The sequence below is a fragment of the Pseudomonas sp. JAI120 genome, assembly GCF_014207255.1.
In the GTDB taxonomy this organism is placed as follows: Bacteria; Pseudomonadota; Gammaproteobacteria; order Pseudomonadales; family Pseudomonadaceae; genus Aquipseudomonas.
Window position 1 is genome coordinate 115,343 of sequence record NZ_JACHCZ010000003.1, and the last position, 57,671, is coordinate 173,013.

The window sequence follows — 57,671 nt, forward strand, 5'->3', positions numbered from 1 at the left end:
GGCTGCTGGCCTGGCTGCGGCGCAATGTGGCCTGCCCGAGCCGTGCCGAAGACCTGAGCCAGGACACCTTCATGCGCCTGCTCGGCCGTGACGAGTTGCGCGAGCCCCGCGAGCCACGGGCGTTTCTGGTGGCCATCGCCAAGGGCTTGCTGTTCGACTACTTCCGTCGCGCCGCCCTCGAACAGGCCTACCTCACCGAATTGATGCTGATCCCGGAAAGCGAACACCCGTCGCCGGAAGAACAGCAACTGATCCTCGAAGACCTCAAAGCCATCGACCGCCTGCTCGGCAAACTGTCGAGCAAGGCCCGCGCCGCCTTCCTCTATAACCGCCTCGACGGCCTCGGCCATGCCGAAATCGCCCAGCGCCTGGGCGTGTCGGTGCCGCGTGTGCGCCAGTACCTGGCCCAGGGCATTCGCCAGTGCTACATCGCCCTGTATGGCGAGCCGCTGTGACCTTTGTCAGCGCCAAGCCGGTGTCGGCCCGCGTGCTGGATGCGGCGATTGCCTGGCAGTTGTCCCTCGATTCGGGTGATGGCACCGCGGTGGAGCGAGAAGAGTTCAGCAAATGGCTGGCCAGTGATGAAGAACACGCCCGTGCCTGGCGCCAACTGGGCATGCTCGACCAGCGTTTCAGCGTGGCCTCGGGCCCGGCGCGTGCGGCGTTGTTGCAGTCGCGCGAGGGCATTCGCCAGCGCGTGCGCAAGCTGGGCAGCGGCCTGGCGAGTATTGCGCTGGTGTGCGGCCTGGCATTGTTTGCCGGCGAACGCTACGTGCCGATCCACTATTGGCTGGCCGACCAACGCACCGCCACCGGCGAGCAGCGCACGCTGAAACTGGCGGACGGCACGTTGATCAACCTCAACACCCACAGTGCTATCGACGTGCGCTTCGATGAGAAGCGCCGGCTGATCGTGTTGCAGGAAGGCGAAATCCTCGTCGAGACCGGCCACAACGATGCGCGCCCGTTTTATGTGCAAACCCGCGACGGCAGCCTGCGCGCGCTGGGCACGCGGTTTATCGTCAAGCGCGAAGACGACGCCACGCGCCTGAGCGTGCTGCAATCGGCGGTGGGCGCCCAGCCCGAAGCGCTGCAGCAGGAACAGGTGTTCAAGGAAGGCCAGCAAGTGCTGATGCGCAGCGACGGCCTCGGCCCTGCGCTGGCCGTCACCCCCGCCACCGATGCCTGGACGCGCGGCATGCTGGTGGTCGACAACGCCCGCCTGGGCGATGTGGTGCAGGAACTCAGCCGCTACCGCACCGGCCATCTCGGGGTGGATAAAGACGTGGCCGACCTGCGCATCACCGGCAGCTTCCCGCTGCACGACACCACCCTGGCGCTCAACGCGCTGCTGCCGACCCTGCCGGTGCAGATCGAACAGCACACACCGTGGTGGGTGACGGTCACGGGTAAGCCTTAGGTTCTGTGGGAGCTGAGCTATCGCTATCGGGAGCAAGCCCCCTCCCACATTTGAAGGTATTCGCAAATCAACCTGTGGGAGGGGGCTTGCCCCCGATGAGGCCCTCAAACCCACCACAAAAAATATTTTGATCCTGCCCTATCACTTTTCAATTCTCGTTCGGCACATAGGCAATTGCGAATTACTTCCATTCAGGAGCCGCCCATGTCCCGCACGCTAGACACCTTGTTGCGCCCCAGCCTGTTAGCCGTGGCCATTGCCCTCAGCGCCCCACTGGCCAGCACTGCGCTGATTGCCGCCGAACAAGCCTCCAGCGTGCACGCCTACAACCTGCCGGCCGCCCCGCTGGCGAGCACCCTGAACCAGATCGCCAGCCAGGCCGGCCTCGCACTGACCCTCAACCCAGCGTTGGCCTCGGGCAAGACCTCGGCCCCGGTCCAGGGCCAGTTCGATGCACCAGGTGCACTGCGTGAAGCCTTGCGTGGCACCGGGTTGCAACTGGAGCAAAGCAGCGCAGGGACGTACACGCTGGTGGCGGTTCCGGAGGGTGTGATGGCGCTGCCGGTGACCAACATCACGGGGCAGGAGGGTAACCAGGAAAGTGCCTGGGGCCCGGTACAAGGCTACCTGGCCACACGCACCGCCGCCGGCACCAAGACCGACACCGCCCTGGTGGAGGCACCGCGTTCGATCTCCGTGGCCACCCGCGAGCAAATGCAGGATCGTAACGTCCAGAACCTGGATGACGCGGTCAAATACATGCCCGGCATCGTGTCCGCCAGCTATGGCAGCGACACCCGCTACGACTGGATGCGCGTGCGCGGCTTCGAGCCCACCCAGTTCCTCGATGGTCTGCCACTGCCGCGGGGCGTGTACGCCAACCCCAAAGCGGAAACCTGGAACCTCGACCGCCTCGCCCTGCTGCGTGGCCCGGCTTCGTCGGTGTACGGCCAGACCCCGCCGGGCGGCCTGCTGGACATGGTCAGCCGACGTCCCAGCGCAGAGTCGAGCAACGCTATCCAGGTGCAATACGGCAGTGACAACTACCGCCAGATCAACTTCGCCAGCACCGGCAAAATCGATGATGAAGGCCAATTCCTCTATGGCCTCAGCGGTGTGGTACGCGATGCCGGCACCCAGGTCGATCACATCGACAACAAGCGCTACAACATTGCGCCGAGCCTGACCTGGAACATCGATACCGACACCAAGCTGACCCTGCTCTCGCAGTTCACCCGCGACGATACCGGTACCACCAGCCAGTTCATGCCGATCCAGGGCACCAAGATCAAATCGCCGCTGGGCGAGGTCTCCCACCACAAGAACCTGGGCGACCCGGATTACGAGTTCTACGACCGCACCTACTACGCGCTGGGCTATGCCTTCGAGCATCGTTTCAACGACACCTGGCAGTTCAAGCAAAACCTGCGTTACACCAAGTCGGATTTGTCGTTCCAGCAACTGACCGTGGGTTCCTACGCGTTCTCCCCCGCGGATGCGGCAGGCAATATCAGCCGCTCGACCACCAACGTCGACGAGGACATCGGTCAGTTCGCGGTGGACAACAACTTCCAGGCAGACTTTGCCACTGGCGATGTCATCCACACCCTGCTGCTCGGCCTGGACCACCAGCGCACCGATACCTCCTATCGAGCGATATTCGGGACTGCGTCGGGCATCAATATTTTCAACCCGATCAACACCCAGCCGACGCTGCGCCCGACCGATGTCCGACCTTTTTACGACTACAACCAGAAAACCGTGCAGACCGGTCTCTACGTGCAAGACCAGATGGCCCTGGATAAGTGGCGCCTGACCTTGGGCGGGCGTGAAGATTGGGTGCATCAGGGCACCACCTACTTCAACGACAGCGATGCGACCAACACTGACCGCATCAAACACTTCAGTGGCAACGCAGCGCTGAGCTATGTGTTCGATTCGGGCTTCGTACCCTACTTGTCCTATGCCGAGTCGTTCCAACCAGCGAGCAACGCCGATACAAACGCGCTCAAGACGTTTAAACCCACGGAAGGCAAGCAGTGGGAAATGGGGGTCAAGTATCAGCCGCCCGGCTCCAATACGTTGCTGAGTGCAGCTGTCTATGACCTGACCCAGAAGAATGTGCAGGTGACCACCCTCGGCGCTGGGGGCCAGCAGATCAACAGCCAGACCGGCGAAGTGAAGGTCAAGGGCCTGGAGCTGGAAGCCGTGTCCGACGTGACCGAGAACCTCAAGGTCATCGCCGCCTACACCTTGGCAAAATCCGAAGTGCAGAAAGGCATCTACAAAGGCAACCGTCTGACATTGATGCCCAACCAGCAAGCCTCGCTGTGGACCGACTACACCTGGCACACCGGCATGCTCGACGGTTTCGGCATCGGCTTTGGCGCCCGCTACACCGGCAACACCTACGGCGACCAGGCCAATACCTGGCTGGGCAAGGCCAATGCCTATACCGTGTTTGACGGTGCGGTGCATTACGACCTGGGCCGACTGGACAACAGTCTGAAGGGTGCGTCGGTAAAACTGAACGCCACCAACCTGTTCAACAAGGACTACCTGTCTACCTGTGACGGCAACTACTGCTACTTCGGCGACCAGCGCAGCGTCGTCGCCAGCGCCACCTACCAGTGGTAATCGGCAGAGTTAACCACCGGGCCGCCCTTGTGGGCGGCTTTGGCGTGTCCGAAGGCTAGAAAATGAAAAGCAAAACCATCCGCCGCTGGTCCTTCATCCACACCTGGACCAGCCTGATCTGCACGGTGTTCCTGCTGCTGCTCGCCCTCACCGGCCTGCCGCTGGTGTTTCACCACGAGATCGATCACCTGCTGGGCAACGAGCCCGAACTGGCGCAGATGCCCGCCGATACGCCACAGCTCGACCTCGAGCAACTGGTGACCAAAGCCCAGGCCCATCGCCCGGGCGAGGCCATGCAATACCTGGCGTGGGACGAAGACGACAAGAACGGCGTGATCGCGATCATGGCCGCCACGGCCGGCACCGAGCCCAACTCATCCCACACCTTCATGCTCGACGCGCGCACCGGCGATGCGGTCGAGATGCCGTCGGCCAATGGCGGGCTCACCCTGTTCCTGCTGCGCCTGCATGTGGATATGTTCGCCGGCCTGCCGGGCAAGTTGCTGCTGGCGTTCATGGGTATTCTGTTTGTGCTGGCGATTGTCTCGGGCACGGTGCTGTACCTGCCGTTCATGCGCCGCTTGAAGTTCGCCACCGTGCGCCAGGACAAGTCCACGCGCCTGCGCTGGCTCGACCTGCACAACCTGATCGGCGTGGTCACCCTGACGTGGGCACTGGTGGTGGGCGTGACCGGCGTGATCAGCGCCTGTGCCGATTTGATCATCGCCGCCTGGCGCACCGACAGCCTCAGCGCGATGATCGAACCCTATAAAAACGCCCCGCCCCTGACCCAACGCGCACCCGCGAGCGAGCTGCTGAGCATTGCCGCCAAGGCCGCGCCGGGTATGCAGCCGGACTTTATCGCCTTCCCCGGCACACGCTTTTCCAGCGAGCACCATTACGCGGTGTTCATGAAGGGCAGCACGCACCTGACCTCGCACCTGCTCCCGCCGGTCCTGATCGACGCCAGCACCCTGGCCGTCACCGCCATCGCCGAACGACCGTGGTACATGGACGCCATGGGCATGTCGCAGCCCCTGCACTTTGGTGACTACGGCGGCATGCCGATGAAGATCCTCTGGGCGGCGCTGGATGTGCTGACCATCATCGTGCTGGTGAGTGGGATTTACCTGTGGATCGTGCGGCGCAAGGCGGGCAAGGCATGAAGCCAAGGCAGTCGAGTTTCTGGAAGGTATTTGGTATTCCGCTGGGGATTGGCCTGCTCAGCGCCACCGGGTTGTTTGCGGCGTTGCTGGGGGATGGGCTGTGGGATTCGTTGAGTTGGTTGGGGTTGGGCCTGCCGGCTGCCATTGGTATTTGGGCGTTGTTCAAGCGGCGTGGCTGAGGGCGCTATCGGGGGCAAGTCGAATCGTCGCACCGCCCCTCCCACATGTGTTACGCGGTCGTCATGACAACTCGGTCAACTGTGGGAGGGGGCTTGCTCCCGATGAGGCCCTCAAGAACACCCGCATTCCCCCTCGCCAGCCACAGCGCAACCCTCTAGGCTAGCCACAGTCAATTTTGAGGTTTGCCCATGTCCACTCCCAGCATGACCTTGTTCCACAACCCCGCGTCACCGTTCGTGCGTAAAGTCCGCGTGTTGCTGGCCGAGACCGGCCAGCAGGACCGCGTCGCCCTGCATGGCTGCATGCCGACACCGGTCAACCCCGATGCGCAGTTGGTGCAAGACAACCCCGTGGGCAAGATCCCGGCCCTGCGCCTGGCCGACGGCACCGTGCTGCACGACAGCCGGGTGATCCTCGATTACTTCGACCACCAGCACGTCGGCAACCCGCTGATCCCCCGCGATGGCTCGGCCCGCTGGCGGCGCCTGACCCTGGCCTCGATGGCCGACGGCATCATGGATGCCGCCGTGCTGGTGCGTTACGAGACCGCCCTGCGCCCGGCGGAAAAACACTGGGCGCCGTGGCTCGACGAACAGCGCAACAAGATCCGTCGCGCCCTCGCCGAGCTGGAACAGGACGCCATCGCCGAGCTGACCAGCCACTTCGACATCGCTTCGATCAGCGTGGCCTGCGCCCTGGGCTACCTCGACTTCCGCCATCCGGATATGCAATGGCGCTCGGATAACCCCAAGCTGGCCGCCTGGTATGCCGAGGTCAGCCAGCGACCTTCGATGCTGGAGACCCAGCCGCCCGTGTGACGTTCACACCGACCCAATGTGAGAGCGGGCTTGCCCGCGATCGCGGTATGTCATTCAGCACATCTGTTTCTGAACCACCGCTATCGCGGGCAAGCCCACTCCCACATTGGACGGTGGTGGTATTGAGGAATGTAACGATCCTTGCGGCTAAATGCGCCCCCACTTGCTGATCCTCCCGCAACCCGATCATTGCACCGCCTCCAGATCGAACTGCAGCGGCTCGGCCACCTTGCGCTTGCCCACGCCATACCAATCCAGCTTACGTGTCAGCACCATCACCGTACCCAGCAGCCCGAACAGCAGCAGCGAGCCCATCAGCAGCGCGTAGTCCTCGGCACTCAACAGCCCGTACAGCAAGCCATACAACGCCGCCAACCCCGCCGAAAACCCCAGGCCATGGGCAACGCTGCGCAGCACGTGGCATACGTAGAACCCGATCAACAGCACACAGGCACTCGCCGAAATCAGGTAGGCCAAGGCAAAGCCCAGGTGCTCGGACAACGACAACAACAGCAGGTAGAAGAACGCCAAGGCAACGCCCACCAACGCGTATTGAATCGGGTGCACCGCCAGACTCTTGAGCACTTCGAAGAGGAAGAAACCAGCAAAGGTCAGGGCGATAAACAGCAGCGCGTATTTGATCGCGCGGTCGCTCTTGAGGTACTGGTCCACCGGGTCGATGAAGTTCACACCGAAGCTGCGGTTGTTGAAGTCGTCACAGCCTTGCTGGTCCAAACAGGATTGCAGCGCCTGCTCGAGGTTGGTGGAAAAGAACGAGGTCTGCCAGTTGGCCGTGAAGCCGCTGTCAGTCACTTCGCGCCGGGCCGGCAGGAAGTTGCCGATAAAGCTGGGGTGCGGCCAGTTGGAGGCCAGGGACACCTGACTGGTCTTGCCCACCGGTACCACTTGCAGCTGCTCGGTGCCTTGCAGGCGCAGATCGAAGGCGAAGTCCACTACGGCCGGTTTTCTGCTGTCCTGCTCTGGCAATGCCACATGCACGCCCTCCCCCAGCCAGTCCACCTGGGAGCCTGGTTCGAACTCCAGGCGCTGGCTGCCCAGCTCCAGCTTCAGCGCATTTTCGATGCCGCGAATATCGCTGATCCCCACCGCCAGAAACGCCGGTTCAAAGCGGTAATCGGCAAAGTCTTCGGTGATGCCCAACTGCGCCGGCAGCTCGAAACGCCCACTGATACGGTTGTCGGCATGGAAGAGCCGCGCCTGGTAAATACCCCGTGCGCGCAGTTCGGTCTGCACCTTGCCGTCGAGCTCAAAACGGTCCGGCAGGAAATACAGACGACCCCGCTCTTCACGGGTGACCTCGTAGCGCTTGTTGAGCTTTTCATTGAGCTTCCACTCGCGCACGGTCTTGCGATACGGCACCACCATCACCGGGCCGGTGAGGCGCTGGGCGTAGCTGGAACTGCGCGCGATGTCCATCAGGACGCCGTCGCGCAGTTGCTGGCGGTCACTGATGATGCCGTTGATCATCAGCAACGGAATCAGCAACAGCAGGATCAGCAGCGCAATCGCGCCAAGTTTGAAAAGCAGGCTGCGGTTCATGGGTCTCTCCCTGTTTTGATGGGGAGAGTCTGGGCAGCCTGTGTGGGGGATTTATGTGGGCAATGTGGAGACTGTGTGGAGATGCAGCACCACGTGCACGCCGCCAGGCACATTACCGATCTGCAGGGTGCCGCCGTGCAGCTTCATGACTTCCTCGACAAAATTGAGGCCCAGGCCGGTACTTTTGCGCCCGCTGCCGGGGCGCGGCAAGGAGTAGAAGCGCTCGCTGAGGCGCGGCAGGGCGTAGTCGGGGATCGGGGCAGCCTGATTGAACAGGCTCACCTGCACGTCGTTGTGCAGCGTCTGTGCGCTGAATCTCAACACGCCACCGGGCGGTGTGAAGTCCAGCGCGTTGTCCAGCAAGTTGCCCAGGGCCTGGCGCAACAGGAAGGGTTCGCCGACTACCTTCACTTCAGCGGCAATTGTCTGTTCGACGTGCAGCCCGGCGCCTTCGATTCGCGCACATTGGGCGTTGAGTACAGCGTCGACCAAGGCCGCCAGCGGGATACTCGTCTGCTCTTCCAAACCCTGGCGTTGTTCCACCTGCGCCAGGTTCAGCAGGCGCTCGATCAACTGTTGCAGGCGCGCGCTTTCGCTGTCGATATTGCCGACGAAGCGCTGCTGCTGTTCGCGGCTCATCTCGCCCTGCAACAGCTCGGCCGCGCCGCGAATCGCTGCCAGCGGGCTTTTCAATTCATGGGTCAGGGTGTGGACGTAATGTTCGACGTAGGCCTTGCCCTCCAGTTGCGTACGCATGTGCTCGACAGCGGTGGACAGCTGCTTCAGCTCGCCGCCGCGATAATGCGGTAGCTCGGCCCTTCGGCCTTCACTGACGGCTTCGGCGTAAGCGGTCAGGCGCCGCAGTGCAACGCTCAGCCACCACGACAACAGCGCGCCGAGCAACAGGCCGAGGATGACCAGGCCCGCGCCGTACCACAGCAGGCGGCGTTCAGTGCGGTCGACATACGGCTGCAGCGAGCTGTTCGGTTTAGCCACGGTGACCACGCCGATGATCTGCCCGTTATCGCGGATCGGCGCGCCCACGTGCATCACCGATGAGGTGGGATCATCCGCTGCACTGCGAGTGGAACGCGCGCCGTACTCGCCGCGCAGGGTCAGGTACACGTCGTTCCACTTCGAATAGTCCTGGCCCACCGCTTCGCCCATGGAGTCGAGCAACACGGTGCCGTTGGCGTCGGTGACGTAGATACGATGGTTGACCTGGTTTTTCGGCAGGCCCCAGATGGTCGCGCCCGGCTGGCGATTGCCGTAGGCCTTGAGCAGCTCCGGCCAGTGACTCTGCCCGAGGGTGCCGTTCTTCACGTCTTCGCGCAGGATCTCGGCCAGCAGGTTGGCGGTATCCACCAGGGTTTCTTCGGTGGATTGGCGCACGCCAGGGCGGATTTCCTTCATCACCGTGCTAAGCACGAAGTAACCGGTGAGGCCGATAAACAGCGCATACACCAGGAAAATCCGCAGCCCCAGGCGCATCAGCTGTTGCTCGGGCTGTAGCTGTAGCCGAGGCCGCGATGGGTCTGGATCGGCTCAGCATCGGCGGCCACGCTGCGTAACTTGCTGCGCAGGCTCTTGATGTGGCTGTCGATATTGCGCTCGTAACCGGCGTCGGCCGCCACGCCCACCGCGTCCAGCAACTGCTCGCGGCTGAACACCCGCTCGGGTTGCTCCAGCAGGCTTTGCAGCAGGCGAAATTCATGCCGGGTCAGGCTCAGGGGTTGGCTGCGATAGCTGATTTGCATGCGCTCCAGGTCAACCTGGAACAGCGCCGGCGCCACACCGGGGCCGACGCGTTTGAGGATCGCCCGCACTCGCGCCGCCACTTCCCGCGGGCTGAACGGCTTGACCACGTAATCGTCGGCGCCGATCTCCAGCCCCACCACGCGGTCGATCTCGCCATCCCGCGCGCTGAGGAACATCACCGGCACTTCACTGAAACGGCGCAATTGCTTGCAGGTTTCAAAACCGCTGATGTCCGGCAGGCCGATGTCGAGGATGATCAGGTCGGCGGGGGTCTGGCGCTGATGGGCCAACGCCTCCTGGCCGAGGCTCAGCCAGGTGGTGGTAAAGCCCTCGCCCTGCAGGGCGAATATCAGCGTGTCGGCTATTGCCGCTTCGTCTTCGACAATCAGGATGTGGGGCATGGGTTCAAATCAGCAGTCCGGTTTGTCGGCAGTGTAGCGACGGGCCGGGTTTACTGCTGCGCCAAATTCACGCAAGGCCTTGGCGCCGATCAGCAACGGGTAATTGAAGCTGCTGCGGTCGGTCAGGTTGACCTCGACGGTACGCTTGACGTTGCCCAGGCACATTTCCAGGTCGATCACCGGGCGCTTGGCCACAGTGGCTTCGTCCTTGTCATCGTCTTCATCGGCGCGGCTCTTGATCTTGCTGATGCGCGACACCTTGTGCTCGTAGACCTTGTTGGTGGCGTCCTTGCCGCCGAGGCGGAAGCGCACCCAGTCGTCACCGTCACGGGTGAAGGTTTCGATGTCACGGGCCGACAGCGAAGCCGTCAGCGCGCCGGTGTCCATCTTGGCCTTGAAGGTTTCGCCGATCTCCGGCAACTGGATGTATTCATAGCGACCGTAAAGGGTCGGCTCGGCAGCCATGACAGGCAGGGCAGCCAGGGCGAGGGAGGCAAGAAGCAGTTTCACGAAGTGATTTCCTCGGAAAGAAGTAGGCGGATTCTAGACCGCAAAGACAGCACTTAGTTAGTCACACCCACCATAACCGGCACATTGTGAAACATTCGTACGGCCATTTGCGATTTGGCCTCTAGACTCAGCTTGCTTATGATGGCCCGCCCACAAGATTCCAAGAGTTACTTATGCGCCGCCTGCTCACCGGCTGTTTTGTCTCACTGCTGCTGTTGCTCAACACCCTGGTCCTGATCGGACCGCTGATGGTATTTGCCCTGCTCAAACTGGTGGCGCCCGGACGCTATCGGGACTACGCCTCATGGGCGGTGATGTGGATCGCCGAGACCTGGGCCGAGATCGACAAGCTGATTTTTTCCTTGTGCATCCCCACCCAATGGGACATTCGCGGCGGTGATGAGCTGCGCGGCGATACCAGCTACCTGGTGATCAGCAACCACCAATCCTGGGTGGATATCCCGGCGCTGATCCAGGCCCTCAACCGCCGCACACCGTTCTTCAAATTCTTCCTGAAAAAAGAGCTGATCTGGGTGCCCTTCCTGGGGCTGGCCTGGTGGGCGTTGGATTACCCGTTCATGAAGCGCTACACCAAGGCGTTCCTGGCCAGGCACCCGGAGCTGGCGGGGCAGGATTTGAAGATCACCAAGGAGGCCTGCGAGCTGTTCAAGCGCCAGCCAGTGACCGTGGTCAATTACCTCGAAGGCACGCGGTTCGGCGAGGCCAAGCGCAAGCAGCAGGCTTCGCCATTCACTCACCTGCTCAAGCCCAAGGCGGGCGGCGTGGCGTTTGTGCTGGCGGCGCTGGGGGAACAGCTGGACGCCGTGCTCGACGTGACCGTGGTCTATCCGCAGCAAAAGATTCCGGGATTCTGGGATTTGATCAGCGGCGCAGTGCCCAAGGTGATCATCGACATCCAGACCCGTGAGCTGGACCCGGCGTTGTGGCAAGGTGATTACGAAAACGATCCGGCGTTTCGCCAGACCGTCCAGAGCTGGGTCAACCAGCTCTGGACGCAGAAAGACGCACGCATCGAACAACTGCGCGCGGAGCGTATTTAGCTCCCGGTGCCCCAGGCCTGGGCCAGTTTACCCAGCAGCGAGCTATTGGCGCCCTGCCCGCCCAGGTATTGCAGGATCACCGGGGCAAACTGGCCGACCATGCCACTGTCCATACCCAAGGCGCTGAACGCGGTGTTCAGGTCGTTGGTGTTCTTCACGTTACCCAGCAAGCCGTCCAGGCCGCTGGTCTTGCTACCGCCGGTCTGGCCGAGCATCCCGCTCAAGGCCCCGAGGCTGCCCAATGCATTGTTGCCCGACAGTTGGTCGAGGCCCGGCACGCTGTTACCCAGTTGCGAATAGTCGTTGCCGCTCAATTTGTTCTTGGCCAGGCCCAGCATCGCGCCGGTACCGCCTACGGCTTGTTCGGGGGTGATGTTCAGTTGCGAGGTCAGGGCGCTGAGCAGGCCGGCCGTCTCGGACGACGGTGCTGCAGCTGCTGCCTTGTTATTGCCCCCTTGCATGCCGGAGATGGCATTGGCCGCGTCGCCAAGGCTGAATCCCGCGGCAAACACCGGGGTGGCGGCCAGGCTCATCAGGCAGGAAAGGGCGAAACCGCGTGAAATCTTCATTGAAACAACCTCTGGATGTAGGGGTAAACGCAGGCGTTTGACTGGGCATCCGGCACATTGTTCCGAGCGGCCCAGGAACCCAATGGCCAGATCAGAGTCCATGAAACAACGTCAAAACTTTCCAGGAAACAGCCCTATGAGCGCGACCCGCCCCCAAGTGATTGAATCCAAGCCCCCTTTTTGGAGCCGCCCCCGGATGTTTATCGGTGTGTGCATTGCCATAGTCGCCGGTCTCGGCGGCGCGTTCTACACCCAGGACAACGTCAAGTCCGCCGCCACGCTGGTGACCACCACCCAACAGCCGGCCGCGCAAATCATGGCGCACAAGGATTACCTGAAAGTGCAACCCATCGCCATCACCGCACCCGCGTCGGATCAGAGCCTGGAACTGTGGGCGATTCCCGACGACGGCAAGCCCGTGTCACTTGGACTGATACCAGAGGATGGCGAGGGCATCATCGGCTTGAACCCGAGGCAGCAGGCCTCGATCAGCAAGCCGGTGGAATTGATGGTGAGTGCGGAGAGCAAAGGCGGCTCGGTGAGCAAGCAACCGACGGGCCCGACCGTCTATCAGGGGGCTTTGGCCAACCGCTGATGTTCCAAACACCACAACCCACTGTGGGAGGGGGCTTGCTCCCGATGGCGTTGAGTCAGCCAGTAAATAGGTAACTGACTGAACGCTATCGGGAGCAAGCCCCCTCCCACATTTGGGTTTTCGTATGCCTGGGATTTACGCCGCACTGAACAACTTATGCGGATCAATCACAAACTTCTTCGGCACGCCCGCATCGAACTCGCCGTACCCACGTGGCGCGTCATCCAGGCTGATCACCTGCACGCCGACGATCTCGGCGATGTTGATGCGGTCCCACATGATCGCCTGCATCAGTTGGCGGTTGTACTTCATCACTGGCGTTTGCCCGGTGTGGAAGCTGTGGGATTTGGCCCAGCCCAGGCCGAAACGAATGCTCAGGCTGCCCATTTTCGCGGCGGCATCCACAGCACCTGGATCTTCGGTGACGTACAGGCCGGGGATACCGATCTTGCCCGCCACGCGCACCACGCCCATCAGTGAGTTGAGCACCGTGGCCGGGGCTTCGGCCTTGACGCCGTCGTGCCCGTGGCCGCGGGCTTCAAAGCCTACGCAGTCGACGGCACAGTCCACTTCCGGCTCGCCGAGCAGCGCGGCGATTTGCTCGTGCAGGGGGGTGTCGGTGGACAGGTCGGCAATTTCGAAACCCTGGGCCTTGGCGTGGGCCAGGCGGATCGGATTGACGTCGCCGATGATCACCACCGCCGCACCCAGCAGACGTGCAGACGCAGCAGCCGCCAGGCCGACCGGGCCGGCACCGGCGATGTAGACGGTGCTGCCAGGGCCTACGCCAGCGGTAACGGCACCGTGGTAGCCGGTCGGGAGAATGTCGGAGAGGCAGGTCAGGTCACGGATTTTCTCCATGGCCTTGTCACGGTCCGGCAGTTTCAGCAGGTTGAAGTCGGCGTACGGCACCAGCACGTACTCGGCCTGGCCGCCGGTCCAGTCGCCCATGTCGACATAGCCGTAGGCACCACCGGCACGGGCCGGGTTGACGGTGAGGCACACGCCGGTGTGTTGCTCTTTGCAAGAGCGGCAGCGCCCGCAGGCGACGTTGAAGGGGACGGAAACCAGGTCGCCGATCTTCAGGTTTTCGACGTCGCTGCCCTTCTCGATCACTTCACCGGTGATCTCGTGACCGAGCACCAGACCGGTCTGGGCAGTAGTGCGGCCGCGCACCATGTGTTGGTCGGAGCCGCAGATGTTGGTGGAGACCACGCGCAGGATGACGCCGTGCTCAATCTTCCTGCCACGGGGGTCCTGCATTTTGGGATAGTCGATTTTCTGTACTTCGACCTTGCCGTTGCCGAGATACACGACACCACGATTACCAGACATGCTTTCACCTCGCTGTTGTTTTTATGGAACTGCGTTGCCCTTTTGGGTGGGCAGCGCGTTTAAGTGCTCGGGTACAGATGCTGTTTCTTGTGTTGTTTGTGAGGGCCTCATCGGGGGCAAGTCGAATCGTCGCACCGCCCCTCCCACACTTGATTGGGTTCACACAGTCAAAATGTGGGAGGGGGCTTGCTCCCGATGGCGGCAGTCAGAGCACCACAGTCCTATTGGCATTCAAGAACACCCGTCGCTCAATGTGATACCCCACCGCCCGAGCCAGTGTCAGCCCTTCGATGTCCCGCCCCTTGGCAATCAGATCCTCGGGGTAGTGACTGTGATCCACCACTTCCACACCCTGGGCGATGATCGGGCCTTCGTCCAGGTCGTTGTTGATGTAATGCGCCGTGGCGCCGACCAATTTCACGCCCTTGTTGTAGGCCTGGTGATACGGCTTGGCGCCCTTGAACCCCGGCAGCAACGAGTGGTGGATATTGATGGCCTTGCCGTCCAGCTTGCGGCACAGCTCCGGCGACAGCACTTGCATGTAGCGCGCAAGGATCACCAGTTCGGCGCCGGTCTCTTCAATCACTTGCCACACCTGACGCTCCTGGGACGGTTTGTCGTTAGGGTCGAGGGGGAAATGGTAGTAGGGAATTTGATGCCAGTCGGCCAAAGGTTTGAGATCGGGATGGTTGGACACCACCGCGACCACGTCCATCGACAGCTGACCGATACGCTGACGGTACAGCAGGTCGTTGAGGCAGTGATCGGCCTTGGAGACCATGATCACCACTTTTGGCCGGTAGTTCGGCGCCGTCAGCTCGAAGATCATGCCAAAGGCTTCACCCCGCGTGGCCAGGCCATCGCGGAAAGCCTGCTCGTCGAAGCCATCCGGCTGGCGAAATTCCACGCGAATAAAAAACCGACCCGAGAGGCGGTCATCGAACGAATGGTGCTCGGTGACGTAGCAGCCCTGCTCGAACAGGTAGCGGGTAACCGCGTCCACCGTGCCGAGCACGCTGGGGCAGTCGGCGGTCAAAATCCATGTATCGGGTGCGCGGCTCATGGGTCATTCCTCAGGCTTGAACGCTCAGGCCAAATTCGGCCGAGGCGTCCTGCAACCACAACCACCAGTAATCCGAAAAGCTGCGACGAATCAGCAGTTCCCAGGTGTCTTCAGCGGTGTGGCGAATCACCAGCTGCGACTTGGCGAACACCGTGCCCACCGCCTTGCCCACCGGGAAGTTGTTGGGGTGCACGTCATAGCTGGTGGATTTCATCAGCACATCGCGCACGTTCGGGCCGCTGAGTTCGAGGATCTGCTGGCCGCCGCTGACGTTGACGACCTGGATATGCAGGTCACCCAGGGCGGCGCGCAGGTTTTGTTCGGCGGCGAATTCCTCACCGCTTGGCACGATCAGCAACCACTCATCCGGGCCGAGCCATTGCAGGCTGGTTTCGCCTTTGACGATGACCTGCAGGGCGCCGGGCAGTTCGATGCCCAGGGCCTTGTGCACGCCGGCGGCGAAGGCGGCGTCATGGCCGTCGCCACGGATCGTGAGATGACCAAGCAATTTCTTTTCGCGCACGGTCACACCGGCGTTCTTGCGGCCCTTGCCGACCAGGCTGGCGAGGTCGGCATGGTGCAGCGACGACTCGGCCTTGGCGCCGGAGGTGGGGCGTTGTTGGTAAACATTGGCTGCTGTCATGGAGCACCTTTCCTGAATTCTGTTGTGAGGCTGATGGCCTCATCGGGGGCAAGCCCCCTCCCACATTTGAAAGTATTCACATATCAAAATGTGGGAGGGGGCTTGCTCCCGATGGCCGCGCCGCGGTCTATCAGATGTTCTGCCGATCACCCTTAGGATCAAAGAACACCGAAGACACAATCTCCGCTTCGATCACGCTGCCATCCGCCTGGGGCGAGAACACCCGCTCACCGATGCGCTTCAAGCCGCCCTTGACCACGCCCATGGCAAACGAATAACCCAGGGAGTTATGCGCGTAGCTGGAGGTGACGTGACCGACCATCTTCATCGGAATAGTCTGCTTCGGATCGAACACCAGTTGCGCGCCTTCCGGCAGCCACACGTTCGGATCGATCGGCTTCAGGCCCACCAGTTGCTTGCGCTCTTCACGCACACAGTCTTCCCGGTTCATGCCGCGCCAGCCGATCCACGAGAACGGTTTGGTACGACCGACACACCAGCCCATGTTCAGGTCGTCCGGGGTCATCGAGCCGTCAGTGTCCTGGCCGACGATGATGAAGCCCTTCTCGGCCCGCAGTACGTGCATGGTCTCGGTGCCGTAAGGGGTCAGGTTGTACTTCTTGCCGGCCGCGACGATCTGTTCAAGCACGCCCATGGCGTAGTCGGCCTGCACGTTGACTTCGTACGACAACTCACCGGTAAACGAGATACGGAACACCCGCGCCGGAACACCGCCCACCAGGCCTTCTTTCCAGGTCATGAACGGGAAGCCGTCCTTGTCCAGGTCGATGTCGGTGACTTCCGCCAGCAGCTTGCGGCTGTTGGGGCCGGACAGGGTCATGGTCGCCCAATGGTCGGTGACCGAGGTGAAGTACACCTTGAGGTCCGGCCATTCGGTCTGTTGGTAAATTTCCAGCCACTGCAATACGCGGGCGGCGCCGCCGGTGGTGGTGGTCATCAGGAAGTGGTTGTCGGCGAGGCAGGCGGTGACGCCGTCGTCGAAGACCATACCGTCTTCCTTGCACATCAGGCCGTAACGCGCCTTGCCCACGTCGAGCTTGGTCCAGGCGTTGGTGTAAATGCGGTTGAGGAACTCACGCGCATCCGGGCCTTGAATGTCGATCTTGCCGAGGGTCGACGCATCCAGCAGGCCGACGCTGTCGCGCACGGCCAGGCATTCGCGTTTCACCGCGGCATGCAGGTCTTCACCGTTGCGCGGGAAGTACCACGGGCGTTTCCACTGACCGACGTCTTCGAACTCGGCGCCGTTTTTCACGTGCCAGGCTTGCAACGCGGTGTAGCGCACCGGCTCGAAGATGTGCCCACAGTGTCGGCCCGCCACCGCGCCGAAGGTCACCGGCGTGTAGTTGGGACGGAACATGGTGGTGCCCATCTGCGGGATGGTCACGTTCAGCGAGCGCGCGGCAATCGCCAGGCCGTTGACGTTACCGAGCTTGCCCTGGTCGGTGCCGAAGCCCAACGCGGTGTAGCGCTTGACGTGTTCCACCGACTCGAAACCTTCGCGGGTGGCGAGTTCGATGGCGGCGGCGGTGACGTCGTTTTGCAGGTCGACAAATTGCTTCGGCGCCCGTGCGGTAGCTTTCTCGTGAGGCACTTGGAACAGCGCCAGGGTTGGCTCTTCCAGCCGGCTCAAGGCTTTTGGCAGCGTACCTTCCACCGGGGCAAAACCAGCCTCGCTGGCGGCGCGCACGCCGCCTTCAAAACCATCCGCCAGGGAATCGCCAAGGCCGTAGACGCCGTTGATGCCACCGACGCACACACGTTTCTGAGGGGCTTCGCCCGGTACAAAACCGAGGATGTCTTCACGCCAGGTCGGCTTGCCGCCCAGGTGCGAGGCCAAGTGGACCACCGGGCTATAGCCGCCGGAGCTGGCCACCAGGTCGCAGTCCAGCCATTCGCCGGGGCTGGTGACTTTATGCGCCTTGACGTCGATCGCGGCGATACGCGCAGCGGTCACGCGCTTGGTGCCACGGGCCTCGATCACAGCGCTGCCGGTGAGGATCCGAATACCTTTGGCGCGGGCCTCTTCAACCAATGCACCGCGTGGGTTGTGGCGCACATCGGCCACCGCCACGACTTGCAGGCCGGCATCGAGCCAATCCAGCGCCACGCGGTAAGCGTGGTCGTTGTTGGTCGACAGCACCAGTTTCTTGCCCGGTGCCACACCGTAGCGGCGCACGTAGGTGGACACCGCACCCGCCAGCATATTGCCCGGCACATCGTTGTTGCCGTACACCAGCGGACGCTCGCAAGCACCGGTCGCCAGGACCACACGCTGGGCACGCACGCGGTGGATACGCTGGCGCACCACGCCAATCGGCGCACGGTCACCCAGGTGATCGGTGAGGCGCTCGTGAATGGTCAGGAAGTTATGGTCGTGGTAGCCGTTGACGGTGGCGCGGGGCAGCAGCACCACGTCCGGCAGGGTTTTCAATTCGGCGATGACACTCGCGACCCATTCGGTGGCCGGTTTGCCGTCGAGGCTTTCGCGGGAATCAAGCAAGGATCCGCCAAACTCTTCCTGCTCATCGGCGATGATCACGCGGGCACCGCTGCGTGCGGCAGCCAGTGCCGCAGCGAGGCCGGCAGGGCCTGCGCCGACCACCAGGACGTCGCAGTGGCGGTTGAAGTTGTCGTAGGTGTCCGGGTCGTTCTCGGTCGGCGAGCGACCCAGGCCTGCGGCCTTGCGGATGTACTTCTCGTAGGTCATCCAGAACGATTGCGGGTACATGAAGGTTTTGTAGTAGAACCCCGGCGGCATCAGCTTGCCGCCGACCTTGCCGAGGATGCCCATCATGTCGTTGTTGACGCTCGGCCAGCCGTTGGTGCTGGTGGCGACCAAACCTTGGTACAGCGCCTGTTGCGTGGCACGCACGTTAGGGATCTGCGTGGCTTCGGTAGCGCCGATCTGCAGCACGGCGTTCGGCTCTTCGGCGCCGGCAGCGAAGATGCCGCGTGGGCGCGAGTACTTGAAGCTGCGGCCAATGATGTCGACGCCGTTGGCAAGCAGGGCTGCGGCCAGGGTGTCGCCTTCAAAGCCTTTGTAGCTCTGACCGTTGAAGCTGAAGGTCAGGACTTTATTACGGTCGATGCGGCCACCGTTGGATAGGCGATTGATCTGGCTCATACCTTCTCTCCAGAGGCCTTGGCGGTGAACTGAGGCTTCTCACCGATCTTGTAGGTTTCAAGAATTTCGTAGGTCACGGTGTCGCGGGTCGCGTTGAAATACTGGCGGCAACCGGCGGCGTGAATCCACAGTTCGTGGTGCAGGCCGCGCGGGTTATCGCGGAAGAACATGTAGTCGCCCCACTCTTCATCGGTGCAGGCATTCGGGTCCAGCGGGCGCGGGATGTGCGCTTGGCCGGACGCGTGGAATTCCTCTTCGGAGCGCAGTTCGCCACAGTGAGGACAGAAGATATGCAACATAGGGAATTTCTCCTGTTAGTGGGCGACGGCCGCAGCGCCGTGTTCGTCGATCAACGCACCGTTGTGGAAACGGTCGATTGAGAAAGGTGCCGCCAACGGGTGCATTTCACCCTTGGCCAGGCTGGCAGCAAACACGTTGCCTGAGCCTGGGGTGGCCTTGAAGCCACCGGTACCCCAACCGCAGTTGAAGAACATGTTCGGCACCGGGGTCTTGGAGATGATCGGGCAGGCGTCCGGCGTGGTGTCGACGATGCCGCCCCACTGACGGTTCATGCGCACCCGCGACAGCACCGGGAACATCTCGACGATGGCCTGGATGGTGTGTTCGATCACCGGGTACGAACCACGCTGGCCGTAGCCGTTGTAGCCGTCGATACCGGCGCCGATCACCAGGTCGCCTTTATCGGACTGGCTGATGTAGCCGTGCACGGCGTTGGACATGATCACGCTGTCGATAATCGGCTTGATCGGCTCCGACACCAACGCTTGCAGCGGGTGGGATTCGATCGGCAGGCGGAAACCGGCGAGCGAAGCCATGTGACCGGAGTTACCGGCGGTGACCACACCGACGCGCTTGGCGCCGATAAAGCCCTTGTTGGTTTCCACACCGATGCACACGCCGTTTTCCTTGCGGAAACCGATCACTTCGGTCTGCTGGATCAAGTCCACGCCGAGTGCGTCGGCCGCACGGGCAAAGCCCCAGGCCACGGCATCGTGACGGGCCACGCCGCCGCGCCGTTGCACGGTGGCGCCGAGTACTGGGTAGCGGGTGTTTTTCGAGCAATCCAGGTACGGAATCTCGTCGGCCACTTGCTTGGCATTCAACAACTCGCCATCCACGCCGTTAAGGCGGTTGGCGCTGACACGACGCTCGGAATCACGGATGTCCTGCAGGGTGTGGCACAGGTTGTAGACGCCACGCTGGGAGAACATCACGTTGTAGTTCAGGTCCTGGGACAGGCCTTCCCACAGTTTCATCGCGTGTTCGTACAGGTGCGCCGACTCGTCCCACAGGTAGTTGGAACGTACGATGGTGGTGTTGCGCGCGGTGTTACCGCCGCCCAGCCAGCCTTTCTCGACCACGGCCACGTTGGTGATGCCGTGCTCTTTGGCCAGGTAGTAAGCCGTCGCCAGACCATGCCCGCCGCCGCCGACGATGACCACGTCGTAGACCTTCTTAGGGGTCGGCGTGCGCCACATCTTCTGCCAGTTTTCGTGGTGGCTGAGGGAGTGCTTGAAGAGGCCGAAGCCCGAGTAGCGTTGCATAGTCATTACTCCAAAACCGCGCTCAGCGATAAACCGGGAAATCAGCGCACAGGGCAGACACGTGCTTGGCCACGTTGGCCTCGACGTCGGCGTCGCCGAGGTTGTCGAGGATGTCGCAGATCCAACCGGCCAACTCGATGCACTGCGGCACTTTGAAACCGCGCGTGGTCACCGCCGGGGTGCCGATGCGCAGGCCCGAGGTCACGAACGGCGACTGCGGGTCATTCGGCACGGCGTTCTTGTTGACGGTGATGTGGGCGCGACCGAGGGCGGCATCCGCCTCTTTGCCGGTGAGGCCCTGACGAATCAGGCTGACCAGGAACAGGTGGTTATCGGTGCCGCCGGACACTACATCGTAGCCGCGTTTGATAAACACGCTGGCCATGGCCTGGGCGTTATCGATCACTTGCTGCTGGTAGGCCTTGAAGCCTGGCTCCTGGGCTTCCTTGAAGCACACGGCCTTGCCGGCGATCACATGCATCAGCGGGCCGCCCTGGGCGCCAGGGAATACGGCGGCGTTGAGTTTCTTTTCAATTTCTTCGTTGGCCTTGGCCAGGATCAAACCGCCACGTGGACCGCGCAGGGTCTTGTGGGTGGTGGTGGTGACCACATCGGCGTAAGGCAGCGGGTTCGGGTACAGGCCGGCGGCGACCAGGCCGGCGACGTGGGCCATGTCGACGAACAGCAGCGCACCGACCTTGTCGGCGATCGCGCGAAAGCGTGGGAAATCCAGGGTCTTGGAGTAGGCGGAGAACCCAGCCACGACCATCTTCGGCTTGTGCTCCACGGCCAGGCGCTCGACTTCGTCGTAGTCGATCAGGCCGGTGTCGGTGTTGATGCCGTATTGCACCGCGTTGTACAGCTTGCCCGAGGACGACACCTTGGCACCGTGGGTCAGGTGACCACCGTGAGCCAGGCTCATGCCGAGGATGGTGTCGCCGGCGTTCAACAACGCCAGGTACACCGCGCTGTTGGCGGAGGAGCCGGAGTGCGGTTGCACGTTGGCGTAATCTGCACCGAACAGTTGCTTGGCGCGCTCGATGGCCAGGGCCTCGACCTTGTCCACGTGCTCGCAGCCACCGTAATAGCGCTTGCCCGGGTAGCCTTCGGCGTATTTGTTGGTGAGGCCGCTGCCTTGGGCTTCCATCACGCGCTTGCTGGTGTAGTTCTCCGACGCGATCAGCTCGATATGATCTTCCTGACGCTGCTCCTCGGCATTCATGGCTGCCAGCAGTGCGTCGTCATACCCTTGGATCTGGTCTTGTTTGCTGAACATCGCGTCTCTCCCAGCCTTTCGTATTGTTGAGGCCCATGCAGGGCCCTTTGATGCGATGGTAGGGCTGGCGCAGACAGGCCAAATGCCTACGGACGCCACGCAAAGGTGCGTTTACGACATTGCCGAAACAACACCGAACAAATGTGGGAGCAAGCCCCCTCCCACAGGGGTTAGGCGATGATGTGGCGGAGCAGTAGCAGCAGGAGGAAGTGCATGGGATACAGGGCATACGCCCAGCGGCGCATGGCTGGTGGCCCAGCGCTTTTTGCGTGTCGCAACAAGACCATACCGAGCAATGGCGCAATCAGGCAGGTCGCCAATCCCAACAACGCCACCGGCGTGCCGCTATTGAGCAGGACCTGCCATTGGTTGGCGGCCACGCAGACCAATCCTGGCAACACACTGAAATACCAAGGCCGACGAAACACCAGCAGCATCGCCAGTGGCAGCAATACCCCAAAGAAACCGAACATTAACTGCGACGAAAATACCGCCGCTATCGTGACGGCGATCAACGCCAATCCTCGATCAATAAACGTCTTCTGCTGCCATCCTCGGGCAACCAGCAGCCCCAACGCCAAGGTGGGCAGCACGTTCAACGTATCGGCATCCTCGATAAACAGCCGATACGGCACCTCGCTGATCACGCTGAACAGCAACAGCCAGCCCAGGTAGCGCCACCGGCCGCTCACCGCCAGGTCTCTGGCCCGGTGCAGGTTCGCCGCAATCGCCAGGCAAAACCACGGGAACGCCAGGCGCCCCGGCACATACAGGCCATCCAGGTCCAGACCGACATAACGCAGGTGGTCCAGCACCATGCTCAGCAGCGCCAGCCACTTGAGCAAATCCAAAGCGCCATCACGGACGCGTCCGACAGGCATCGTTTCAGAACCGTGCATAATTCCCCAGTGACTTTGCATTTACAGTGCGTGCGCACGCCCGACAATCTTGGTTAAAGTGCGCACCAACATCGACCACAGGAATGGGCCATGACCGACAAGAGCCAACAATTCGCCAGTGACAACTATTCGGGCATTTGCCCGGAAGCCTGGGCCGCCATGGAACAAGCCAACCAGGGTCATCAACGCGCCTACGGTGATGATGAATGGACCCACCGCGCCGCCGACGGTTTCCGCAACCTGTTCGAAACCGACTGCGAAGTGTTCTTCGCCTTCAACGGTACGGCCGCCAACTCCCTGGCGCTGTCCTCCTTGTGCCAGAGCTACCATAGCGTGATTTGCTCGGAAACCGCCCACGTCGAGACCGACGAATGCGGCGCGCCGGAGTTTTTCTCCAACGGCTCCAAGCTGCTCACCGCGCGCACCGAGAACGGCAAGCTGACCCCGGAATCGATCCGCGAGATCGCCCTCAAGCGCCAGGACATCCACTACCCCAAACCCCGCGTAGTGACCCTGACCCAAGCCACCGAAGTCGGCAGCGTCTACACCCCGGAAGAAATCCGCGCGATCAGCGTCACCTGCAAGGAGCTGGGCCTGAACCTGCACATGGACGGCGCGCGCTTCTCCAACGCTTGCGCGTTCCTCGGCTGCTCGCCGGCCGACCTGACCTGGAAAGCCGGAGTGGACGTATTGTGCTTTGGCGGCACCAAGAACGGCATGGCCGTGGGTGAAGCCATCCTGTTCTTCAACCGCGCGCTGGCCGAAGACTTCGACTACCGCTGCAAACAGGCCGGCCAACTGGCCTCAAAAATGCGTTTCCTGTCCGCCCCTTGGGTGGGACTGCTGGAAAACGACGCCTGGCTCAAACATGCGCGCCACGCCAACCACTGCGCGCAATTGCTCAGCAGTCTGGTGGCGGATATTCCGGGTGTGGAGTTGATGTTCCCGGTACAGGCCAACGGCGTGTTCCTGCAACTCTCGGAACCGGCGATTGCCGCGCTGACCGCCAAGGGCTGGCGCTTCTACACCTTCATCGGCAAAGGTGGCGCGCGGTTCATGTGTGCGTGGGATACCGACGAAGAGCGCGTGCGGGAATTGGCAGCAGATATCCGCGAAGTCATGGGTGACTGACAATGACTCACTGATGTACATAAAAAAATGTGGGAGGGGGCTTGCTCCCGATAGCGGTGGGTCAGCTTGCACATACAGTGGCTGACACTCTGCTATCGGGAGCAAGCCCCCTCCCACATTTGGATTGTGTTGGGCCTGCTCGAGCAATCAGAAATCGATGCGCACATCCCCCTTCGGCACACTGCAGCACGAGAGGATGTAGCCTTCGGCTTCGTCTTCTTCGGTGATCCCACCGTTGTGCTCCATCTCCACCTCCCCGCCCAGCTTCATTACCTTGCACGTTCCGCAAATGCCCATGCCGCAGGCTTTCGGGATCATCAGCCCAAGCTTGGCCGCCGCTGCGTGGACGGTCTCGCCCGGCGCGACGCGAATGCTCTTGCCGGAGGCAAGGAATTCCACCTGGTGCAAATCCGCCAGGTCGATTTCCGGCGCATCCGCCGCTTGCTCGGCCTGCTCCACCGCGTCGGCGCGGGCTTCCGGCGGCGTGGCACCGAAGGATTCCTCGTGGTACCGCGCCATGTCGAAACCGGCCGCCTCCAGCAGGCGCTTCACCGCATTCATATACGGCGTAGGACCGCAGCAGAATACTTCGCGCTCAAGGAAGTCCGGCACCATCAGTTCGAGCATCTTGTGGTTCAGGTAACCGCGATAGCCGGCCCAAGGTTCACCCAGGCCGTGTTTTTCGCAGATCAGGTGCAAGCTGAAGTTGTCGATCCGCGACGCCATATGCTCCAGCTCGCGGTGGTAGATGATGTCTTTGGGCGAACGCGCGCTGTGGATAAACGTCATGTCGACATTGGCGTTGGTGTCGTAGAACCAGCGCGCCATGGACATCACCGGGGTGATACCGACACCGCCGCTGAGGTACAAGACTTTCGGACTCGGGAAGTCGATGGCATTGAACAGCCCGACCGGCCCGTGCACCGCCAATTCCTGCCCTTCGTGCAGCGTGTCGTGCAGCCAGTTGGACACCTTGCCGCCCGGCACGCGCTTGATGGTCACCGAGAAGCTGTAGGGCACCGACGGCGAACTGGAAATGGTGTACGAGCGCATGATCGGCTGGCCGTCGATTTCCAGCTCCAGGGTGACGAACTGCCCCGGCTTGAAAAAGAACAGGATCGGCTGGTCGGCCATAAAGCAGAAGGTGCGCACATCCCAGGTTTCCTGGATGACTTTGACGCAACGGACGATGTGCCGACCATTGGCCCAGGTCTGGGTGGTTACCGGATTCAGGAAGCTGTTGGACATGCTGTTCTCCACCGCCGATAGTCGGCCTTATGGTGGCAATTCTGCGTAACGCGAGAACCACCCATTTACCTATCTGCGACATTCACATACTTATCGCGACCAGCCCCCATACCACGGGGGTTGCGCGTCGGGAACAGAGTGGGCCATGTCGCTCATGGATAAGGTTCCGTGCATCAGCAGCCCCACACTCGCTCCCAACAACGACGCTTTCTTTACGCCTTGCTGCAAACCTGATCAGCCACTATTCGCCGGCCACACAGAATGGCCATGAGGACACACACGATGGACGTCACCGCAACCTTAAGCTTGGGCGATCCGCTGGAACCCGCACGCAAGGCCACCGCGCAAATGCTCCAAGAGCGCGAGCGCACCTTTTCGCTGCCGCAGCCGTTCTACTCTGATGAGCGGTTGTTTGATATCGACATGCAGGAGATCTTCCACAAAGAGTGGTTGATCGCCGGCATGACCTGCGAAATCCCCACCAAGGGCAACTACCTGACCCTGCAAGTGGGCAAGAACCCGATCATCGTGATCCGTGGCGCCGAAGGCGTGGTGCATGCGTTCCATAACGTGTGTCGCCACCGGGGTTCGCGCCTGTGCACCAGCGACAAAGGCAAAGTCGCCAAGCTGGTCTGCCCCTACCACCAGTGGACCTACGAGATCGACGGCCGCCTGCTGTTCGCCGGCACCGAGATGGGCGCCGACTTCGACATGAAGCAATACGGCCTCAAACCGGTGAATGTGAAGACCGCCGGCGGCTACATCTTTATCAGCCTGGCCGAGAACCCGCCGGCCATCGATGACTTCCTGTCGACGTTGAACCATTACATGGAACCCTACGACATGGAAAACACCAAGGTGGCGATCCAGACCACCTTGTTCGAAAAAGCCAACTGGAAGCTGGTGCTGGAAAACAACCGCGAGTGCTACCACTGCAACGCGTCGCACCCCGAGTTGTTGAAAACCCTGCTGGAGTGGGACGACGTTACCGACCCACGCGCCGACCAGGCGTTCAAGGACCACGTCGCGGCGTCGGCCGCTGCCTGGGATGCCGAGAAGATCCCTTACGCCCATGCCAGCTTCGGCCTGCGTAACCGTATCGTGCGCATGCCGCTGCTCAAGGGCACCGTGTCGATGACCCTGGACGGCAAGCAGGGCTGCGCCAAGCTGATGGGCCGGATCAAGAACCCCGACCTGGGCTCGATGCGCATCCTGCACCTGCCGCATTCGTGGAACCACTGCATGGGCGACCACATTATCGTGTTCACCGTGTGGCCGATCAGCGCACAGGAAACCATGGTCACCACCAAGTGGATCGTGCACAAGGACGCCGTGGAAGGCGTGGACTACGACGTGGAGCGCATGCGCAAGGTGTGGGACGCCACCAACGACCAGGACCGTCGCCTGGCCGAAGAGAACCAGCGCGGGATCAACTCCACCGCCTACCAGCCTGGCCCGTATTCCAAGACCTATGAGTTCGGCGTGGTGAACTTTGTGGACTGGTACAGCGAGCGCATGTTGAACAACCTCGGTGCAGCCCCGGCGCCTTACCTCAAGGGTGTGGCCGCCCACGAATAACCGATACCCACAGCTCAAAAAATGTAGGAGGGGGCCAGTCGCATCGTCGCACCGCCCCTCCCACACTTGAACCTTACACTGCTTAATATTTGATCAAATCTCTCGCAGACCTCTGCCAGCCTGCCCTCCAGCCTTTACCCAACAACTTACCCACAGAGCCACCCACAGCAATTGTGGGCAACTCCGCTACCCAACCAAAATTAATTGAAGAAAATCCGTGACTTATTCAAGTTGACGGTTCCCAAGCCACATTGATCATTTATTGATCAAAACCTTGTAAGCCACGTAAATCGTGACCTGTAGCGGTACGCAAACACCTTATCCACAGAACAGCCAACAGACTTTGGGGGCAACTTCTACAGCGCTGTGGAAAACCATGCCAAACCGTCATAAACCGAGGGTTTCAGCTGTATTTTTCGGTTTCCGGGGCAATTTGATCAATAAACAACCAAACGATTGAAAGCCTTTATCTATAAGGCCTGTAGCGGATAGCAAACATCTTATCCACAGAAACGCCAACAGACTTTGGGGGCAAGTCCAACCGTTGCTTCAAGCTTATCCACACAAAAAAGCACCAAAAAACCGTGACTTAGCTTGATCAATTTTCGTACAGCGGCTTTCAGGCCTTGATTCACGGGGCTCTTGGACACCCACGAACACCTTATCCACAGCTACGCGCACAGCGTTTGTGGGTAACCGTGCAACCTGTACAAAAACACTCAGCATCTACACTCACCCGTGCATTCAATTCCATGGCCTGGGTTAACGCGCACGTCCTTGGCAGCCTGATCGGGAGGTAGAACGGTGATGTGGCAGGGCAAGCCCAGCCATCACTGCGCCAAAGGTTTTACGCTGATTGAATTACTGCTGACGCTGGCCCTGCTGGCCACGCTTGCGACAGTGGCTTATCCGCTGACAGCATTGATGGGTAAACGTGATCGAGAACTGGACCTGCAACGTTCGTTGCGGGAAATCCGGCGGGCGATCGATGCGAGATCATCCTGTTGCTGACGCCGAGGATCGAACGCAACCTGGACCTGCCTTGGCAGCCGCTGCCGCCACCGCTGCCGGATCTGGTGCCCAAGCCTGCGCCAGCCCCACCTTAATCTCAGAACCTGATGGAGATAAAAATGTGGGAGGGGGCTTGCCCCGATTGCAGTGTGTCAGTCTCAGTATCTTTAACTGAAGCACCGCTATCGGGGGCAAGCCCCCTCCCACATTGGTTTTGCAGTGTTGGTGGGTTAGCGCACGACGCCTTCTTCGATCAGCAACTTGAGAATGGCCTGGGCGCCTTCCTCGGCGCTCACACCCTTGAGCACCTGCCCACCGCCACCACTGGCCTTGGCCGTGGCGGCTTTCATGCGGTCGGCACCACTCTTGGCCTTGATCACCTTGAGGCGCTTGGGCCGAGGCTTGGCCGGTTGCAACACCGCGCCTGTGAATAACTCATCGGCTTCAACCTCGACCTCATGGGCCGCCAACTCACCGCGCTGTGCCGGGCCGTAGGCGCTCTGCCGAGGCTTCGGCGCGGCGTTGTCCACCGTGGCCAGGAATGGCAGGCGCACCTTCAAGCGCCGCCGCTGCCCACGCGGCAAGGCTTGCAGCACATGAGCGACGCCGCCGTCGATGGACTCCACCTGCGCCAGCCCGACAACCAGCGGCCAGCCCAATTGCTCGGCCAGCAGGAACGGCAACATCCCCGAGCCTTCACCGGTTTCGGCCTGGCTGCCGGTGAGCACCACCTGGGCACCTGCCTCGCGCAGATAATCACTGAGTACCGGCAAGGCATCGGCACCATCCGGTTGTTCCAGCACATGCAGTTGCGGCAACCCCATGCCCAGGTAGCTGCGCAGGGTCGGTTCGGCGATATTGCCGGCGTGCAGCACCTGCAACTTATCCCCAGCCATTTGCAGGCCCAGCTCGACCGCGCGCGCGTCCTGTTCGGCGCGGCGTGGCCGGCCGGAGGTGGGGTGGGCGCCGATGGACACCAGGCTGATTACATTCGTGGTCATGGTCATGTCCTCAAGCCGCATCGCGCTTGGCGCCGTTGCGGTAGGCCTCGACCGCATCGATCAAGGCTTGCAGAATCGCGGCGCTCTCGCCGATCACCGACAGGTCGGCACGCTTGATCATGTCGCAGCCCGGGTCGAGGTTGATCGCCACCACCTTGTCGCAGGCGCCAATGCCTTGCAGGTGTTGGATCGCCCCGGAAATCCCCACGGCCACATACACCCGCGCCGTCACCCAGGTACCGCTGGCGCCGACCTGGCGATCACGGGCCATAAAGCCGTCGTCCACCGCCACCCGCGAGGCGCCTTCGGTTGCCCCCAATGCGGCGGCGGTCTGGTGGAACAGCGCCCAGTCCTTCACGCCGTTGCCGCCGGAGAAAATGAATTCGGCCTCGGCCATGGGAATCGCCGCCGGGTCCACCGCCACCGCGCCGAGATCCTCGATACGCGGCAGACTGCGCGCCAGGCTTGTGGATAACTCCACGGGCAGCACTTCATGGCGTGTGTCGCTGACCGGATCGGCACATTCGGCAGCCGCAAGAATCAGGCGTGGCAGCGGCCGCGCCAAATCTTCCCGGCCCGCACCCGCGCGGCCGATGCACTCGTCGCCCTTGATCTGCCACACCCGTGTGGCCGGGCGCTCCTTGAGGCTGGCGGCAAAACGCCGACCCAGCTCGCCGCCACCACTGCGGCTGTCGGGCAGCAACCAATGGCGCGGGTTGAACTGGTTATCCACAGCGCGCAAACCCTGCACGCGTTGCTCCGGTGAGTAACCGTCGAATTCGTGGCAGTCCAGCACCAGCAGGCGATCGACACCGGCCGTGGCAAACGCGCTTTCCTTGTGCTCGCCAAACACCACCGCCAACACCGCACCGTCGCTGCCGGCGAGTTGTCGCGCCAGGCCGAGCAGGTCGCGGTCGTGGCTGCTCAAGCGGCCGCCGACCATGTCCGGCACTACGTTGATGTAGAACGCGGGCGCAGGCACCTGATGCAGCGGCAACTGCACTTCAATCGCTGCCGTACGCTTGGCCGCGCCGCCCTGCTGGGCACCGCTGCGGTCGATGCGCTTGATGCCGTTGGGGCCGATAAAACCGACGCCATGTACATTTTTGCGGATAACACCGTTCGGCCCCATCCAGCTGTGTTGCACCGGCTGCATCGCCGCGTGCAGCGGGTGCAGGCGGTTACGGGCGATCCATTCGGCCCGTGGGTCGCGGCGGATAATATCGCTCATCAGTGCACCTCCGCAGGTTCACGCTTGTTGGGAGCTTTGGCCGGTGCGACGTCTTCGAGCAATGCATCGGCCACCAGCTCGGCGATGTCTTTGATCAACGGGCGCGGTTCAACCACACCTTCGAGCATCGCCGTGCACTGCGGGCAACCCACCGCCACCAGCTCGGCACCGGTTTCGCGGATGTCTTCCATGCGCATGTCGGGGATCCGTTGCTTGCCGGGGATGTCGGTAATCGGCGCGCCGCCACCGCCGCCGCAGCAGCGTGAGCGGAAGCCCGAACGTTGCATCTCCTTGACCTCGATGCCCAAGGCACGCAGCACTTGGCGCGGGGCCTCGTACTCACCGTTGTAGCGGCCCAGGTAGCACGGGTCGTGGTAGGTCACGCTGTTGCCTTTGTGCTGGCCCAGGTTCAGCGCGCCTTCGCCGATCAGCTCGGCCATGAAGGTGCTGTGGTGCTGCACAAGATAGTTGCCGTTGAAGGCTCCGTATTCGTTTTTCAGCACATGGAAACTGTGCGGATCGCAGGTGACGATGCGCTTGAAGCTGTACTTGGCCAGCGTCTGAATATTGCGCGAGGCCAGCAGTTGGAACGTCGCTTCATCGCCCAGGCGTCGCGCCACGTCACCGCTGTCGCGTTCTTCCAGGCCGAGCACCGCGAAGTCGACCTTGGCCGCTTTCAGTACTTTGACGAATGCGCGCAGGGTGCGCTGGTTGCGCATGTCGAAGGCCCCGTCGCCGACCCAGAACAGCACGTCGGCACTGCCTTTTTCGCTGAGCAGTGGCAGGTTTAGATCCGCCGCCCAGTTCAGGCGGCCGCCCGGGGCAAAACCGCCGGGGTTGTCGGTGGCGATCAGGTTTTCCAGGACTTCGGCGCCCTTGTTCGGCGTGGCGCCTTTTTCCAGAGTCAGGTGGCGGCGCATGTCGACGATGGCGTCCACGTGCTCGATCATCATCGGGCACTCTTCCACGCAGGCGCGGCAGGTGGTGCACGACCACAGGGTCTCGGCGTCCACCAGGCCGTTGACGATCGGCTGATGCGGATTGCCGCCGTGTTCGCCAATGGCTTTGCCCGGATACGGGCTACCGGCGAACTTGGCATCGGTGCCGCCCGCCAGGCCGACCACCATGTCCTGGATCAGTTTTTTCGGGTTCAGCGGCTGGCCGGCGGCGAAGGCCGGGCACGCGGCTTCACACTTGCCGCACTGCACGCACGCGTCGAAACCGAGCAGTTGGTTCCAGGTGAAATCCTTGGGTTTTTCCACGCCCAGGGGCGCGGTTTTGTCGCTCAGGTCCAGGGGTTTCAAACCCGTGGAACGACCACCGCCAAAGCGTTCGGCGCGACGGTGCCAGGCCAGGTGCAGGGCACCGGCGAAGGCGTGCTTCATCGGGCCGCCCCAGGTCATGCCGAAGAACATCTCGGACACGCCCCACAGCACACCCACACTCAGCAGTGCAGCCAGCAACCAGCCGCCGAAGTCCGCCGGCAGAATCCCGGCCACCGGCAAGGTCACCAGGAAGAAGCTCACCGAGAACGCCAGCAGGCTTTTCGGCAGGCGCATCCACGGGCCCTTCGACAGGCGCGCGGGCGGGTTGCGGCGGCGCAGGTACATGAAGATGGCGCCGACAAACATCAAGGTCGAGGCCAAAAGCAGCGCGTAGCCGAGGATGCGATTGTGCAGGCCGAAACCGTGCACCAGGATCGCCAGCAGCGCCGACAGCACAAAGCCCAGCGCCGTGGCGACGTGGGTGTTGGCGATGTATTTGTCGCGGGCGACCACGTGGTGCAGGTCGACCATGTAGCGCTTGGGCATGGCCAGCAGGCCGCCCAGCAGGTCGACCTTGGAGGCACGGCCACGGCGCCACATGTTCACCCGGCGCAGGGCGCCGAGGACGGCAAGGCCCAGGGCGGCGAATAAGAGAATAGGCAGCAAGGTGTTCAACATGGTGAAGCTCCCACAGACCACAAAGGTCTACTGTGAAACTGGCCCGAAATTGAGAGGGGGCTTGCCCCCGATGGCGGACTGTCAGTTGATACAGCTGTCGCTGAACCACCGCTATCGGGGGCAAGCCCCCTCCCACATTTGACCGAGTTCACCTCATCAAAAGTCTTTGCAAAGGCGCAGGGCGTCATAGATGGCAGCGTGGGTATTGCGCTGGGCCACACAGTCACCGATGCGGAACAGCAAGTACCCCTCGCCCGCCTCGCTCAGGCACGGCTGCGGCTTGATCGCGAACAGGGCTTCAACGTCGATCTGGCCCTTGTTGCGCGAACCTTCCTTGAGCCCGTAGTAGATGGCTTCGTCCGGACGCACGCCGTTCTCGACCACCACCTGATCGACCACCCGCTCCTCTTTGGCGCCGGTGTATTCGTTCTCCAGCACCGCCACCAGCTTGTCGCCCTCGCGGTAGACCTTTTCCAGCATCATGTCGCCGGTCATGATCACTTCCTTGGGGTACATGCTGCGGTAGTAGGTCGGGAACGACGTACCGCCGATGGCTACGCCCGGTTTGATGTCATCGGTGACGATTTCCACCTGGCAGCCTTTGTCGGCCAGGAAGTCCGCCACCGACATGCCGGTGAATTCGCAAATGGTGTCGTACACCAGCACGTTCTTGCCCGGCGCGACTTTGCCGTCGAGCACGTCCCAGCTGCTCACTACCAGGCCTTCGGCAGCGCCCCAGTGTTCATTCTGTTCGATAAACGGATGCCCGCCGACCGCCAGCACCACCACGTCCGGATGCAGGTCCAGAATGGTCTCGGCATCGGCGGCCACGCCCAGGCGCAGGTCGACTTTCAAACGCGCCAGCTCCAGCTGGAACCAGCGCGTGATACCGGCGATCTGGTCGCGCTGCGGGGCCTTGGAGGCGGTGGTGATTTGCCCGCCGATAAACTCTTTTTTCTCGAACAGGGTCACGTCGTGACCCCGTTCGGCAGCCACCCGCGCGGCTTCCATCCCGGCAGGGCCGGCGCCCACCACGACCACCTTGCGTTTCGGCCCGGTGGATTTCTCGATGATATGCGGCACGCCCATGTATTCACGGGAGGTCGCGGCGTTCTGGATGCACAACACGTCCAGGCCCTGATACTGGCGGTCGATGCAATAGTTGGCGCCGACACACTGCTTGATCTGGTCGATCTGGCCCATCTTGATCTTGGCGATCAAGTGCGGGTCGGCGATGTGCGCACGGGTCATGCCGACCATGTCCACATAGCCGCCTTCGAGGATGCGTGTGGCTTGGTTCGGGTCCTTGATGTTCTGTGCGTGCAGCACCGGAACCTTGACCACTTCCTTGATACCGGCCGCCAGGTGCAGGAACGGCTCCGGTGGATAGCTCATGTTGGGGATCACGTTAGCCAGGGTGTTGTGCGTATCGCAACCCGAGCCCACCACGCCGATGAAATCGAGCATGCCGGTGTCGTCGTAGTACTTGGCGATCTGTTTCATGTCCTCGTGGGACAGGCCGTCCGGGTGGAACTCGTCACCGCACAGGCGCATGCCCACGCAGAAGTCATCACCGACTTCGGCGCGCACGGCTTTCAACACTTCCAGGCCGAACTTCATGCGGCCTTCGAAGGTGCCGCCCCATTCGTCGGTACGCTTGTTGACCCGTGGGCTCCAGAACTGGTCGATCATGTGCTGGTGCACGGCGGACAGTTCCACACCGTCCAGGCCACCGGCCTTGGCGCGGCGCGCGGCCTGGGCGTAGTTGCCGATCACGCGCCAGATTTCTTCCGGCTCGATGGTTTTGCAAGTAGCACGGTGCACCGGCTCACGTACGCCGGACGGCGACATCAGGGTCGGCCAGTTAAAGCCATCCCAACGCGAGCGACGGCCCATGTGGGTAATCTGGATCATGATCTTGGCGCCATGCTTGTGCATGGCGTCGGCCAGGTTCTGGAAGTGCGGGATGATGCGGTCGGTGGACAGGTTCACCGAACTCCACCATTCCTGGGGGCTGTCGATGGCGACTACCGAGGAACCGCCGCAGATCGCCAGGCCAATGCCGCCCTTGGCTTTTTCTTCGTAATACTTCACATAGCGGTCGGTGGTCATGCCGCCGTCGGTGGCATACACCTCGGCGTGGGCAGTACTGAGTACGCGGTTGCGGATGGTCAGTTTGCCGATCTGGATCGGCTGGAACATTGCTTCGAAAGCCATGGCACGGTCCTCGGCTTACAACGGCTTGACGGTGAACAAGCCGTCATCGTGGCCCTCTTCGGAGCCTCCGTAGACTTGTTCGGCCACGGTGCGGATGTTGCTGCCACGCGCTTGCAGAATCTGGTCCATGGCGCCGGCAAACCAACCGGTGAACATGTAGTCCACTTTGCGCCCGACCTTGCCGTACACATAGACGAATGCCGAGTGTTCGAGCTTGACGCTGGCGGTGCCTTTATCCAGGTCGATGTCCTGGATCTTGAACAGGCCCCAGCCGCGCTGCGACAGGCGCTTCATGTAGTGCTCGAACACCGCGACGCCTTCCAGGCCGTGGCATTCAGCTTCTTTTTCACACCAGTGCCAGGCGGACTTGTAGCCGGCCTTGTAGAGAATTTCGGCGTAGGCGTCGGCGCCCAGCACTTCTTCGATGCCCATGTGGTTGTTGACGAAGAAATGGCGCGGTACGTACAGCATCGGCAGGGCGTCGGAAGTCCAGACACCGGTTTCGCTGTCGACTTCGATAGGCAATTGAGGGGCGATCTTGGCCATGGAAACTTAACTCCAGAAAATTCGTTTGGATGCCCCAGACCTGGGTGGCCGGGGGAAAAGAAGTGTCAGCGGTGGCTTATTCGCCCCAGACGTCCTTGAGCACGTTGACCCAGTTCTCGCCCATGATCTTGCGCACCACACGCTCAGGGTGGCCGCGCTTGAGCAAGGTCTCGGTGAGGTTGGGGAACTCGCCCACGGTGCGGATGCCCAGCGGGTTGATGATCTTGCCGAAGCTGGTCAGGCGGCGGGCGTAGCCCTTGTCATGGGTCAGCATTTCAAAGAAATCCTGGCCATGGCCCTGGGTAAAGTCGGTGCCGATACCGATGGCGTCTTCGCCGACGATGTTCATGGTGTATTCGATGGCTTCGGCGTAGTCGTCGATGGTCGAATCGATGCCCTTGGCCAGGAACGGCGCGAACATGGTCACGCCGACAAAGCCACCGTGGTCGGCGATGAACTTCAGTTCTTCATCGGACTTGTTGCGCGGGTGTTCTTTAAGACCGGACGGCAGGCAGTGGGAGTAGCACACCGGCTTTTTCGATTCGAGGATGACTTCTTCGCTGGTCTTGGAGCCGACGTGGGACAGGTCGCACATGATGCCGACACGGTTCATCTCGGCGACAATCTCGCGACCGAAGCCCGACAGGCCGCCGTCGCGCTCGTAGCAACCGGTGCCCACCAGGTTCTGGGTGTTGTAGCACATCTGCACCACACCGACGCCGAGCTGCTTGAAGATCTCGACATAGCCGAGCTGGTCTTCAAATGCATGGGCGTTCTGGAAGCCGAAGATGATGCCGGTCTTGCCCTGTTCCTTGGCCTTGCGGATGTCGGCGGTGGTTTTCACCGGGATCACCAGGTCGCTGTTCTCGCGGATCAGGGTCTGGCTGGCGACGATGTTGTTGATCGTGGCCTGGAACCCTTCCCACACCGACACGGTGCAGTTCGCGGCGGTCAGGCCGCCTTTGCGCATGTCCTCGAACAGGTCGCGGTTCCACTTGGCAATGATCAGCCCGTCGATAACGATGCTGTCGGCGTGCAATTCGGCTGGGCTCATCAGGCGTCCCCTTATTGGCGATTCATGCGCCGAATCGTCTGCCGGCGCTTTGGGGCCAGCATATGCCCAGGGGACGACCGAGCCGGGTGCAAAAACGACAGGGGAATTGCCGAAAGCGTCAATCCACGACAAAGGCTGTTAAGAGGTGTCTGACTGGCAGCTGTTATTTGTCTTACGCTTGAGCCAGAATTCCCGCATCAACTGATATGAGACGGCGCAATGAAATCGATTTTCCTGGCTTTGGCACTCATCGCAACCGGCGTCCACGCGGCCGAAGACACCGACAGCACGCCATGCGATGGCATCGAAAACGACAAGCAAACCCTGGAATGCGCCACCTACAACAAAACCACTGCCGAGCAATTGCTCAAGGATAATTATCAGAGTCTGCTGGAACGTATGCATTCCACCTATGGCAGCGACAAGACCAAGCTCGCCGACATTACCGCTCGTCTGAAGGATGCCCAGCAAAAGTGGGAAAAACTGCGTGACGCCGATTGCGCGGTGGACACCTTCCCGGCAGTGACCGGCACCAAGGCCTACGCCATTGAGCAGAATGACTGTTTGGCGCGGATGAGTGATGAGCGGTCGGAGTTTTTGGAGTCGATTGGGCAGGAATAAGCGACAATCCCGCCACTTTCTCTTTGAACCAAGGCCTTTCATGACTATCTGTGGCATCGAAATCAAAGGCAGCGAAGCCATCATCGCTGTCGCTTCCCTGGACAACCAGGCGCTGACCCACGTCGCCCTGGCGACCAAGAAAATCGCTCTGGAAGACGACGATGACGCGGCCAACGTCAAAGCCTTTGCCGCCCAGGTGAAGGCATTTGTGCAGGAAAACGCCATCCAGCGCATCGCTATCAAGAAGCGCAGCAAGAAAGGCGAATTCGCCGGTGGCCCGACCACGTTCAAGATCGAAGGGGTGTTTCAGTTGCTGGAGGGGGTTGAGGTGACGCTGCTGTCGCCGCAGACCATCAACGCCCAGAACAAGAAGCACAACTTCGAACTGCCAGCGACGTTGAACAAATATCAGCATGAAGCGTTCAAGGCGGCCTGTTCGAGCCTGATGAAGAAGTAGTCCGCATCAACTTCTGACGCAGTGTTCCAACCCGTGACCGCCGCCTTCATATTCGGGGTCGTAATAATATTTGGTAAAGGCGAGTTTACCTTCCGGTGTTGGAACGACTTGCGCAACACCGACTCCATAATCTTTCAGTGCCGGGTCGGTATGTGCAAAGTAAATCGCCAGCGTATCCGAGGTGCCAGCGGCAAAACCGTTATAGCGGGAGTTGTCTTCCAACGTCAGGGTGAAGGTATAGGCGCCGTACTTGCCGGTACTTTGCCTGGCGTTGAGCTGCATATCGACAACCCCCTTGAAGGCGCCGATATGGCTATCACGACCAGTACACTCATAACGCCCGCTGTAATCGGCACCCGTGAAGGGGACGGAGGCGGGGGCCTTGGCAGCCCAGGCGGGGGCAGATGCAAAAGTAATGACAGCAAGCATTTTCCTGAACATACGGACCTCTTGTCGCTTAACTTAAGTAGTGAAGTGCGAACTTTAAATATCAGTTGATTAATGGTTAGTTTGGGTGTCAGCCGCAATGGACTTTTACATTAGCAGCCCCTCTACCCACGACATAGCCGACACCACAGAAAAGGATAATCCCTACATCAGATCCGCCCCTGTCAAAACACTCGACATAACAATGAAACTTGCTCAGGGCACTCCACTGGTCTGAAGCGAACCTTGAGTTTCACGCACTCACCTAGGCTGAAATCACTGTTCATTCGAGCAGTGACAAGCAACGTATTGCGAGCAATTCAAGGAGATGATCATGGCATGGTTCCCATCCCTGGCTGCCCTGGGAGGCAGCAGTGGCACACGTACAATGGCCGGTCCGCAAACGATAGGCCAACTCAAGTCAGGTACTTCACGCCTGGTGGACGCTTACCCTTATGACTACGCAAGTATCCTTCGTGCCTCCAGCCCCGAATCTGGCTGGCTGGCCCAGCCTCTGGAGGGTGTAGAGAAAGACGCGCGTGTCGTAATCATTGGCGCAGGCATGTCCGGGTTGCTGACGGCAAGAGAGCTGCTGCGCGCAGGCTTGAATGTGGTGTTGTACGAACGCAACCAGCTGGAACAGGTCGATGACGACTGGCACCGCTATATCCACGGCCGCACATGCAGTTTCGTGCGCAAGCTGGAAACCGACACAGTGTGTGAACTGGGGGCCATGAGGTTCCCCGCGAAGGCCAAGGTCACCTGGGAAGTCTTCGGGGATATCCTGGGAGATGACACACTGCTCCAGCTGTTCCCCAACCCAGGCCTGGTACCCACTGTCCTGTGCCAGGACGGTATCGCCCATCGGTGGTTGGCAGGCAGCATGCAAGCGCCCGACCTGCCCCCACAGTTCATCAAAGTCTCCGCCGATGTGCGCGATGCCATCAACGACATACAAGGCGGCGGCTCCAACATTCTCCAAATTCTGCGGTTGCTTGAACAACCCCGGCTGTCCGCCGAAGAAGAAAACCGCATCCAGGCTTTCTGGACGGCGATGATCGAGCGCTTCGACAAACTGGACCTGGGCACCTGGCTGCTTGGCAACGTAGCGGAGCCCAAGGGCTGGACGCCAGAACAGTTGGCAATCTTCGTCAACGTAGGCTTCGGCACGGGTGGCATGGGTAGCATGTTTTCCATGGGGTTCCTGGAGATGCTGCGAATCTGGCTGTGGGATTACCTGGATGAATATGCTCTGCCGGCAGGCATTGGCTCGGGCATGATCGCGCATGCCATCCTGAAAAAGCTCAGGGACGAATTCGGTCCAGCCGGCAAGAACACCTTTACCGTGCATGAACGCCATGAGGTACAGGAAATGGGAATCTTCGTATCGGCCGACGGAGGGTCAGCCCAAGCCGGCCTGCTGGTACGCAACCTCAACGGAGAAGGGGCCGAAGACGTCGCATTAATACCGGTGAACACCGACCATATCGTTGCCGCCATCCCTCATACGGCCCTGCTGACGATGATGTCGCTGGCCAGCGAACTGAGCTATCCGCGTAACGGCTTACGGGTAGAAATCCCGATCAATGGCGTACCTCACGCCTTTCATAGCTACTTCGACAAAGCCTGGCCTTCGGCAATCTATAAAAGCCATATAGCGCCACTGAAAAGCGCCTTGGCGCGGCTCAATATGATGAACGCCAGCAAGTCTTTTTATGTTACGCCCCAAGCACCATGGGCACAGGGTTCCGCACTGGCCAGCACTTGGACGCACATCGACGGCAGGCCCATACGCTGCCTGATGAGCGAGGGCTGGACCCGCGCCAGCTACTTCATCCCGGCAATCGCGGAGGATCGGCCCGGCCCTGTTGCCGTATTGCTTTCGTACACGTGGAACCTGGACTCAATCATGGCACGCAGCGTGCTGGATATAGCACCCTCCCGGGAAAATGGCACGCTGGGCATTGCTGATTTCACTGAAAGCCCGGCCTGGTTCGGGCCTGGATTTCCCCAGGAGTGGTGGCGAAGCTACAGGGCGTGGGCCAGCGTACTGCCTTATGTACAGAACCCGACCCGCCAGGTTCGCACCACGGTGTACTTCCACTCTTTGTTGGGTAACAGGCAAGACGACCCCAATGCCATCGGCATCGACTGGCAAGATCAGATCGGTACAGGTGGGTTCAAGCTCGACGCACCTGGAGACTTCGCGACTTCCAATGCGTTGTGCAACCTGTACCTGTTCACCCAGGAACCCGCATTCAACTCACAGGCAAGGGACCGAGTCTATCGGCAAATATTCCTGTCTTCGGACAGCGCCAGTAACTATCCAGGTTGGTGTGAAGGGGCCTTTATGTCCGGGATGAATGCCGCCATCGGTGTATTGGCGAGTATCAATCAGGACAAACTCAAACCCGAGCCTGCACAGTTGCTGCAGGGCAATCCTCTGGCGGCCGTCAATCGACTGGTCCCCCTCAAGCCTTACGTCAGACAGCCGTAGCACACTTTTCGAATGGGATTAACGTCATGAAGGTTGTCGCTGAAGTGAGTAGTAGCCCCCACCACGCTAGCTTTTCCCTACGCCGTATCGAATAAGCCAAACCAGTCTTTGGGCTGGTTTGGCTTTTCTGTCCTCCTACCTGCTGGCCGCAATACCGGCCGCCTTGCTTCGTTTGATATGGCGCAGCCACTCGCCGAACGATTTGTCTTCGAGCGCATACCCGCCGCGACTCGACTTCCACACCAGCTCCTTATCGCGCAACGCATCGATACAGGCCTGAATGGTCTGGGTGCCCGGCACCACGTCGCTGCCCATGGCTTCCAGCGCCTTGCTGACAGCCGTGAGGGTGCTGTCGGTGAATGGCGCGAAGGGTTCGTTGTTTTGAGAACGCTCCACCATCACCTCCAGCACGGCACGCTGCGGGATGGTCAGGGCGTTCCAGGCGCTTTCGAATTCGGCCCATACACCCGCGCGCAGCAACTCGGCGCGGCTGTGCAGCAGTTCGCCCAGATTGCTCGCCTCGCCCAGTTCCAACGCGACTTCACCGATGATCGTGCGCAACATCTCGGGACGCCGACCTACCAGCTCAAACGCCTCATCAATATCCGCCGCGTTGAACTGGTTGGTCTCGGCCAGATGCGCGTTGAGGTGCACGGTGTACGCCTGGGTGAACTCTTTGCCCAGCAGCGGAAATGGCGTGATGCTGGAGCCGAAGAACGGCTGGCTTTTGCCGAGCACCAAGTGGGCCAACTTATCGCGGTTGGAGCCGGTAAACACCAGGCGCAAGCCGCTGCCCTCCTCGTCACGGCCTTGGTTGAGCTGATCCCGGGCAGCCTTCAACGCGAACATCGCATTGATACCCGACTCGGTGGTTAAGGCGTGCTGCGCTTCGTCAATCACCAGCACAACGGGTTTTTCTGCAGCACTGTGGAGCAATTCCAACGCTTGGGTCAGCGTCGCACCGACAGGCAATTGTGGCTTGGTAAAGTCCCAGGAGAGCGTACGCAGAAAGCTGAGTTTCTCGATGCCAATGTTCTTGGCCAGTTTGCGAATGCCCTTTTCATAGGGAACCAGAGCAGCAGCAATAGCACTGGCAATCAACTCTGCAGGATCTTTCTCTTTGTCAGCCCAGAGATCCACATACACCGCCAGCCAGCCCCGGAGCTGACATTCCGGGATCAAGTCTTCGCGCAAAAACGTGCTTTTGCCCGTGCGACGGGGCGCCGCGAGAAACAGGCCAGAGGTGAAATCCTGAATACCGGCCCCCACCAGGCCATCGGCAATACTGCTTGCCAGGGTGGGGCGGCGAAACACAAAGCCGCTGTGCTTGGACATGGTTTTATACTCAATTATGGAAAGGACTATAAATTATAGCGTCGAGTATAATTGACTATAATTGCCCGTCAAACCACCTCCCGTCGCCGATCCTCCCTCGGACACTTGGCAAACCGCGCCCGATAACTCCGGGTGAAATACGACGGCGATTCAAACCCGCACGCAATGCTCACCTCCAGCACGCTCATATCGCTCTGGCGCAATAACTGCCGGGCTTTTTCCAGGCGCAGGCCGAGGTAGAAATTGCTGGGCGTGTCGTTCAAATGCAGGCGAAACAGCCGTTCAAGCTGGCGCCGGGTAACCTTGATCGCATCGGCCAACGCCAAGGTGCTCAGGGGCGGTTCAGTGTGCTGCTCCATCTCGCCGATCACTTGCACCAGTTTCTTGTTGTTGATGCCGTAGCGCGTGGCGATCTGCATGCGCTGGTGGTCCTTGCGCGGGCGGATGCGGCCGAGTACGAACTGTTCGGAGACCTGGATCGCCAGGTCCACGCCGTGGGCCTGGGCGATCAGGTCGAGCATCAAGTCGATGGAGGCGGTGCCGCCGGCGCAGGTGATGCGGCGGCGGTCGATCTCGAACAGTTCCTGAGTCACGCTCAGGTGCGGGTACGACTCCTTGAAGGCGTCGATGGCTTCCCAATGCAGGGTCAGGCGGTGGCCGTCGAGCAGGCCCGCTTCGGCGAGCACGCAGGCGCCGGTGTCGATGGCGCCGAGGGTCACGCCGTCATTGTCCAGACGGCGCAGCCAGTGTTCCAGCGCCGGCGTGGCGAACTGCAGCGGTTCGAAGCCGGCCACCACCAGCAGCGTCGCGCCCTTTTTCAGCGGTTCCAGCGCGGCGTCGGCGTTGACCGACATGCCATTGCTCGCCAGCACCGCGCCGCCATCGGCGCTCAGCACATGCCAGCGGTACAGCTCGCCACGAAAGCGGTTGGCCACGCGCAGCGGTTCCAGCGCAGAAATAAAGCCAATGGCCGAGAACCCCGGCATCAGCAGAAAGTAGAAATCCTGGGACATGGTGGCGCTCTCGTAGGACGGGCAGCGTGGTCACTGTGATACGCCAGTTCAACGGGCCATTCAAGAGCACAGGTCGCTGCTGTGCAAGAGCTGGTCGCCGCCGTGCGTTTCGGCGGGCCCAAAGCTCCGTAACGTGATCCCACGGCGCACAAAGACGCCGGACCCCACAATAACGACCTGCCGAGGGATCCACCATGAACCGACTGATTCGCCACTGCGTGCTTGCACTCAGCGCCAGCGCCATCTTGAGCACAAACGTACTGGCGGCCGACGCGGCATCTTGCCAGAACGTACGCATGGGCGTGGTGAACTGGACCGACGTCATCGCCACCAGCGCCATGACCCAAGTGTTGCTCGACGGCCTCGGCTACAAGACCAAACAAACCAGCGCCTCCCAGCAAATCATCTTCGCCGGGATCCGCGACCAGCGGCTGGACCTGTTCCTGGGCTACTGGAACCCGTTGATGACCCAGACCATCACGCCGTTCGTCGACGCCAAGCAAATCAAAGTTCTCGACAAACCCAGCCTGGAAGACGCCCGCGCCACCCTGGCGGTGCCGACTTATCTGGCGGACAAGGGCCTGAAAACTTTCGCTGACATCGCCAAGTTCGAGAAGGAGCTGGGCGGCAAGATCTACGGCATCGAGCCAGGCTCGGGGGCCAACACCCAGATCAAGGCGATGATCGCCAAGAACCAGTTCGGCCTGGGCAAATTCCAACTGGTGGAATCCAGCGAGGCCGGCATGCTTGCCGCCGTGGACCGTGCGGTACGCCGCAAGGAAGCCGTGGTGTTCTTCGGCTGGGCGCCGCACCCGATGAACGTCAATATCGCGATGACTTACCTCACCGGCAGCGACGACGCCCTGGGCCCGAACGAAGGCATGGCCACCGTCTGGACCGTGACCGCGCCGACCTACGCCGAACAGTGCCCCAACGTGCACAAACTGCTGACCAACCTGACCTTCACCGCCGCCGACGAGAGTCGGATGATGCAGCCGCTGCTGGATCACAAGGACGCGCTGGAATCTGCCAAGCAGTGGCTCAAGGATCACCCGCAGGACCAAGCCCGCTGGCTGGAAGGGGTGACCACCTTCGACGGCAAACCGGCAGCGGCCAACCTGCAATTGACCAGCAAATAACCTTCTTCGAATCACCGTTTCGCGGTCACTACCGACCGCGAACGGCATCACCACGCCTGTAAGGAACCTGCCTCATGAACCACGACGTCATCATCACCTGCGCACTCACCGGTGCTGGCGACACGACCGCCAGAAGCCCACACGTGCCGGTCACTCCCAAACAAATCGCCGCCGCCGCCGTGGAGGCCGCCAAGGCCGGCGCTACCGTGGTGCACTGCCATGTACGCGACCCCGAGACCGGCAAGTTCAGCCGCGACGTCGCCCTGTACCGCGAAGTGATGGAGCGCATCCGCGAGGCTGACATCGACATCATCGTCAACCTCACCGCCGGCATGGGCGGCGACCTCGAGATCGGCGGCGGCGAGAACCCGATGGAATTCGGCCCCAATACCGATCTGGTCGGCCCACTGACCCGCCTGGCCCATGTGGAAGAACTGCTGCCGGAAATCTGCACCCTGGACTGCGGCACCCTGAACTTCGGCGATGGCGACACGATTTACGTCTCCACCCCGGCGCAGCTGCGGGCGGGCGCCAAGCGCATCCAGGAATTGGGCGTAAAGGCCGAGCTGGAAATTTTCGACACCGGCCACCTGTGGTTCGCCAAGCAGATGATCAAGGAAGGCCTGCTCGACAACCCGCTGTTCCAACTGTGCCTGGGCATCCCATGGGGCGCGCCGGCCGACACCACCACGATGAAAGCCATGGTCGACAACCTGCCGGCCGACGCGGTGTGGGCCGGGTTCGGGATCGGCCGCATGCAAATGCCCATGGCCGCGCAAGCGGTGCTGCTGGGCGGCAACGTACGGGTCGGCCTGGAAGACAACCTGTGGCTGGACAAGGGCGTACTCGCCACCAACGGCCAACTGGTGGAACGCGCCAGTGAAATCCTCAGCCGCCTGGGCGCGCGGGTCATGAGCCCGGCGGAAGGCCGCATCAAGATGGGCCTTACCAAACGCGGCTGACCCCATGTCGAAACCGAATTAAAAAATGTGGGAGGGGCTTGCCCCCTCCCACAGGGAATCACCGAACGCTTTAGGAATTTGCCATGCGCTTTATCACTGAGATCAAAACCTTCGCCGCCCTCGGCAGCGGTGTCATCGGCAGCGGCTGGGTGTCCCGCGCCCTGGCCCACGGCCTCGATGTGGTCGCCTGGGACCCGGCGCCGGGTGCCGAAGCGGCGCTGCGCAAACGCGTCGCCAATGCCTGGGGCGCCCTGGAAAAACAGGGCCTCGCGCCCGGCGCATCCCAGGACCGCCTACGCTTTGTCCCCACCATCGAAGAATGCGTGAAAGACGCCGACTTCATCCAGGAAAGCGCCCCGGAACGCCTGGAGCTGAAACTGGAATTGCACAGCAAGATCAGCGCAGCGGCCAAGCCCACTGCATTGATCGGCTCGAGTACCTCCGGGCTGTTGCCGAGCGAGTTCTACGAGGGCTCGACCCACCCGGAACGCTGTGTGGTCGGCCATCCGTTCAACCCGGTCTATCTGTTGCCGCTGGTGGAAGTAGTCGGCGGCAAGCACACCGCGCCGGAAGCGATCCAGGCCGCGATCAAGGTGTATGAATCCCTCGGCATGCGCCCGCTGCATGTGCGCAAGGAAGTCCCCGGCTTTATCGCCGACCGCTTGCTCGAAGCGCTGTGGCGCGAGGCGCTGCACCTGGTCAATGACGGCGTAGCCACCACCGGCGAGATCGACGATGCGATTCGCTTTGGCGCCGGCCTGCGCTGGTCGTTCATGGGCACCTTCCTCACCTACACCCTGGCGGGCGGTGATGCGGGCATGCGGCACTTCATGGCGCAGTTCGGTCCGGCATTGCAGTTGCCGTGGACCTATCTGCCGGCACCGGAGTTGACCGACAAGTTGATTGACGATGTGGTCGATGGCACCAGCGATCAACTGGGCAAACACAGCATTTCGGCGCTGGAACGCTATCGTGATGATTGCCTGCTGGCGGTGCTCGACGCGGTGAAAACCACCAAAGCCAAGCACGGCATGACCTTCGCCGAATAACGGAACCCTCACCATGCCTGCACTGACCACCTACACCACCCCAGTCCTCGCCGACTGGGTGGACTACAACGGCCACCTGCGCGATGCGTTCTACCTGCTGATCTTCAGCTACGCCACCGACGCGCTGATGGACACCCTCGGCTTGGACAGTGAAAACCGCGAAGCCAGCGGCCATTCGTTGTTCACCCTGGAACTGCACCTGAACTACCTGCACGAAGTGAAACTCGGTGCCGAAGTGGAGGTGCACACCCAACTGATCGCCCACGACGCCAAGCGCCTGCACCTCTATCACAGCCTGCATTTGGTGGGCGATGAGAAAGAACTGGCCGGCAACGAACAGATGCTGCTGCACGTTGACCTGGCAGGTCCGCATTCGACGCCGTTTACCGAGGCGACGCTGGAGAAACTCGCTGCCATCAGTACCGAGCAAGCCGATCTGCCAAGGCCCGCCCTCCTCGGCCGAGTGATTGGACTGCCACCGAAAAAATAAGGAGCCATCATGCAAACCGCCGCCGCTGTTGCCGATTTCCGTACTTACCCCAAGCTTTGCGACCTCGCCGATACGCAGGTGCTGGACGATCAGATTCGCGTGCAATGGGCCGATGGCCGGGTAAGCCCGTTTCATCATCAGTGGTTGCGGGACAACTGTCCGTGCACGCAATGCGTGTACAGCGTGACCCGCGAGCAAGTGCTGGAAATTGTCGATGTGGATGAAAATCTCGGCGCCATCAGCGCGCGTATCGACCAGGGTTTTCTCAGCGTGGAATGGCGCGGCGGTCATCACAGCCAGTACGATCCCGGCTGGCTGCGGGCCCATGCCTATGACGATGAATCCCGCGCCGAACGCCGGGCCGCCAAACCCGAAGCCCGACTGTGGGACAGCAGCTTCGACCTGCCGGTATTCGACTACTCAGCCGTGATGCAAGACCCGAAAGCCCTGCTGCAATGGCTGTTGGCGCTGCGCGATGGAGGCCTCACCCAAGTACGTGGCGTACCCACCGAACCCGGCTCCCTGGCGTGTGTTGCCGAGCGCATTTCGTTTATCCGCGAGAGCAATTTCGGTGTGTTGTTCAACGTGCAATCCAAGGCCGATGCCGACAGCAATGCCTACACCGCTTTCAACCTGCCCTTGCACAGTGATTTGCCGACCCGGGAGCTGCAACCGGGGCTGCAGTTTCTGCATTGCCTGGTCAACGATGCCGACGGCGGCGAGAGTATTTTTGTCGATGGGTTTGCCATCGCCAATGCCTTGCGCCAGGAGGATCCCGAAGCATTTCGTGCGCTGTGTGAAATACCCGTGGAGTTTCGCAACAAAGACCGTCACAGCGACTACCGCCGCCTCGCGCCGATCATCGCATTGGACGCCTTGGGGGATGTGGCAGAGATTCGCATGGCCAATTTTCTGCGCGGGCCGTTCGAGACATCGGTGGCGCAGATGCCGTTGCTGTATCGGGCTTATCGGCGGTTTATCGCTATGACGCGCGAGGCGCGCTTTCGGCTGGTCAAGCGCCTTAACCCGGGCGAGCTGTGGTGCTTCGATAATCGCCGCACGTTGCATGCGCGCAATGCGTTTGATCCTACTTCGGGGGCGCGGCACTTTCAGGGTTGCTATATCGACCGGGATGAACTGCTTTCACGAATCCTGGTGCTGCAGCGCTAAAAAAGCCCCGGTCCAGCCGTGACTGGATCGGGGCAGAGTGCCTTGTGTGAGCCGTACATCCCGAGGGTGACCAAACCTTCAAGCTGCTTGCTGGCAACCAGTGTGCCTATTACTGCAGCGGGTAAATGACCCGAAAACGACACGTTCATAGCCATCTGAGCCATTCGTGCATTCTGCCCTTGCCGACCGGCCGGGGGCCTACCAGAATCCAAGTCAATCCCCGCTCCCTTCACCAGGATAAACGTCATGATGCATGCGGATTTGATTGATCAGGATGACCTGCTGAGCCAACTGCGCTCGCTGGGTTTCGAGGTATCCAGCGGCGCCAGCGCCGAACAGGCTTGCGAGTGCGCGGTACGCGGTTTGAGCGAAGCGCGGGCCAAGGCGCTCAAGGGTATGGTTGAGCAGATGTACACCGGCAGCGCGACGATTTTGCCGGCGGTGCGTCAGGCGATCGATAAGCAGTTGCTGCCGGCGCTGATGCAGTTCAAGCAGAACTCTGGCGCCTGACAGACCGCTATCGGGGGCAAGCCCCCCTCCTACATCTGGCCATATTCGTCATGACAACTCGGTCAAGTCTGGGAGGGGGCTTGCCCCCGATGCAGTCAACTCGGTTTAAAGCCGTACACTCGCGAACGTCGACTCATTGCGCGCCTGACTCAACGCCGACATCGGCCCCGACAACGGTGACAACACGAGCGCCTGCGGAATCGGCATCATCGCCACCTGCTGGGTGGTGTTGGAGCCTACGCGCTCATCCCGTGGCGGAATGCCGAAGTATTCGCGGTAGCACTTGGAGAAGTGCGGCGTGGACACAAAACCGCATACCGATGCCACTTCGATGATCGACATCGGCGTTTGCTTGAGCAACTGCCGCGCGCGAATCAGGCGCAGCTTGAGGTAGTAGCGCGACGGCGAGCAGTGCAGGTATTTCTGGAACAGCCGCTCCAGCTGGCGACGCGACACGGCGACGTACACCGCCAGTTCGTCGAGGTCGATCGGCTCTTCGAGGTTGGCTTCCATCAGCGCGACGATTTCCTGCAGCTTCGGCTGGTTGGTGCCAAGCATGTGCTTGAGCGGCACACGCTGGTGATCCTGTTCATTGCGGATGCGCTCGTACACGAACATTTCGGAGATCGCCGCCGACAGTTCACGGCCGTGGTCGCGGCTGATCAGGTGCAGCATCATGTCCAGCGGCGCGGTGCCGCCCGAACTGGTGAAGCGGTTGCGGTCGAGGGTGAACAAACGGGTGCTCATCGACACGCGCGGGAAGGCTTCCTGCATCGACGCCAGGCACTCCCAATGCACGCTGCAATCAAAACCGTCGAGCAGGCCGGCACAGGCCAGGGCCCAGCTGCCGGTGCACACTGCCCCCAGGCGACGGGACTGGCGCGCCTGGCTTTGCAGCCACGACACATGCTCACGGGTCACGGTACGCTGGATACCCACGCCGCCGCACACAATCACGGTGTCCAGGGCCGGGGCTTTGTGCATGGAGGCATCGGGGGTGATTTGCAGACCGTCGCTGGCCCACACCTGGTTGCCGTCGACACTCAGGGTTGTCCAGCGATACAGCTCGCGGCCGGACAGCTGGTTGGCCATGCGCAGCGGTTCCACGGCCGAAGCCAGGGAAATCAGCGTGAAATTGTCCAGCAGCAAAAAGCCGATGGATTGAGGCGCACGGTTCTGGGGTTGGGCCCCGGAGTTGAACGACGTCATGGCGGTATCTCCTCACACAAAGCAGGTGATGGCCTCAGGCGAGGCTCTTGTTATTGCGCTCTTCATCCGGCAAGGCGAGAGGCTTTGAATTGGTAGAGCAAATGCCATGCCTAAATTTGAATGGCCATTCAACAAATCCTGAAAACGACCTGATGACGCGTCTAAATAAGCCCGCGCGAGGAGTACGGGATATGGTTGAAATAGACGTCGGAGCGGCCCTGCTCAAGGTGTGTGAGCAGTTCGGTATCACTTGTGGGAAGGCGCTTTCAGCGCGTAGGAAAAGTCTGTCACCGCACGCACAGGTGACGGGTGGTCGGAGGGAAAATCGTTCGGAAGCTACTTATCTGTTTGCGACGCGCTAAAAGGTGGCGCTTTTGGTTGGAGTGTTCACTTTTTGAGCAGCATCGTCTGGATGACAGCCATCGGGGGCAAGCCCCCGATACCGGCGACTCGGTCTCAGCACTCCACCGCACTGACCGCCAACCCACCTCGCGACGTCTCTTTGTACTTGTCATGCATATCCGCCCCGGTATCGCGCATGGTGCGGATCACCCGGTCCAGGGAGATAAAGTGCTGGCCATCACCGCGCAGGGCCATCTGCGCCGCGTTGATCGCCTTCACCGCTGCAATTGCATTGCGCTCGATGCACGGCACTTGCACCAACCCGCCCACCGGGTCGCAGGTCAGGCCGAGGTTGTGTTCCAGGCCGATTTCAGCGGCGTTGCACAGCTGCTCCGGGGTTGCGCCGAGGATCTCGGCCAGCCCGGCAGCGGCCATGGCGCAGGCCGAACCCACTTCACCCTGGCAACCGACTTCGGCCCCGGAGATCGAGGCGTTCTTCTTGCACAGGATCCCCACCGCCGCCGCACTGAGCAGGTAGTCGACCACGTTGGCTTCGGTGACTTCGTCGCTGAACTTCATGAAGTAGTGCAACACCGCCGGAATGATCCCCGCCGCACCGTTGGTGGGCGCCGTGACCATGCGTCCACCGGCGGCGTTTTCTTCATTCACCGCCAGGGCGAACAGGTTGACCCATTCCATCGCACTCAAGGTCGAGCCGATCACATTGGGTTTGTTCAACTCCTGCAGACTGCGGTGTAACTTGGCGGCGCGACGGCGCACGTTGAGGCCGCCAGGCAGAATGCCTTCGTGCTTGAGGCCCTCCTCCACGCACGCCTGCATGGCGCGCCAGAGCTTCATCAGGCCACTGCGGATTTCGTCTTCGGAGCGCCAGACCTTTTCGTTGGCCAGCATCACTTCGGCGACGCGCAGGTTGTGGGTCTTGCACAGCTGCAACAACTCCACGGCGCTGGAAAAATCATACGGCAACTCGGTGCGGTCCATGTCCGCCACGCCGCTCTGCGCCTGGGCTTCATCCACCACGAAACCACCGCCCACTGAGTAATAGGTGTCGCGATGCAGCTCGCCATCAGCGCCAAACACCACCAGGGTCATGGCGTTGGGGTGGAACGGCAGGTTTTCGTCAAGCAGGCGCATGTCGCGGGCCCACAGGAACGGCACGGGCAAACGCCCGTCGAGCAGCAGGGTGTCGGTCTCACGCAGGGTGTGAATGCGCAGGCCGATTTGCGACGGATCGATCGCGTCCGGCCACTCGCCCATCAGGCCCATGATGGTGGCGGTGTCGCTGCCGTGACCGATGCCGGTGGCCGACAATGAGCCGTAGAGCTGAACTTCGACGCGCCTGACCTGTTCCAACAGTTCACGTTCACGTAACCCTTGAACGAACAACGCCGCGGCGCGCATGGGGCCGACGGTGTGAGAACTAGAAGGCCCGATGCCGATCTTGAACAGGTCGAAAACACTGATAGCCATTGCGGTAGAACTCCTCGATAAGCACGGCCAGGCTTGAACGAGGTGCTACGCTCAGATCGCCCAGATGGCGGCATCATCAAGGTTTTATTCGCTGCCACGGCGTCTCACACCGACGCACCCATGCTCACCAGCGTCGCTCCCGTGCGATCGCCTGTTTTGGCCGTTTTCAGCGGTGCAGATGGGCAAAAACAGCGGTTTAACCGTGGGAAAAACCTGTAAGCGACGTCACCGACACTGGATACGACCCTCCCTGTACTGGATACGACGCCCCCTGTAGGCGTCAGATTTTCACTGGTACATGATCAGTCTCGACTCGTTTGCAAGGCACCGTGGCAGAGCTGTTGCCGCACGCTCCAACCGCAACACTTATAAAGCGCGGCAAATGCCGCCAGAAAAAACACAGGAGTCTACCCAGATGAAAGGTTCACCCTCGTTGTTGTTGGCCGCCATGCTGAGTCTGCCAGTCATGGCGCACGCCGCAGAACCGGAACAGTGCAAGACCGTCAACTTCTCCGATGTCGGCTGGACCGACATCACTGTCACCACCGCGACCACCAGCGAAATCCTCAAGGGCCTGGGCTACAAGACCAAGACCACGATGATTTCCGTTCCTGTGACTTACAAGTCCCTGGCCGACGGCAAGAACATGGACGTGTTCCTCGGCAACTGGATGCCGACCATGGAAAACGACATCAAGCAGTACCGTGATGCCGGCACCGTGGAAACCGTGCGCGCCAACCTGGAAAACGCCAAGTACACCCTGGCGGTACCCGAGGCGCTGTACAACAAAGGCCTGAAAGACTTCGCCGATATCGCCAAATTCAAGGAAGAGCTGGGCGGCAAGATCTACGGCATCGAGCCGGGTAACGACGGCAACCGCACCATCCAGACCCTGATCGACAAAGACGCCTTCGGCCTCAAGACCGCCGGCTTCAAAGTCGTCGAATCCAGCGAAGCCGGGATGCTCTCCCAGGTGGAGCGCGCCACCAGGCGTGACCAGGCCATCGTGTTCCTTGGCTGGGAACCGCACCCGATGAACACCCGCTTCAAGATGAAATACCTGACCGGGGGTGACGACTCGTTTGGCCCCAACTACGGCCAGGCCACCATCTACACCAACACCCGCAAGGGCTACACCGAGGAATGCAGCAACGTCGGTCAGTTGCTGAAGAACCTGGTGTTCACCTTGAACATGGAAAGCACCCTGATGGGTAATGTCTTGGACGACAAGATGAAGCCCGACGCCGCGGCGAAAGCCTGGCTGAAGAAGAACCCGCAAGTACTCGACACTTGGCTCGCCGGTGTCACCACCGTCGATGGCAAACCAGGCCTGGAAGCCGTCAAAGCGTATCTAAACAAGTAACCGCTGACCCCGGGGCGGTACGCTGCCCCGGGATGTTTTCCCTCTTCGCATGTGGACATTCACTACCATGCTGACTGAACAGAAAATCCCACTAGGCCAGTACATCGCTGCCTTCGTCGAATGGTTGACCCAACACGGCGCCAACTACTTCGACGCAATCGCATCGACACTGGAAACGATGATCCACGGCGTGACGTTTGCGCTGACCTGGTTCAATCCGCTGGCATTGATCGGTCTGATTGCGCTGCTGGCTCACTTTATTCAACGTAAATGGGGACTGACTGTTTTTGTCATCGCCTCTTTCCTGCTGATCCTGAACCTTGGGTACTGGCAGGAAACCATGGAAACCCTCGCCCAGGTGCTGTTCGCCACCCTGGTCTGCGTGGTCATTGGTGTGCCGCTGGGCATTGTTGCCGCGCACAAACCCATGTTCTACACCCTGATGCGGCCGGTGCTCGATCTGATGCAGACCGTACCGACCTTCGTCTACCTCATCCCTACCCTGACCCTCTTCGGGCTGGGTGTGGTGCCTGGTTTGATCTCCACGGTGGTGTTCGCGATTGCCGCGCCCATCCGCCTGACTTACCTGGGTATCCGTGATGTACCGCAAGAGTTGATGGACGCCGGCAAGGCCTTTGGCTGCTCGCGCCGTCAGTTGCTCTCGCGCATTGAACTGCCCCACGCCATGCCGAGCATCGCTGCCGGTATTACCCAATGCATCATGCTGTCGTTGTCGATGGTGGTGATCGCCGCCCTGGTGGGCGCCGACGGCCTCGGCAAGCCGGTGGTCAACGCGCTGAACACCGCCGACATCGCCCTGGGCTTTGAAGCCGGCCTGGCGATTGTGCTGCTGGCCATCATGCTCGACCGCATCTGCAAACAACCCGACGCCAAAGTAGGGGGTGATGCATGAGCATTATCCGATTCGACAATGTCGACGTAATTTTCTCCAAAGACCCACGCGAAGCGCTCAAGCTGCTGGACCAGGGCATGAGCCGTAACGAAATCCTGAAAAAAACCGGGCAGATCGTCGGCGTTGAAAAAGCCAGCCTGGATGTGGAAAAAGGCGAGATCTGCGTGCTGATGGGCCTGTCGGGCTCCGGCAAGTCGAGCCTGCTGCGCTGCATCAACGGCCTCAATACCGTCAGCCGTGGCCAGCTGTTCGTGGAGCATGAAGGTCGCCAGATCGACATCGCCTCCTGCACCCCCGCCGAGCTGAAAATGATGCGCACCAAGCGCATCGCCATGGTGTTCCAGAAGTTCGCCCTGATGCCCTGGCTGACGGTGCGCGAGAACATCAGCTTTGGTCTGGAAATGCAGGGCCGTCCGGAAAAAGAACGGCGCAAGCTGGTGGATGAAAAACTTGAGCTGGTGGGCCTGACCCAGTGGCGCAACAAGAGGCCGGATGAACTGTCCGGCGGCATGCAACAGCGCGTCGGCCTGGCCCGCGCGTTGGCGATGGACGCCGACATCCTGTTGATGGACGAGCCCTTCTCCGCCCTCGACCCGCTGATCCGCCAAGGCCTGCAGGACGAATTGCTGGAACTGCAAAGCAAGCTGAGCAAGACCATCGTGTTCGTCAGTCACGACCTCGACGAGGCGCTGAAGCTGGGCAGCCGTATCGCGATCATGAAAGACGGCAAGATCATCCAGTACAGCGTGCCGGAAGAGATCGTGCTGAACCCGGCGGACGACTACGTACGCACCTTCGTCGCCCACACCAACCCGCTGAACGTACTGTGCGGCCGCAGCCTGATGCGCACGCTGGACAACTGCAAACGCGTCAACGGTTCGGTGTGCCTGGATCCTGGTGGCGACTCATGGCTGGACCTGGCCGAAGGCAACACCATCCAGGGCGCGCGGCAGAATGGCGTGGTGATGAATTTGCAGAACTGGGCACCGGGGCAACCGGTGGAAGGTTTGGGCCGGGTACCGACACTGGTGGATTCGAATATCGGCATGCGTGATGCGCTGCAGATTCGTTATCAGACGGGGAACAAGCTGGTGTTGCATGACAACAACCAGGTGGTGGGGATCCTGGGCGATAGTGAGCTCTACCATGCCTTGCTGGGCAAAAACCTGGGCTAGCACACACTGCAAACGCCATTGGAGAAACCGGGTCAAAAATGTGGGAGGGGGCTTGCTCCCGATAGCGGTGGATCAGTAACAGATCGACTGACTGACACACCGCTATCGGGAGCAAGCCCCCTCCCACATTTAAAGCACCACCAGGCTCAACTATCAGCTATAGACACGGCCAAGGAGCTGCCGATGGCTTTCAAACTGATCGAGCACGTCCCGGGTGATCTGTTCCTGGGCGAAGCCCATCAGGTCGTATTCCTGAGGCCCGTTGTGCAGGTACACCTCGGCGCGGTAATAGCGGGTGCGTTCTTCTTCGGGCAGGTCGCTTGGTGCCGACGAGTAAGCATCCAGGCTCACTTCATAAACGAACGGGTTGCCCTCTTCCATCTCGATGCGCACACCGATGCAGCGCTTGGACTTACCCAACAGCGTCTGCACTTCCAACCCTTGCTCACGCAACGCGACCGCCGCCTCTTCCAGCGCCGGCGTGACGTGCTTGTCCATAAAGCGCTGCACAGTGCCCTGGCTCGGTTGCAGGTCGAGTGCCGTCAAACGCTCGCTGAAGCCACGACGCCCGCGTTCAGCCAGTTGCGCCTGCTCCTGTTCGATCGCCACGTCCTGGCGCATCGCCTTGTGCAAACCGAACATAAAGACAATCAGCACCACCGAGAACGGCAGCCCCGCCAGCACCACCATGGTTTGCATGGCTTCGAAGTTGCCGGCAAACAGCAGGCCGATGGTCACCAGGGTGATCACCGCCGACCAGAAGATGCGCAACCAGTGCGGCGCATCTTCATCCACATTGCCGCCCTTGCAGGAAAGGTTGGCCATCATCACCGCGCCGGAATCCGCCGGGGTCAGGAACAACACAAAGCCCACGAAGATCGACACGCCGATGACGATTTTCGACGCTGGGTAATGCTCCAGCAATTGGTAGATAGACATGGACGGTTGTTCCAGCGCCGTCTTGCCCAGCTCCACCGCACCGTGGTTGAGCACCAGGTCCAGCGCCGAGTTACCGAAGATCGACAGCCACGCCAGGGTAAAGCCCAGGGGAATCAGCAGCACGCCGGCCACCAGTTCACGCACCGTGCGGCCACGGGAAATACGCGCGATGAACATGCCCACGAATGGTGCCCAGGAAATCCACCAGGCCCAGTAGAACAGGGTCCACAGGCCCATCCAGCGTTCGGTCTTGTCACCGTCGCCTTCGTACACATAGAGGTCGAAGGTTTTCAGCACGATGCCGTTGAGGTAGTCACCGGTGTTCTGCACCAGGCCGTTGAGCAGGTGCAGGGTCGGGCCGAACAGCAGCACGAAGATCAGCAAACCGCTGAACAGCACGATGTTGAGGTTGGACAGGCGGCGGATGCCGTTCTCCACACCCGACACGGCGGCGATGGTCGCCACGGTGCTCATCACAATGATCACGATCAGCAGGTTGGTGTTGCTGTGCGCCATGCCGAACAGGTTTTCCAGGCCGGACGACACCTGCATCGAACCGATGCCCAGGTTAGTCACCAGGCCCAGCAGGGTCACGAACATGCCGAAACCATCCACCGCGTGACCAGCCGCGCCCTTGACCCAACGCTCACCCACCAGCGGGTACAACGCCGAACGCAAGGCCAGCGGCTGGTTATGCCGGTAGGCGAAGTACGCCACGGCCAGGCCGACCAACGCATAGATCGCCCAGCCATGCAGGCCCCAGTGCAGGAAGGTCAACTGCAGCGCCTGACGTGCCGCGCTGTTGCTGGCGGCGGCGCCTTCCGGCGGGTTGAAGTAGTGATCCAGCGGCTCCGAAGCGCCGAAGTACAGCAGCGAGATGCCGATGCCCGACGAGAACAGCATGCCGGCCCAGGCGCCGTAGCTGAAGTCCGGGGTGTCGTCCTTGCTGCCCAGTTTCAATTTGCCGTAGGACGAAAACGCCAGGCCGACCACAAACACCAGGTAGGCGGCGATGACCACCATGTAGTACCAGCCAAAGCTTTTGGAAAGCCAGGCCTGGGCTACGCCGAGCATGCGCCCGGCCTCCTGCGGGGCGATGATCAGAATGGCGGTCAACAACAGAATCAGCGCGGTGGAGGTGTAGAACACCCAACCGTTGACCCGCACCTTTTCCGGCGGGGTCTTTATAAGAGAGGCAGAACTCATGGCGCAGATGCTCCAGGCAGTGCGAGAGAGAAACACAAGGCAACGGTTATCCCGACCTATCGATTTTTCGGCAGTCGACGGACGGGTGTTATAAAGACACCCCGAAAATCCTTGAGCCCCACCAGGCAGTGGGCAGGCCTTGATACCGCCTGTTTCAAAGGTTTTTGCAGGTGTCAGATGTCGTCGCCCTCAAGTAGGAAATACCTGTAGGCAGCGACCATTTGTCGCAGAGCTTATTCTTTGTTGATTGAACGTTCAATCAAAACAAAATAGACTGGCCTTCAAGTCGACGAACGTTCATCGCCCGTCGGCAGGCCTAAGGAGAGGTGCTAGATGCCCAAGGTCGGTATGCAACCCATACGCCGCCAACAGTTGATCGAAGCCACGCTGACGGCCATCGATCAGGTCGGAATGGGAGATGCCAGCATTGCGCTGATCGCCCGTTTGGCCGGGGTCTCGAACGGCATCATCAGTCACTACTTTCAGGACAAGAACGGCCTGATCGCCGCGACGATGCGGTACTTGATGAATGTGCTGATCGAGAACGTCCACGAACGCAGGCTTGCGCTGAAGGACGACAGCCCAAGGGCGCACCTTCGGGTGATCATCGAGGGCAACTTCGACGCCAGCCAGGTCAATGGCCCGGCAATGAAAACCTGGCTGGCCTTCTGGGCCACCAGCATGCATCACCCGTCATTGCACAGGTTGCAGCGGATCAACGATCAACGTCTGTATTCCAACCTGTGCTGCCAGTTCCGCCGAGTGCTGCCGCTGCCGCACGCACGCAAAGCAGCCAGAGGCCTGGCGGCCCTGATCGACGGTTTGTGGTTGCGCGGCGCCCTGTCGGGAGACGCTTTCGACACGGCGCAGGCGCAACGGATCGCTTACGAATACATGGATTTCCAATTGGCCAAGCAGGTGAGTTAGAGCCCTTATAAACGCTCAACCCCTGAACGTCTGCCGCTCAGTGTTGCCACACCCTTATGGCCCACTTTGCGGCGGGTAACGCCAACCACTTATGCACTTGCGAGGACTTTATGGCCCGTTTCGACCTGCAAAAACTCTACATTGACGGCGGCTACAGCGACGCTGGCAGCGATGCCACCTTCGAAGCCATCAACCCGGCTAACGGTGAAGTTCTCGCCCAAGTGCAACGCGCAACGAAAGAAGACGTTGAACGTGCCGTGGTCAGCGCCGAAAAAGGCCAGAAAATCTGGGCTGCGATGACCGCCATGGAGCGTTCGCGCATCCTGCGTCGTGCCGTCGACATCCTGCGCGAGCGCAACGACGAGCTGGCCGCCCTGGAAACCCTGGACACCGGTAAAGCCTTCTCCGAAACCCAGTACGTCGACATCGTTACCGGCGCTGACGTGCTCGAATACTACGCAGGCCTGGTGCCGGCGATCGAAGGCGAGCAGATCCCACTGCGCGACACTTCCTTCGTCTACACCCGCCGCGAGCCGCTGGGCGTGGTCGCCGGTATCGGCGCCTGGAACTACCCGATCCAGATCGCCCTGTGGAAATCCGCACCGGCCCTGGCCGCCGGTAACGCGATGATCTTCAAGCCAAGCGAAGTCACCTCGCTGACCACCCTGAAACTGGCCGAGATCTACACCGAAGCCGGGGTTCCAGCAGGCGTATTCAACGTCTTGACCGGCAGCGGCCGTGAAGTCGGCACCTGGCTGACCGAGCACCCACGCATCGAGAAAGTCTCGTTCACCGGCGGCACCGACACCGGCAAGAAAGTCATGGCCAGCGCGTCGAGCTCTTCGCTCAAGGAAGTGACCATGGAACTGGGCG

General features: G+C 61.1%; 51 protein-coding genes (2 of these 51 running past the window's edge). 25 read left to right on the forward strand and 26 right to left on the reverse strand.

The annotated features are described in order from the left end of the window. The 6 genes from HDC32_RS18045 to HDC32_RS18070 all read left to right on the forward strand — a co-directional run. Nucleotides 1-455, forward strand: the 3' portion of a protein-coding gene (locus HDC32_RS18045; protein WP_131699091.1) for an RNA polymerase sigma factor. Its footprint begins 64 nt before the window's first position; only the last 455 of its 519 coding nucleotides appear in the window; its start codon lies off the left edge, out of view; its stop codon occupies nt 453-455. After that, nucleotides 452-1,420 (forward strand): FecR domain-containing protein, encoded by a 969-nt coding sequence (locus tag HDC32_RS18050; RefSeq protein ID WP_184745028.1) that lies wholly within the window; start codon nt 452-454, stop codon nt 1,418-1,420. The genes HDC32_RS18045 and HDC32_RS18050 overlap by 4 nt, the downstream gene beginning before the upstream one ends. 204 nt (nt 1,421-1,624) lie before the next feature. After that, a complete protein-coding gene (locus HDC32_RS18055) occupies nt 1,625-4,057 on the forward strand; it encodes a TonB-dependent siderophore receptor (RefSeq protein WP_167656258.1) in 2,433 nt (810 codons plus the stop codon). A gap of 62 nt (nt 4,058-4,119) precedes the next feature. After that, a complete protein-coding gene (locus HDC32_RS18060) occupies nt 4,120-5,223 on the forward strand; it encodes a PepSY domain-containing protein (RefSeq protein ID WP_184745030.1) in 1,104 nt (367 codons plus the stop codon). Further along, nucleotides 5,220-5,402: a hypothetical protein gene (locus tag HDC32_RS18065; RefSeq protein ID WP_131699087.1), complete on the forward strand. Its 183-nt coding sequence runs from the start codon at nt 5,220-5,222 to the stop codon at nt 5,400-5,402. The genes HDC32_RS18060 and HDC32_RS18065 overlap by 4 nt, the downstream gene beginning before the upstream one ends. Before the next feature lie 189 nt (nt 5,403-5,591). Then, the gene (locus HDC32_RS18070) at nt 5,592-6,221 is read left to right on the forward strand and encodes a glutathione S-transferase (protein ID WP_131699086.1); all 630 of its coding nucleotides are present in this window, start codon (nt 5,592-5,594) and stop codon (nt 6,219-6,221) included. 186 nt (nt 6,222-6,407) lie between these two features. Here the strand turns inward: HDC32_RS18070 and creD are convergent, their stop codons facing one another. From creD to HDC32_RS18090, 4 genes are read right to left on the reverse strand one after another with little or no spacing between them, the layout of a single operon-like run. Then, nucleotides 6,408-7,781 (reverse strand): cell envelope integrity protein CreD, encoded by a 1,374-nt coding sequence (gene creD / locus HDC32_RS18075; RefSeq protein ID WP_131699085.1) that lies wholly within the window; start codon nt 7,779-7,781, stop codon nt 6,408-6,410. A gap of 51 nt (nt 7,782-7,832) precedes the next feature. Next, entirely contained in the window at nt 7,833-9,272 is a 1,440-nt protein-coding gene (gene creC / locus HDC32_RS18080; protein WP_167656261.1) for a two-component system sensor histidine kinase CreC, read from the reverse strand. Next, nucleotides 9,272-9,940, reverse strand: a complete 669-nt coding sequence (gene creB, locus HDC32_RS18085; protein WP_184745031.1) for a two-component system response regulator CreB — start codon at nt 9,938-9,940, stop codon at nt 9,272-9,274. The genes creC and creB overlap by 1 nt, the downstream gene beginning before the upstream one ends. A 9-nt stretch (nt 9,941-9,949) precedes the next feature. Next, nucleotides 9,950-10,450 carry an ATP-dependent zinc protease gene (locus HDC32_RS18090; protein ID WP_053131000.1) on the reverse strand — a complete coding sequence of 167 codons (501 nt, stop codon included), beginning with the start codon at nt 10,448-10,450 and terminating at the stop codon, nt 9,950-9,952. Nucleotides 10,451-10,623: 173 nt separating this feature from the next. Here HDC32_RS18090 and HDC32_RS18095 point away from each other — a divergent pair, with 173 nt between their 5' ends. Continuing rightward, nucleotides 10,624-11,511: an acyltransferase gene (locus HDC32_RS18095; protein ID WP_167656263.1), complete on the forward strand. Its 888-nt coding sequence runs from the start codon at nt 10,624-10,626 to the stop codon at nt 11,509-11,511. On the opposite strand, the gene HDC32_RS18100 is transcribed toward HDC32_RS18095, so the two are convergent. Further along, on the reverse strand, nt 11,508-12,080 hold the full coding sequence (locus tag HDC32_RS18100) for a DUF2780 domain-containing protein (protein ID WP_131699081.1): 573 nt from the start codon (nt 12,078-12,080) through the stop codon (nt 11,508-11,510). The genes HDC32_RS18095 and HDC32_RS18100 overlap by 4 nt on opposite strands. Before the next feature lie 136 nt (nt 12,081-12,216). On the opposite strand from HDC32_RS18100, the gene HDC32_RS18105 reads away from it, so the two are divergent. After that, the gene (locus HDC32_RS18105) at nt 12,217-12,675 is read left to right on the forward strand and encodes an anti-sigma factor domain-containing protein (protein ID WP_131699080.1); all 459 of its coding nucleotides are present in this window, start codon (nt 12,217-12,219) and stop codon (nt 12,673-12,675) included. 135 nt (nt 12,676-12,810) lie between these two features. Here HDC32_RS18105 and fdhA read toward each other — a convergent pair whose 3' ends face one another. From fdhA to HDC32_RS18145, 8 genes are all read right to left on the reverse strand, one after another. Beyond that, on the reverse strand, nt 12,811-14,010 hold the full coding sequence (gene fdhA, locus HDC32_RS18110) for a formaldehyde dehydrogenase, glutathione-independent (protein ID WP_003176541.1): 1,200 nt from the start codon (nt 14,008-14,010) through the stop codon (nt 12,811-12,813). Nucleotides 14,011-14,215: 205 nt separating this feature from the next. Continuing rightward, a complete protein-coding gene (gene purU / locus HDC32_RS18115) occupies nt 14,216-15,073 on the reverse strand; it encodes a formyltetrahydrofolate deformylase (protein ID WP_032883972.1) in 858 nt (285 codons plus the stop codon). 10 nt (nt 15,074-15,083) lie between these two features. Beyond that, on the reverse strand, nt 15,084-15,716 hold the full coding sequence (locus tag HDC32_RS18120) for a sarcosine oxidase subunit gamma (protein ID WP_131699079.1): 633 nt from the start codon (nt 15,714-15,716) through the stop codon (nt 15,084-15,086). A gap of 130 nt (nt 15,717-15,846) precedes the next feature. Beyond that, nucleotides 15,847-18,864, reverse strand: a complete 3,018-nt coding sequence (locus HDC32_RS18125; RefSeq protein WP_131699078.1) for a sarcosine oxidase subunit alpha — start codon at nt 18,862-18,864, stop codon at nt 15,847-15,849. Beyond that, the gene (locus HDC32_RS18130) at nt 18,861-19,163 is read right to left on the reverse strand and encodes a sarcosine oxidase subunit delta (protein ID WP_027605979.1); all 303 of its coding nucleotides are present in this window, start codon (nt 19,161-19,163) and stop codon (nt 18,861-18,863) included. Before HDC32_RS18130 ends, HDC32_RS18125 begins: the two co-directional genes overlap by 4 nt. A 15-nt stretch (nt 19,164-19,178) precedes the next feature. Then, nucleotides 19,179-20,429 carry a sarcosine oxidase subunit beta gene (locus HDC32_RS18135; protein WP_010207084.1) on the reverse strand — a complete coding sequence of 417 codons (1,251 nt, stop codon included), beginning with the start codon at nt 20,427-20,429 and terminating at the stop codon, nt 19,179-19,181. A 22-nt stretch (nt 20,430-20,451) separates the two neighbouring features. Continuing rightward, a complete protein-coding gene (gene glyA, locus HDC32_RS18140; protein WP_090401748.1) occupies nt 20,452-21,705 on the reverse strand; it encodes a serine hydroxymethyltransferase in 1,254 nt (417 codons plus the stop codon). Between the two features lie 170 nt (nt 21,706-21,875). Further along, a complete protein-coding gene (locus HDC32_RS18145; protein ID WP_184745033.1) occupies nt 21,876-22,604 on the reverse strand; it encodes a TraX family protein in 729 nt (242 codons plus the stop codon). Between the two features lie 90 nt (nt 22,605-22,694). On the opposite strand from HDC32_RS18145, the gene HDC32_RS18150 reads away from it, so the two are divergent. Then, nucleotides 22,695-23,735 (forward strand): low specificity L-threonine aldolase, encoded by a 1,041-nt coding sequence (locus HDC32_RS18150; RefSeq protein WP_131699076.1) that lies wholly within the window; start codon nt 22,695-22,697, stop codon nt 23,733-23,735. Between the two features lie 147 nt (nt 23,736-23,882). On the opposite strand, the gene gbcB is transcribed toward HDC32_RS18150, so the two are convergent. Further along, entirely contained in the window at nt 23,883-24,983 is a 1,101-nt protein-coding gene (gbcB, locus tag HDC32_RS18155; protein WP_090401745.1) for a glycine-betaine demethylase subunit GbcB, read from the reverse strand. Between the two features lie 282 nt (nt 24,984-25,265). On the opposite strand from gbcB, the gene gbcA reads away from it, so the two are divergent. Beyond that, nucleotides 25,266-26,561 (forward strand): glycine-betaine demethylase subunit GbcA, encoded by a 1,296-nt coding sequence (gbcA, locus tag HDC32_RS18160; protein WP_131699075.1) that lies wholly within the window; start codon nt 25,266-25,268, stop codon nt 26,559-26,561. A gap of 807 nt (nt 26,562-27,368) precedes the next feature. Continuing rightward, a complete protein-coding gene (locus HDC32_RS18165; RefSeq protein WP_237683157.1) occupies nt 27,369-27,572 on the forward strand; it encodes a prepilin-type N-terminal cleavage/methylation domain-containing protein in 204 nt (67 codons plus the stop codon). Between the two features lie 230 nt (nt 27,573-27,802). Here the strand turns inward: HDC32_RS18165 and HDC32_RS18170 are convergent, their stop codons facing one another. From HDC32_RS18170 to HDC32_RS18195, 6 genes are all read right to left on the reverse strand, one after another. Beyond that, on the reverse strand, nt 27,803-28,573 hold the full coding sequence (locus HDC32_RS18170) for an electron transfer flavoprotein subunit beta (RefSeq protein WP_131699073.1): 771 nt from the start codon (nt 28,571-28,573) through the stop codon (nt 27,803-27,805). Nucleotides 28,574-28,583: 10 nt separating this feature from the next. Next, nucleotides 28,584-29,804: an electron transfer flavoprotein subunit alpha/FixB family protein gene (locus HDC32_RS18175; RefSeq protein ID WP_184745035.1), complete on the reverse strand. Its 1,221-nt coding sequence runs from the start codon at nt 29,802-29,804 to the stop codon at nt 28,584-28,586. Then, nucleotides 29,804-31,747, reverse strand: a complete 1,944-nt coding sequence (gene dgcB, locus HDC32_RS18180) for a dimethylglycine demethylation protein DgcB (protein WP_145336861.1) — start codon at nt 31,745-31,747, stop codon at nt 29,804-29,806. The genes HDC32_RS18175 and dgcB overlap by 1 nt, the downstream gene beginning before the upstream one ends. A gap of 156 nt (nt 31,748-31,903) precedes the next feature. Next, nucleotides 31,904-33,964, reverse strand: coding sequence for a dimethylglycine demethylation protein DgcA (gene dgcA, locus HDC32_RS18185; RefSeq protein ID WP_184745037.1), 2,061 nt, complete (start codon nt 33,962-33,964; stop codon nt 31,904-31,906). 15 nt (nt 33,965-33,979) lie between these two features. Next, nucleotides 33,980-34,510, reverse strand: a complete 531-nt coding sequence (locus HDC32_RS18190; RefSeq protein ID WP_003194877.1) for a DUF5943 domain-containing protein — start codon at nt 34,508-34,510, stop codon at nt 33,980-33,982. 76 nt (nt 34,511-34,586) lie between these two features. Then, nucleotides 34,587-35,564, reverse strand: a complete 978-nt coding sequence (locus tag HDC32_RS18195; protein WP_010207105.1) for a dipeptidase — start codon at nt 35,562-35,564, stop codon at nt 34,587-34,589. A 219-nt stretch (nt 35,565-35,783) separates the two neighbouring features. Between HDC32_RS18195 and HDC32_RS18200 the strand changes: the two genes are divergently transcribed. Both HDC32_RS18200 and HDC32_RS18205 read left to right on the forward strand, forming a co-directional pair. Next, nucleotides 35,784-36,185 (forward strand): lysozyme inhibitor LprI family protein, encoded by a 402-nt coding sequence (locus HDC32_RS18200; protein WP_131699070.1) that lies wholly within the window; start codon nt 35,784-35,786, stop codon nt 36,183-36,185. 40 nt (nt 36,186-36,225) lie between these two features. Continuing rightward, entirely contained in the window at nt 36,226-36,642 is a 417-nt protein-coding gene (locus HDC32_RS18205; RefSeq protein WP_131699069.1) for a DUF3010 family protein, read from the forward strand. Nucleotides 36,643-36,648: 6 nt separating this feature from the next. Here the strand turns inward: HDC32_RS18205 and HDC32_RS18210 are convergent, their stop codons facing one another. After that, complete coding sequence (locus tag HDC32_RS18210; protein ID WP_184745039.1) at nt 36,649-37,083, reverse strand: hypothetical protein; 435 nt, start codon at nt 37,081-37,083, stop codon at nt 36,649-36,651. A 319-nt stretch (nt 37,084-37,402) separates the two neighbouring features. Here HDC32_RS18210 and HDC32_RS18215 point away from each other — a divergent pair, with 319 nt between their 5' ends. Beyond that, on the forward strand, nt 37,403-39,565 hold the full coding sequence (locus HDC32_RS18215; protein WP_184745041.1) for an FAD-dependent oxidoreductase: 2,163 nt from the start codon (nt 37,403-37,405) through the stop codon (nt 39,563-39,565). Nucleotides 39,566-39,700: 135 nt separating this feature from the next. Here HDC32_RS18215 and HDC32_RS18220 read toward each other — a convergent pair whose 3' ends face one another. Continuing rightward, a complete protein-coding gene (locus HDC32_RS18220; protein ID WP_184745044.1) occupies nt 39,701-40,900 on the reverse strand; it encodes an AAA family ATPase in 1,200 nt (399 codons plus the stop codon). 68 nt (nt 40,901-40,968) lie between these two features. After that, complete coding sequence (locus HDC32_RS18225) at nt 40,969-41,913, reverse strand: GlxA family transcriptional regulator (RefSeq protein WP_184745046.1); 945 nt, start codon at nt 41,911-41,913, stop codon at nt 40,969-40,971. 194 nt (nt 41,914-42,107) lie between these two features. Here HDC32_RS18225 and HDC32_RS18230 point away from each other — a divergent pair, with 194 nt between their 5' ends. The 6 genes from HDC32_RS18230 to HDC32_RS18255 all read left to right on the forward strand — a co-directional run bounded on the left by HDC32_RS18230 (nt 42,108) and on the right by HDC32_RS18255 (nt 47,233). After that, a complete protein-coding gene (locus HDC32_RS18230; RefSeq protein WP_131699064.1) occupies nt 42,108-43,052 on the forward strand; it encodes a choline ABC transporter substrate-binding protein in 945 nt (314 codons plus the stop codon). Nucleotides 43,053-43,126: 74 nt separating this feature from the next. Then, nucleotides 43,127-44,014, forward strand: a complete 888-nt coding sequence (locus HDC32_RS18235) for a 3-keto-5-aminohexanoate cleavage protein (protein WP_131699063.1) — start codon at nt 43,127-43,129, stop codon at nt 44,012-44,014. Between the two features lie 83 nt (nt 44,015-44,097). Beyond that, a complete protein-coding gene (locus HDC32_RS18240) occupies nt 44,098-45,063 on the forward strand; it encodes an L-carnitine dehydrogenase (RefSeq protein WP_145336867.1) in 966 nt (321 codons plus the stop codon). Nucleotides 45,064-45,076: 13 nt separating this feature from the next. Beyond that, nucleotides 45,077-45,553 carry a thioesterase family protein gene (locus tag HDC32_RS18245; RefSeq protein WP_131699061.1) on the forward strand — a complete coding sequence of 159 codons (477 nt, stop codon included), beginning with the start codon at nt 45,077-45,079 and terminating at the stop codon, nt 45,551-45,553. Between the two features lie 9 nt (nt 45,554-45,562). Further along, entirely contained in the window at nt 45,563-46,723 is a 1,161-nt protein-coding gene (locus HDC32_RS18250) for a gamma-butyrobetaine dioxygenase (protein ID WP_184745048.1), read from the forward strand. A 246-nt stretch (nt 46,724-46,969) separates the two neighbouring features. Then, the gene (locus tag HDC32_RS18255) at nt 46,970-47,233 is read left to right on the forward strand and encodes a hypothetical protein (protein ID WP_027606014.1); all 264 of its coding nucleotides are present in this window, start codon (nt 46,970-46,972) and stop codon (nt 47,231-47,233) included. 105 nt (nt 47,234-47,338) lie between these two features. Here HDC32_RS18255 and HDC32_RS18260 read toward each other — a convergent pair whose 3' ends face one another. Together HDC32_RS18260 and HDC32_RS18265 are read right to left on the reverse strand one after the other, a co-directional pair. Beyond that, nucleotides 47,339-48,442 (reverse strand): GlxA family transcriptional regulator, encoded by a 1,104-nt coding sequence (locus HDC32_RS18260; RefSeq protein WP_065938176.1) that lies wholly within the window; start codon nt 48,440-48,442, stop codon nt 47,339-47,341. A gap of 456 nt (nt 48,443-48,898) precedes the next feature. Continuing rightward, on the reverse strand, nt 48,899-50,275 hold the full coding sequence (locus HDC32_RS18265) for an L-serine ammonia-lyase (protein ID WP_184745051.1): 1,377 nt from the start codon (nt 50,273-50,275) through the stop codon (nt 48,899-48,901). Nucleotides 50,276-50,690: 415 nt separating this feature from the next. Here HDC32_RS18265 and HDC32_RS18270 point away from each other — a divergent pair, with 415 nt between their 5' ends. The 3 genes from HDC32_RS18270 to choV all read left to right on the forward strand — a co-directional run bounded on the left by HDC32_RS18270 (nt 50,691) and on the right by choV (nt 53,726). Then, complete coding sequence (locus HDC32_RS18270; RefSeq protein ID WP_131699058.1) at nt 50,691-51,638, forward strand: choline ABC transporter substrate-binding protein; 948 nt, start codon at nt 50,691-50,693, stop codon at nt 51,636-51,638. A gap of 67 nt (nt 51,639-51,705) precedes the next feature. Next, nucleotides 51,706-52,551, forward strand: coding sequence for a choline ABC transporter permease subunit (choW, locus tag HDC32_RS18275; protein ID WP_015886271.1), 846 nt, complete (start codon nt 51,706-51,708; stop codon nt 52,549-52,551). Beyond that, complete coding sequence (choV, locus tag HDC32_RS18280) at nt 52,548-53,726, forward strand: choline ABC transporter ATP-binding protein (RefSeq protein ID WP_131699057.1); 1,179 nt, start codon at nt 52,548-52,550, stop codon at nt 53,724-53,726. The genes choW and choV overlap by 4 nt, the downstream gene beginning before the upstream one ends. 153 nt (nt 53,727-53,879) lie before the next feature. Here choV and HDC32_RS18285 read toward each other — a convergent pair whose 3' ends face one another. Beyond that, the gene (locus HDC32_RS18285) at nt 53,880-55,814 is read right to left on the reverse strand and encodes a BCCT family transporter (RefSeq protein ID WP_256663483.1); all 1,935 of its coding nucleotides are present in this window, start codon (nt 55,812-55,814) and stop codon (nt 53,880-53,882) included. Between the two features lie 390 nt (nt 55,815-56,204). Between HDC32_RS18285 and betI the strand changes: the two genes are divergently transcribed. After that, the gene (betI, locus tag HDC32_RS18290) at nt 56,205-56,798 is read left to right on the forward strand and encodes a transcriptional regulator BetI (protein ID WP_053128113.1); all 594 of its coding nucleotides are present in this window, start codon (nt 56,205-56,207) and stop codon (nt 56,796-56,798) included. Between the two features lie 110 nt (nt 56,799-56,908). Beyond that, nucleotides 56,909-57,671: the 5' portion of a betaine-aldehyde dehydrogenase gene (gene betB, locus HDC32_RS18295; RefSeq protein WP_131699055.1), read on the forward strand. Its footprint extends 710 nt past the window's final position; the window shows 763 of its 1,473 coding nt (coding positions 1-763); it begins with the start codon at nt 56,909-56,911; its stop codon lies off the right edge, out of view.

What these genes read in the sequence shown, in the direction of transcription:
- HDC32_RS18145 (WP_184745033.1), bottom strand. Translation starts at nt 22,604, where the DNA reads ATGCACGGTTCTGAAACGATGCCTGTCGGACGCGTCCGTGATGGCGCT.
- HDC32_RS18210 (WP_184745039.1), bottom strand. Translation starts at nt 37,083, where the DNA reads ATGTTCAGGAAAATGCTTGCTGTCATTACTTTTGCATCTGCCCCCGCC.
- HDC32_RS18245 (WP_131699061.1), top strand. Translation starts at nt 45,077, where the DNA reads ATGCCTGCACTGACCACCTACACCACCCCAGTCCTCGCCGACTGGGTG.
- HDC32_RS18130 (WP_027605979.1), bottom strand. Translation starts at nt 19,163, where the DNA reads ATGTTGCATATCTTCTGTCCTCACTGTGGCGAACTGCGCTCCGAAGAG.
- HDC32_RS18235 (WP_131699063.1), top strand. Translation starts at nt 43,127, where the DNA reads ATGAACCACGACGTCATCATCACCTGCGCACTCACCGGTGCTGGCGAC.
- creC (WP_167656261.1), bottom strand. Translation starts at nt 9,272, where the DNA reads ATGCGCCTGGGGCTGCGGATTTTCCTGGTGTATGCGCTGTTTATCGGC.
- dgcB (WP_145336861.1), bottom strand. Translation starts at nt 31,747, where the DNA reads ATGTTGAACACCTTGCTGCCTATTCTCTTATTCGCCGCCCTGGGCCTT.
- HDC32_RS18215 (WP_184745041.1), top strand. Translation starts at nt 37,403, where the DNA reads ATGGCATGGTTCCCATCCCTGGCTGCCCTGGGAGGCAGCAGTGGCACA.
- HDC32_RS18125 (WP_131699078.1), bottom strand. Translation starts at nt 18,864, where the DNA reads ATGAGCCAGATCAATCGCCTATCCAACGGTGGCCGCATCGACCGTAAT.
- HDC32_RS18070 (WP_131699086.1), top strand. Translation starts at nt 5,592, where the DNA reads ATGTCCACTCCCAGCATGACCTTGTTCCACAACCCCGCGTCACCGTTC.
- HDC32_RS18255 (WP_027606014.1), top strand. Translation starts at nt 46,970, where the DNA reads ATGATGCATGCGGATTTGATTGATCAGGATGACCTGCTGAGCCAACTG.
- HDC32_RS18165 (WP_237683157.1), top strand. Translation starts at nt 27,369, where the DNA reads ATGTGGCAGGGCAAGCCCAGCCATCACTGCGCCAAAGGTTTTACGCTG.
- HDC32_RS18095 (WP_167656263.1), top strand. Translation starts at nt 10,624, where the DNA reads ATGCGCCGCCTGCTCACCGGCTGTTTTGTCTCACTGCTGCTGTTGCTC.
- HDC32_RS18135 (WP_010207084.1), bottom strand. Translation starts at nt 20,429, where the DNA reads ATGCAACGCTACTCGGGCTTCGGCCTCTTCAAGCACTCCCTCAGCCAC.
- HDC32_RS18250 (WP_184745048.1), top strand. Translation starts at nt 45,563, where the DNA reads ATGCAAACCGCCGCCGCTGTTGCCGATTTCCGTACTTACCCCAAGCTT.
- choW (WP_015886271.1), top strand. Translation starts at nt 51,706, where the DNA reads ATGCTGACTGAACAGAAAATCCCACTAGGCCAGTACATCGCTGCCTTC.
- purU (WP_032883972.1), bottom strand. Translation starts at nt 15,073, where the DNA reads ATGAGCCGCGCACCCGATACATGGATTTTGACCGCCGACTGCCCCAGC.
- HDC32_RS18220 (WP_184745044.1), bottom strand. Translation starts at nt 40,900, where the DNA reads ATGTCCAAGCACAGCGGCTTTGTGTTTCGCCGCCCCACCCTGGCAAGC.
- HDC32_RS18260 (WP_065938176.1), bottom strand. Translation starts at nt 48,442, where the DNA reads ATGACGTCGTTCAACTCCGGGGCCCAACCCCAGAACCGTGCGCCTCAA.
- creD (WP_131699085.1), bottom strand. Translation starts at nt 7,781, where the DNA reads ATGAACCGCAGCCTGCTTTTCAAACTTGGCGCGATTGCGCTGCTGATC.
- HDC32_RS18065 (WP_131699087.1), top strand. Translation starts at nt 5,220, where the DNA reads ATGAAGCCAAGGCAGTCGAGTTTCTGGAAGGTATTTGGTATTCCGCTG.
- HDC32_RS18120 (WP_131699079.1), bottom strand. Translation starts at nt 15,716, where the DNA reads ATGACAGCAGCCAATGTTTACCAACAACGCCCCACCTCCGGCGCCAAG.
- glyA (WP_090401748.1), bottom strand. Translation starts at nt 21,705, where the DNA reads ATGTTCAGCAAACAAGACCAGATCCAAGGGTATGACGACGCACTGCTG.
- HDC32_RS18100 (WP_131699081.1), bottom strand. Translation starts at nt 12,080, where the DNA reads ATGAAGATTTCACGCGGTTTCGCCCTTTCCTGCCTGATGAGCCTGGCC.
- HDC32_RS18055 (WP_167656258.1), top strand. Translation starts at nt 1,625, where the DNA reads ATGTCCCGCACGCTAGACACCTTGTTGCGCCCCAGCCTGTTAGCCGTG.
- HDC32_RS18195 (WP_010207105.1), bottom strand. Translation starts at nt 35,564, where the DNA reads ATGAGCCCAGCCGAATTGCACGCCGACAGCATCGTTATCGACGGGCTG.
- choV (WP_131699057.1), top strand. Translation starts at nt 52,548, where the DNA reads ATGAGCATTATCCGATTCGACAATGTCGACGTAATTTTCTCCAAAGAC.
- HDC32_RS18205 (WP_131699069.1), top strand. Translation starts at nt 36,226, where the DNA reads ATGACTATCTGTGGCATCGAAATCAAAGGCAGCGAAGCCATCATCGCT.
- HDC32_RS18170 (WP_131699073.1), bottom strand. Translation starts at nt 28,573, where the DNA reads ATGACCACGAATGTAATCAGCCTGGTGTCCATCGGCGCCCACCCCACC.
- creB (WP_184745031.1), bottom strand. Translation starts at nt 9,940, where the DNA reads ATGCCCCACATCCTGATTGTCGAAGACGAAGCGGCAATAGCCGACACG.
- HDC32_RS18265 (WP_184745051.1), bottom strand. Translation starts at nt 50,275, where the DNA reads ATGGCTATCAGTGTTTTCGACCTGTTCAAGATCGGCATCGGGCCTTCT.
- HDC32_RS18060 (WP_184745030.1), top strand. Translation starts at nt 4,120, where the DNA reads ATGAAAAGCAAAACCATCCGCCGCTGGTCCTTCATCCACACCTGGACC.
- HDC32_RS18175 (WP_184745035.1), bottom strand. Translation starts at nt 29,804, where the DNA reads ATGAGCGATATTATCCGCCGCGACCCACGGGCCGAATGGATCGCCCGT.
- gbcA (WP_131699075.1), top strand. Translation starts at nt 25,266, where the DNA reads ATGGACGTCACCGCAACCTTAAGCTTGGGCGATCCGCTGGAACCCGCA.
- HDC32_RS18225 (WP_184745046.1), bottom strand. Translation starts at nt 41,913, where the DNA reads ATGTCCCAGGATTTCTACTTTCTGCTGATGCCGGGGTTCTCGGCCATT.
- HDC32_RS18270 (WP_131699058.1), top strand. Translation starts at nt 50,691, where the DNA reads ATGAAAGGTTCACCCTCGTTGTTGTTGGCCGCCATGCTGAGTCTGCCA.
- HDC32_RS18190 (WP_003194877.1), bottom strand. Translation starts at nt 34,510, where the DNA reads ATGGCCAAGATCGCCCCTCAATTGCCTATCGAAGTCGACAGCGAAACC.
- HDC32_RS18200 (WP_131699070.1), top strand. Translation starts at nt 35,784, where the DNA reads ATGAAATCGATTTTCCTGGCTTTGGCACTCATCGCAACCGGCGTCCAC.
- HDC32_RS18105 (WP_131699080.1), top strand. Translation starts at nt 12,217, where the DNA reads ATGAGCGCGACCCGCCCCCAAGTGATTGAATCCAAGCCCCCTTTTTGG.
- betI (WP_053128113.1), top strand. Translation starts at nt 56,205, where the DNA reads ATGCCCAAGGTCGGTATGCAACCCATACGCCGCCAACAGTTGATCGAA.
- fdhA (WP_003176541.1), bottom strand. Translation starts at nt 14,010, where the DNA reads ATGTCTGGTAATCGTGGTGTCGTGTATCTCGGCAACGGCAAGGTCGAA.
- HDC32_RS18230 (WP_131699064.1), top strand. Translation starts at nt 42,108, where the DNA reads ATGAACCGACTGATTCGCCACTGCGTGCTTGCACTCAGCGCCAGCGCC.
- gbcB (WP_090401745.1), bottom strand. Translation starts at nt 24,983, where the DNA reads ATGTCCAACAGCTTCCTGAATCCGGTAACCACCCAGACCTGGGCCAAT.
- HDC32_RS18240 (WP_145336867.1), top strand. Translation starts at nt 44,098, where the DNA reads ATGCGCTTTATCACTGAGATCAAAACCTTCGCCGCCCTCGGCAGCGGT.
- dgcA (WP_184745037.1), bottom strand. Translation starts at nt 33,964, where the DNA reads ATGGCTTTCGAAGCAATGTTCCAGCCGATCCAGATCGGCAAACTGACC.
- HDC32_RS18150 (WP_131699076.1), top strand. Translation starts at nt 22,695, where the DNA reads ATGACCGACAAGAGCCAACAATTCGCCAGTGACAACTATTCGGGCATT.